Origin of the sequence: Streptomyces sp. NBC_00876 (genome assembly GCF_045207435.1) — a bacterium.
Classification (GTDB): domain Bacteria; phylum Actinomycetota; class Actinomycetes; order Streptomycetales; family Streptomycetaceae; genus Streptomyces.
Genome location: NZ_CP108800.1, coordinates 1 through 57,671, shown reverse-complemented (window position 1 = coordinate 57,671; position 57,671 = coordinate 1). Strand labels below are relative to the sequence as shown.

The 57,671-nt window shown below is 67.0% G+C and carries 39 protein-coding genes and 3 pseudogenes (1 of these 42 running past the window's edge); 20 read left to right on the top strand and 22 right to left on the bottom strand.

Going from position 1 to position 57,671, the window contains the following annotated elements:
* From OG782_RS00210 to OG782_RS00200, 3 genes are all read left to right on the top strand, one after another.
* Positions 1 to 700, top strand: partial view of a hypothetical protein gene (locus OG782_RS00210; RefSeq protein ID WP_406447132.1) — the 3' portion only. 629 nt of this gene lie to the left of the window's left edge; the window shows 700 of its 1,329 coding nt (coding positions 630-1,329); its start codon lies beyond the left edge, outside the window; the stop codon is at positions 698 to 700.
* A complete protein-coding gene (locus tag OG782_RS00205; RefSeq protein ID WP_406447131.1) occupies positions 598 to 1,038 on the top strand; it encodes a hypothetical protein in 441 nt (146 codons plus the stop codon). The genes OG782_RS00210 and OG782_RS00205 overlap by 103 nt, the downstream gene beginning before the upstream one ends.
* A gap of 93 nt (positions 1,039 to 1,131) precedes the next feature.
* Positions 1,132 to 1,671 carry an NUDIX domain-containing protein gene (locus OG782_RS00200; RefSeq protein WP_406447129.1) on the top strand — a complete coding sequence of 180 codons (540 nt, stop codon included), beginning with the start codon at positions 1,132 to 1,134 and terminating at the stop codon, positions 1,669 to 1,671.
* Here the strand turns inward: OG782_RS00200 and OG782_RS00195 are convergent.
* Positions 1,643 to 2,290, bottom strand: a complete 648-nt coding sequence (locus tag OG782_RS00195; RefSeq protein WP_406447127.1) for a hypothetical protein — start codon at positions 2,288 to 2,290, stop codon at positions 1,643 to 1,645. The two genes, OG782_RS00200 and OG782_RS00195, sit on opposite strands and share 29 nt — an antisense overlap.
* Positions 2,291 to 2,502: 212 nt before the next feature.
* On the opposite strand from OG782_RS00195, the gene OG782_RS00190 reads away from it, so the two are divergent.
* Entirely contained in the window at positions 2,503 to 2,937 is a 435-nt protein-coding gene (locus OG782_RS00190) for a hypothetical protein (protein ID WP_406447125.1), read from the top strand.
* A gap of 182 nt (positions 2,938 to 3,119) precedes the next feature.
* Here OG782_RS00190 and OG782_RS00185 read toward each other — a convergent pair whose 3' ends face one another.
* The 3 genes from OG782_RS00185 to OG782_RS00175 all read right to left on the bottom strand — a co-directional run bounded on the left by OG782_RS00185 (position 3,120) and on the right by OG782_RS00175 (position 6,875).
* Positions 3,120 to 3,884 carry a GNAT family N-acetyltransferase gene (locus tag OG782_RS00185; protein WP_406447124.1) on the bottom strand — a complete coding sequence of 255 codons (765 nt, stop codon included), beginning with the start codon at positions 3,882 to 3,884 and terminating at the stop codon, positions 3,120 to 3,122.
* Between the two features lie 827 nt (positions 3,885 to 4,711).
* A protein-coding gene (locus OG782_RS00180) for an IS5 family transposase (protein ID WP_406447122.1) occupies positions 4,712 to 5,529 on the bottom strand; the annotation gives its coding sequence in 2 pieces (ribosomal slippage) (positions 4,712 to 5,187 and positions 5,187 to 5,529; 819 coding nt in all).
* A 323-nt stretch (positions 5,530 to 5,852) separates the two neighbouring features.
* Positions 5,853 to 6,875, bottom strand: coding sequence for a hypothetical protein (locus tag OG782_RS00175; protein ID WP_406447120.1), 1,023 nt, complete (start codon positions 6,873 to 6,875; stop codon positions 5,853 to 5,855).
* Between the two features lie 196 nt (positions 6,876 to 7,071).
* Between OG782_RS00175 and OG782_RS00170 the strand changes: the two genes are divergently transcribed.
* The 5 genes from OG782_RS00170 (at position 7,072) to OG782_RS00150 (ending at position 10,924) form a co-directional block, all read left to right on the top strand.
* Positions 7,072 to 7,491: an MmcQ/YjbR family DNA-binding protein gene (locus tag OG782_RS00170; RefSeq protein WP_406447118.1), complete on the top strand. Its 420-nt coding sequence runs from the start codon at positions 7,072 to 7,074 to the stop codon at positions 7,489 to 7,491.
* 6 nt (positions 7,492 to 7,497) lie between these two features.
* Positions 7,498 to 7,806: a hypothetical protein gene (locus OG782_RS00165; protein WP_406447116.1), complete on the top strand. Its 309-nt coding sequence runs from the start codon at positions 7,498 to 7,500 to the stop codon at positions 7,804 to 7,806.
* A 292-nt stretch (positions 7,807 to 8,098) separates the two neighbouring features.
* Positions 8,099 to 8,437, top strand: a complete 339-nt coding sequence (locus OG782_RS00160; protein WP_406447114.1) for an RNA recognition motif domain-containing protein — start codon at positions 8,099 to 8,101, stop codon at positions 8,435 to 8,437.
* 847 nt (positions 8,438 to 9,284) lie between these two features.
* Positions 9,285 to 9,659 carry an EF-hand domain-containing protein gene (locus tag OG782_RS00155; RefSeq protein ID WP_406447112.1) on the top strand — a complete coding sequence of 125 codons (375 nt, stop codon included), beginning with the start codon at positions 9,285 to 9,287 and terminating at the stop codon, positions 9,657 to 9,659.
* Positions 9,660 to 10,006: 347 nt separating this feature from the next.
* Positions 10,007 to 10,924: a hypothetical protein gene (locus tag OG782_RS00150; protein ID WP_406447110.1), complete on the top strand. Its 918-nt coding sequence runs from the start codon at positions 10,007 to 10,009 to the stop codon at positions 10,922 to 10,924.
* Positions 10,925 to 11,221: 297 nt separating this feature from the next.
* Here OG782_RS00150 and OG782_RS00145 read toward each other — a convergent pair.
* Positions 11,222 to 13,890: pseudogene (locus OG782_RS00145) on the bottom strand (Helicase associated domain protein).
* Between the two features lie 821 nt (positions 13,891 to 14,711).
* On the opposite strand from OG782_RS00145, the pseudogene OG782_RS00140 reads away from it, so the two are divergent.
* The 6 genes and pseudogenes from OG782_RS00140 to OG782_RS00115 form a co-directional block, all read left to right on the top strand.
* Positions 14,712 to 15,208, top strand: a pseudogene (locus OG782_RS00140) (transposase); the annotation flags it as partial.
* Between the two features lie 52 nt (positions 15,209 to 15,260).
* Positions 15,261 to 15,755 carry a hypothetical protein gene (locus OG782_RS00135; protein WP_406447109.1) on the top strand — a complete coding sequence of 165 codons (495 nt, stop codon included), beginning with the start codon at positions 15,261 to 15,263 and terminating at the stop codon, positions 15,753 to 15,755.
* A gap of 476 nt (positions 15,756 to 16,231) precedes the next feature.
* Positions 16,232 to 16,492, top strand: coding sequence for a hypothetical protein (locus tag OG782_RS00130; protein ID WP_406447107.1), 261 nt, complete (start codon positions 16,232 to 16,234; stop codon positions 16,490 to 16,492).
* A 331-nt stretch (positions 16,493 to 16,823) separates the two neighbouring features.
* A complete protein-coding gene (locus tag OG782_RS00125; protein WP_406447105.1) occupies positions 16,824 to 20,381 on the top strand; it encodes a LamG-like jellyroll fold domain-containing protein in 3,558 nt (1,185 codons plus the stop codon).
* A gap of 197 nt (positions 20,382 to 20,578) precedes the next feature.
* The gene (locus tag OG782_RS00120) at positions 20,579 to 27,085 is read left to right on the top strand and encodes an RHS repeat-associated core domain-containing protein (protein ID WP_406458757.1); all 6,507 of its coding nucleotides are present in this window, start codon (positions 20,579 to 20,581) and stop codon (positions 27,083 to 27,085) included.
* Positions 27,085 to 27,381: a barstar family protein gene (locus OG782_RS00115; RefSeq protein ID WP_406458755.1), complete on the top strand. Its 297-nt coding sequence runs from the start codon at positions 27,085 to 27,087 to the stop codon at positions 27,379 to 27,381. Before OG782_RS00120 ends, OG782_RS00115 begins: the two co-directional genes overlap by 1 nt.
* Before the next feature lie 578 nt (positions 27,382 to 27,959).
* Here OG782_RS00115 and OG782_RS00110 read toward each other — a convergent pair.
* The 4 genes and pseudogenes from OG782_RS00110 to OG782_RS00095 all read right to left on the bottom strand — a co-directional run.
* Positions 27,960 to 29,051, bottom strand: a pseudogene (locus OG782_RS00110) (Helicase associated domain protein); the annotation flags it as partial.
* Positions 29,052 to 29,080: 29 nt separating this feature from the next.
* Positions 29,081 to 30,285 (bottom strand): IS3 family transposase gene (locus OG782_RS00105; RefSeq protein ID WP_406447103.1). Its coding sequence is split into 2 segments (ribosomal slippage): positions 29,081 to 29,994 and positions 29,994 to 30,285, totalling 1,206 coding nucleotides; the frame shifts between segments, so codons are not numbered across the junction.
* Positions 30,286 to 30,868: 583 nt separating this feature from the next.
* A protein-coding gene (locus OG782_RS00100; RefSeq protein ID WP_123471980.1) for an IS5 family transposase occupies positions 30,869 to 31,686 on the bottom strand; the annotation gives its coding sequence in 2 pieces (ribosomal slippage) (positions 30,869 to 31,338 and positions 31,338 to 31,686; 819 coding nt in all).
* A gap of 50 nt (positions 31,687 to 31,736) precedes the next feature.
* Positions 31,737 to 32,545 (bottom strand): IS5 family transposase gene (locus tag OG782_RS00095; RefSeq protein ID WP_406447101.1). Its coding sequence is split into 2 segments (ribosomal slippage): positions 31,737 to 32,197 and positions 32,197 to 32,545, totalling 810 coding nucleotides; the frame shifts between segments, so codons are not numbered across the junction.
* 195 nt (positions 32,546 to 32,740) lie between these two features.
* Between OG782_RS00095 and OG782_RS00090 the strand changes: the two genes are divergently transcribed.
* Positions 32,741 to 33,244 carry an N-acetyltransferase gene (locus tag OG782_RS00090; protein WP_406447099.1) on the top strand — a complete coding sequence of 168 codons (504 nt, stop codon included), beginning with the start codon at positions 32,741 to 32,743 and terminating at the stop codon, positions 33,242 to 33,244.
* 443 nt (positions 33,245 to 33,687) lie between these two features.
* Here the strand turns inward: OG782_RS00090 and OG782_RS00085 are convergent, their stop codons facing one another.
* Both OG782_RS00085 and OG782_RS00080 read right to left on the bottom strand, forming a co-directional pair.
* The gene (locus tag OG782_RS00085) at positions 33,688 to 35,214 is read right to left on the bottom strand and encodes a hypothetical protein (protein WP_406447097.1); all 1,527 of its coding nucleotides are present in this window, start codon (positions 35,212 to 35,214) and stop codon (positions 33,688 to 33,690) included.
* A gap of 73 nt (positions 35,215 to 35,287) precedes the next feature.
* Complete coding sequence (locus OG782_RS00080) at positions 35,288 to 36,130, bottom strand: IS5 family transposase (RefSeq protein WP_406447095.1); 843 nt, start codon at positions 36,128 to 36,130, stop codon at positions 35,288 to 35,290.
* Between the two features lie 792 nt (positions 36,131 to 36,922).
* Here OG782_RS00080 and OG782_RS00075 point away from each other — a divergent pair.
* A complete protein-coding gene (locus OG782_RS00075; protein WP_406447093.1) occupies positions 36,923 to 37,237 on the top strand; it encodes a hypothetical protein in 315 nt (104 codons plus the stop codon).
* Complete coding sequence (locus tag OG782_RS00070) at positions 37,234 to 37,665, top strand: hypothetical protein (protein ID WP_406447091.1); 432 nt, start codon at positions 37,234 to 37,236, stop codon at positions 37,663 to 37,665. The genes OG782_RS00075 and OG782_RS00070 overlap by 4 nt, the downstream gene beginning before the upstream one ends.
* A 113-nt stretch (positions 37,666 to 37,778) precedes the next feature.
* On the opposite strand, the gene OG782_RS00065 is transcribed toward OG782_RS00070, so the two are convergent.
* The 5 genes from OG782_RS00065 to OG782_RS00045 are packed head-to-tail and all read right to left on the bottom strand — an operon-like array spanning position 37,779 to position 47,491.
* A complete protein-coding gene (locus tag OG782_RS00065) occupies positions 37,779 to 38,402 on the bottom strand; it encodes an HD domain-containing protein (protein WP_362159820.1) in 624 nt (207 codons plus the stop codon).
* Positions 38,399 to 38,680, bottom strand: a complete 282-nt coding sequence (locus OG782_RS00060) for a hypothetical protein (protein WP_406447088.1) — start codon at positions 38,678 to 38,680, stop codon at positions 38,399 to 38,401. The genes OG782_RS00065 and OG782_RS00060 overlap by 4 nt, the downstream gene beginning before the upstream one ends.
* Positions 38,677 to 42,723, bottom strand: coding sequence for a hypothetical protein (locus OG782_RS00055; RefSeq protein ID WP_406447086.1), 4,047 nt, complete (start codon positions 42,721 to 42,723; stop codon positions 38,677 to 38,679). The genes OG782_RS00060 and OG782_RS00055 overlap by 4 nt, the downstream gene beginning before the upstream one ends.
* Entirely contained in the window at positions 42,720 to 45,641 is a 2,922-nt protein-coding gene (locus OG782_RS00050) for an ATP-binding protein (RefSeq protein ID WP_406447084.1), read from the bottom strand. The genes OG782_RS00055 and OG782_RS00050 overlap by 4 nt, the downstream gene beginning before the upstream one ends.
* Positions 45,638 to 47,491, bottom strand: coding sequence for a hypothetical protein (locus OG782_RS00045; RefSeq protein WP_406447083.1), 1,854 nt, complete (start codon positions 47,489 to 47,491; stop codon positions 45,638 to 45,640). The genes OG782_RS00050 and OG782_RS00045 overlap by 4 nt, the downstream gene beginning before the upstream one ends.
* 1,083 nt (positions 47,492 to 48,574) lie before the next feature.
* On the opposite strand from OG782_RS00045, the gene OG782_RS00040 reads away from it, so the two are divergent.
* A complete protein-coding gene (locus OG782_RS00040; protein WP_406447082.1) occupies positions 48,575 to 50,374 on the top strand; it encodes a hypothetical protein in 1,800 nt (599 codons plus the stop codon).
* A gap of 358 nt (positions 50,375 to 50,732) precedes the next feature.
* Here the strand turns inward: OG782_RS00040 and OG782_RS00035 are convergent, their stop codons facing one another.
* From OG782_RS00035 to OG782_RS00010, 6 genes are all read right to left on the bottom strand, one after another.
* Entirely contained in the window at positions 50,733 to 51,056 is a 324-nt protein-coding gene (locus OG782_RS00035; RefSeq protein WP_406447080.1) for a hypothetical protein, read from the bottom strand.
* 177 nt (positions 51,057 to 51,233) lie between these two features.
* Positions 51,234 to 51,989 (bottom strand): transposase, encoded by a 756-nt coding sequence (locus tag OG782_RS00030; protein ID WP_406447078.1) that lies wholly within the window; start codon positions 51,987 to 51,989, stop codon positions 51,234 to 51,236.
* The gene (locus tag OG782_RS00025) at positions 51,982 to 53,094 is read right to left on the bottom strand and encodes a hypothetical protein (protein WP_406447076.1); all 1,113 of its coding nucleotides are present in this window, start codon (positions 53,092 to 53,094) and stop codon (positions 51,982 to 51,984) included. The genes OG782_RS00030 and OG782_RS00025 overlap by 8 nt, the downstream gene beginning before the upstream one ends.
* A 383-nt stretch (positions 53,095 to 53,477) precedes the next feature.
* Positions 53,478 to 54,854: an IS1380 family transposase gene (locus OG782_RS00020; RefSeq protein WP_406447074.1), complete on the bottom strand. Its 1,377-nt coding sequence runs from the start codon at positions 54,852 to 54,854 to the stop codon at positions 53,478 to 53,480.
* Between the two features lie 109 nt (positions 54,855 to 54,963).
* The gene (locus tag OG782_RS00015; RefSeq protein WP_383724437.1) at positions 54,964 to 55,356 is read right to left on the bottom strand and encodes a hypothetical protein; all 393 of its coding nucleotides are present in this window, start codon (positions 55,354 to 55,356) and stop codon (positions 54,964 to 54,966) included.
* A gap of 148 nt (positions 55,357 to 55,504) precedes the next feature.
* The gene (locus OG782_RS00010) at positions 55,505 to 55,828 is read right to left on the bottom strand and encodes a hypothetical protein (RefSeq protein ID WP_406447071.1); all 324 of its coding nucleotides are present in this window, start codon (positions 55,826 to 55,828) and stop codon (positions 55,505 to 55,507) included.
* 89 nt (positions 55,829 to 55,917) lie between these two features.
* On the opposite strand from OG782_RS00010, the gene OG782_RS00005 reads away from it, so the two are divergent.
* Positions 55,918 to 56,694: a hypothetical protein gene (locus OG782_RS00005; RefSeq protein WP_406447069.1), complete on the top strand. Its 777-nt coding sequence runs from the start codon at positions 55,918 to 55,920 to the stop codon at positions 56,692 to 56,694.
* The last annotated feature ends 977 nt before the right edge of the window (positions 56,695 to 57,671 follow it).

Here is a 57,671-nt window from a genome sequence, read left to right as displayed (position 1 = left end):
CGACACCTACGTCGACGGCCACCACGTGCTGGCCTGCGGCCCTCACCTGCTCATCTCCCGCGCACCCGCCACGGGCGAACTGCCCGAGACGGTGATCGAGCGGCTGGATGAGCGCACCCAGCCCGTCTACTCCCTGCCCGGCACCCCGTACCTGCACATCACCTCCGACACGGCCCGGCCCACGCCGGGCACCGTGAGGGCCGCGCTCGCCAGCACGCTGACGGTCGCCCACACGGCGCGCCAGGTGCGCATGCACCGCTTCACCAACGCCGACGGCCCCTACTTCGCCGCCGACCCCGACTTCCACACCGACGGCACCTTCACCGCCCTCCACCTCTACCCGCCACCGGCATCCGGCCCGCCTCCGGGTACACCGACGCCACTCGGCACCTGCTCAACACCCTCCTCGCCCACAAGCAGGCCCGCGGCCTGGCCCGCCGCGCCGAGTTCACCACCGCGACCAGCACGGACGTCGACGCCGTCCTGGCCTCGCTCACCACCCGCGCCCAAGCCCTGGAAGGCGTCGACCAGGCGGCGGCCGCCCACCTGCGCGAGCAGGTCCATCCCCAGGTCGCCACGTACGCGGCCGCGCTGGAGATGGCCGGCTACCCGACGAGCCTGTTCTTCTCCCGCTCCTTCACCATCGACACCGGGCAGATCGTCAACCAGGGCCGCGCCGAGAAGCTTTTCCGCGGCCTGACCGCCACGAACGGCGAGCCGATGACCCCGCGCGAGGAACGCGGCTTCGGCCAGGCCAGCCTCTCCACCGTCCGCGGCCCGATCTGGCGGATCACCCCGCTGCCCCTGACTCCCACGGGCAGGCTCCCGATCGCGGTCGCGGGGAAGAAGAACCCTCCCGCGAGTACGCCGAGCCTGCTGGTGGAGGAACTCGACCCCTGCCACCTCTCACCGGTGATGCGAGCCACCGGCTGCCGGCTGCGCCGCCACGTGCTGACCCTGCAGGACGGCTGGATCGAGCACACCAGCATGAAGGAGGGGCGCAAGGCGTTCGCCCTGCCGGGCCTGCCCGCCGCCTGACCGCCCGTAAGCGGACACCGTGTCCGGTTCCGGGCGGGTGAAGGCGGGGCAAAGCCCGCCCGGCACCCGGAACACGCCGCGATACTGGCGGCCATGACGAACACCCCTGCCACACCCGCCCCGTTCTCAAAGATCAAGATCCGGACCGGGGCGCTGGTGTTCTGCGGCGACGACGTCGCCCTCATCCGCCGCGACCGCGCCGACTCCACCCACTACACCCCGCCCGGCGGCAACGTCGAACACGGAGAAGACCTCGCCCTCGCCCTCGCCCGCGAACTCGCCGAAGAACTCGGCCTGGACACGGCAGCGGCCGAGGGCGGGGACTTGATGTGGGTCGTCGACCAGCGCGTGACCCGCCCGGGCCCGACCCCGCCGCCGCGCAAGCTCCACCTGATCTACCGCTTCCACATCAGCCCCGACACCCGCGAAACCCTCGCCGAACAGGAACTGGACGAGCTCCCCGACGGCAGCCACGAGGTCGGCGTCATCGAGTGGATCGACTACCGCAAGACCGCCGGGCTGCCCATCTTTCCGCCCATCGGCCCCGCCCTCGCCGCCCTCGCCGATCCGCACGCCGCCGTCACCAACGCGGCCCTGGACGCCGTCACCGACGCGAACTACACCTGGGTGTAGCGCTCAGACGCCCCGGCCTCTGACCGGCCCGGCACGAGACTCTCCCCGCGTGACCTGGTCTCGGCGATGCGCAGGACGCCGAGACCGGCCAGGTCAGGGCCGGATACGACGCCACGGCTTGCTGTACGGGCCACCGCAGGTCAGACATGTGGCGCTGTAGAGGGCGGCGGCCGGGGCCATCTCCTCGCAGGACACGCTCTAACTGTGTGCTACCGGAGATGCTCGCCGTCAGCTGCGGTTCCGTGCACGCACAGGGGCCGACCGCGCGCCGACAGCGCGGCTCGGCAGCCTTGGAAGGGGCTTTCGCGTCGGGCGCGACCTCGGTGTACTGCATCTTCCAGCCGTCGACAGGAACCCGGCGGTAGATGTAGCTGCCGTTGCGGGTGTTGCGGTCGAACCGCTTCACGTCCTTGACCGTCGTGAACACCAGCAGCATCCCGGCCAGCAGCACGAACGCCTCATCGTTGACGAGGCCGGACTCCGGGGTGAACACCGCGTACCGGACTCCGTCCTCGTCGATCAGCGGTATGCCGCCGGCCCACCGGCGATCGGTGATGCTCATGCCCACCGTCGCGATGATCTCGTACTCACGTTCCAGGTGCTCCAGCGCCTCCGGCACGCCCCGACGCGAGAGCCGAGCCCGCCAAGCATCTCCGACGAGCCCTTCATGTAACCGGCGTACGTTCCTCTCCGCGGATGTGGCCCGTTCTACGGCGGCCTGGCGGGAGCGGGCTTGGTCGCGGCCGATGGCCCGACGCCGGTTGCCGTCCTCGTGCGGGTGATCTGCGTACTGCCCGCCGCACTACCGGCTCCGGAATCCGTTGACCGGGCATGCTGAAGATCTTTTCTCTGGCGGCCGCTGCCGTGCTGCTCCTGTCAGCCCCTGTGCCCGCGGATGCGGCGCGCGCGGAAGCCAGCGTCGTGCAAATGCACCGGTGTAATACGAGTCGGGACTACTGCATCGTCATCGAGTACACGCAGGCCTCACCCCACCGGGTGCCACTGGTCATTGCTCACAAGGTGTCAGGGAGGAAAGGCCACTCCTACTGGGCTCGGTGGATGTACCAGAAGCCCGGGAAGGACGTGAAGGTCAGCCGATGGAAGAAGTCCTCCTGGACGGGCGAGAATGGCGACGCACCCGGCGTCGCGGTGGAATCGCTGTGGGGACACACCGGCCGCGCCAGCGGGCCGAAACTGCCCGCGAAGACGTTGGTCTGTGCTCAGTTCAAGGGCTCCAAGAAGAAGGCCTGCTACCGGCTTCCCTGATCTCAAGTCAGGGTCCTCCGCGTCGACGATATTTTCACCAGCGGATCGCAGCTTCAGCACGTCGGCCACCACCTCCGGGCCTCCGGAACGTCCGACGTCCGCGGGCTCGCCCCCGCGCGATTCGCCAGTCAAGAGACCTGAAGCGGCGACACCGAACGGTGGCTCATCTCGCCAGCGAGGCGTCAGTCCTTGAGCTGGTCGGCTCCCGGTATCACCCCGAGCAGCGTGTCGAAGGTGCCGTTCACGTAGTGCAGGTTTTCGACGCGGACCTGGTCCCGCAGCGCCTTCCACGATCCGGTGTAGCCCGTGGGGTTCGGCTGCGCCACGGCCCCGACCGGAGTCCCGATCCTCAGGCCGCTGGGGTCGTGGGTGTACCCGAGCCGGACGTAGAAGTCGGTGAGTTCAGGCCGGTGCACGATGTGGACCAGGGGGTACTCGGCATCTCCCAGGAGCTGCTCGGCCGTCGTGATCAACGCCTGTGCAAGGCCCTTGCCCCGATGGGTCTCGACAACGGCCACACTGTCGATGGTCGCGATGCAGCGGGCGAACTCTACGCGCGCGTCCTCATGCTGCAGCTCGTGGTGCGTGCCAATCCAGTGCATGGGCGGCTGCGCCACCAGTGCAGCGGCCAGGGTTCCGGACTCATGCATGGCACCGAACACCAGCCTGGTGCCAGCGGCTATGCCCTGATCCGCTTGGGCGATCAACGCGCCGATCCCGGACCAGGTCCCATCGGGGTTGTCCGGGTCGGCCAGTTGCAGCACCGGCGCGAACAACTCCGCATCCGACGCCTCAGCCTCGACGAGCTCGTACCCGGCGGGAATGTACGGGTCGGGAATCTCGATGGCTTTCCCGGGGATGCGCCGGTCCTTCAACGGATCACCTGGCCGTCCGGCGCCACTGTGCCTACTGTTCTTGCCCTTCGACTTTCGCGTCCGCTTCCCCATGCGACATCCTTCTTTGTCGGACCACCCCGGAAGCCCCCATCCTGCACTGACTGTCACTCGGCTCGCGGGGTTCCCGTAGTGGGGTTATCGGTTCCCTGCAGCCGGTTCGGGCGACGTCCTTGACGCCTTCCGAATGTGGATTCCTTCCCATGTGCAGAGCGGCCGGCGAGGCCCAGATGGAGGCGGCGGCCGAGCCGTACACCGAAGAGGGGTGGGCGCCCTGGCTGGCTGCGGCAGAAGCGTTTCAGCGGGCGGTCACCGCTGAAGCCGAGGCGACCGGTGAGGGCCGGTCGAAGCTGGAGCAGGCAGCGAAGAAGGATCATTCGGGAAGGTACGCCCTCCGTATCCTGGTCAGAGGGGTGGGGTGCAGAGGGTCCAGTCGGGGTGTGGGAATGGTGCTGCCCCGCCTCCGTTGCGGGGAGCGGGGCAGGCGCTTCGGAAATTGCTTGACGGCGAGGCGGGTGGATGCGCTGCACGGGGGAATCGAACAGGCACAAATCGCGGCACAGTTACTGGGGGCAGTCGTGTCTAACTGGTGGGACAATTGGGACGCGTACCAACGAGGCGTGAGGGCAGAGCGCGCACGGAATCAATTTGAGACCGACCCCATTGAGGGTGGTGTTGGGGGTGCTGGCTGCCTTACCTGCTTCTACAGCTGCCTCTTCTTGTCCTTGCTGGTGGTCGTTCTTCTGCCCGTCATCGGGCTCATTGTCGCCTTGTACAACGGAAGTGAGGGTCGATGAGTGTCGTACTGGACGGGCTTGGACAGAGGCTGTCTGAGCCCGCCCACCCGTAGGGCCCGGTGGGGCCGGTGTTAAGACCGTGTCCTATGTGGTGAGACGGGCGAGTCGTTTGTAGCAGCAGAGTGTGGCGGCGAGTCCGAGGAAGGCCAGGTAGTTACGGGGGTGGCGTTCGTATCGGTGGTTGAGGCGGCGGTAGCCGGTCAGCCACGACATGGTGCGTTCGATGACCCAACGTCGGCGCCCTAACCGTTCGCTGGACTCGACTCCCTTGCGGGCGATGCGGACGCCGATGTGCTTGCCCCATAGCCATTTACGCAGGTGAGGGACGTCGTACGCCTTGTCCGCGTGGAGACGCTGGGGCTTGAAGTAGCGGCCTCGGTGAGGGTCGTGTCTCGTTTGGTGACCCGCGATCATGGGCTTCAGCGCGAGGCTGTCGTGAGTGTTCGCCGCGGAGACGCCGACGAGGAGGGGCAGTCCGTTCGCGTCCGACAGGACGTGCATCTTGGAGCCCGGCTTGCCCCGGTCCACGGGGCTTGGACCTGTGTGTTCGCCCCCTTTTTAGCGCGCACGTGGGCGGAGTCGAGGACAGCGCGCGACAAGTCGAGCAGGCTGGCGTCGTAGAGCCGGTGCACGATCTCCTCGTGCAGTCGGCCCCACACGCCGGCCCGCGACCAGATCACGAACCTGCGATGAGCCGTCGACTTCGATATCCCGAAGCATGGCGGCAACGCGCGCCAGGCACAGCCGCTGACCAGCACGTAGATGATGGCCGCGAACACCGTCTCATCAGGCGTGTCCTGCGTGCCGCCACCTTGCGGCCGCACCTTCGACGGCGGGATCAGCGGCTCCGCGATCTCCCACAGCCCATCCGGAACAATCCAACTCCACGTACCCCGCCGCATGAACGACCCAACGAGCCGAGCCCACATAGGACACGGTCTTAGGCCCGCTCAGGGGCCGGTGAGGATGTTGTGGGCGCCGATGCGGCGCCAGATGACGTGGGGCGTGCCGGGGCGGCGTGCGGCCCCGTACGCGAACGTTGCGCGTCCTGCGGGGCCGGCGCCCGTTGTCCCGTCCTGGCGAACTCTGCAGCAGGTCGGCGCGCTGACCTGCGGGGTGCAAAGTAGTCCGGATACCGGAAGTTGATGTTGTCCGGATCTACTTTGCATCTTCCGTGGCATGGCTTCTGGGGCTGGGTTGCGCTGCGGCGTGCTGTTCCGGCGGGTCAGACTTGGGTGGCGACCCAGAGGTTGCCGTTGGTGGTGCTGGTGTAGGCGAAGCGGATCAAGCCGTCGTGGTTGCGGTGGACGGAGAGGGGGCCGGTGACGTTTTCGCCGATGCGGACGTAGTCGTCCCAGGTGAGTGAGCCGGGGCTGGTCTGCTGGTTGATCCAGACGCTGGCGTCGTCGGCGACGACGAGGGTGGCCAGGCGTCCGTCGGGGCCGTTGAACGGGGTGGGGCCGGGCACGATGCTGCCGCCCAGGCTGGTCTCCTGGCCCCAGGTCTTCATGTCGGTGCGGGGCCGGTACCACTGGTGGGGATCGGTGCCCTTGTAGAACACCGCGACGGTGCCGACGCCGCCGTTGTTGACCGCGGCAGCCGCCGGGCCGTCCACCTGGGCGGGCAGTTGCTCGAACTCGCCCCACTGCCCGTCGGCACCCTCATCGGCGGTGTAGAGCTCGCCGTTCGGGTTGGTGGCGAAGGCCACCAACCGCTCGTTCTCCTGGCATGCCAGGTCCAGCGACACGATGCCGCCGCCGCCGGCGAAACGCTCGGGAGTCTTCCAGCGACCCACCGGGACTTCAGACCGGGCCACCCGCCAGACCGCTCCGTCATCCCCTTGGTAGATCAGATGGAACTGGTCGTCGCCATCCTTGGCGAGCGCCACGAGCGCCTGGGGCGCCGCGTTCACCGCGGCCTGCGAGTAGTGCGTGTCGTCGTAGTACTGCCCGATCTCAGCGGACCGTATCCGGCCGTCGGCCCCGGCGAACACCAGCTCCCAGCCGCTGCCGGTCTCAGCGGCGGTGATCCCCCCACGGGCGTCTTCCTCCTGCAGGAGTCTCCAGCTCTCGCAATCCTGGCCGGACCACTGGCTGTAGCTCAACAGCCCCGAATCAGCGTCGCAGGTGTACAACCGCAACTCCCCGTCGGAGTCGCGCAACCATGCCGACGGGCCGGTCACCTGCCTCCCCAGATCCTGGAACGTCCAGCCACTCGCGTCCAGCATCGGCTTCGCCGGCTTGCCCACTCGAACTCCCTGATCTCTCGCGGGCCCCGCACACACGCGGACACCCCCCGCCCGAAATGCTATGCGGCTCCGGCCTGAAATACAGGCACAGCGGCATTCGCAAACAGGGCCGGACACTGCAAGATTCGCCCGGAGGGGACTGTCCCTTCCCACTCGACGTTGCAGTGACGTCCGGCGGCTGCAGTAGTGTCGGCCCATGTCCAGTCCTGGAGACGTGCCGCCGGAGATCCTGAACCGGTCGCGGTCGATCTGCCGGCAGCTGCCCGAGTCGTACGAGGAACCAGCCTGGATCGGCGTGCGCTGGCGGATCCGTACGCGGACGTTCGTCCATGTCTACACGCCGGACGTGGATCGCCACCCGGTCTACGCCTCGTATGCGACCGCAGATCAGGAACTGGTCGTGATGACTTTTCGGGTACCCGTCGACGACCTGCTCGGCCTGACCGCCGGTGGGTTCCCGTTCCTCCGTGCCGACTGGGGCCATAACGTTGTCGCCGCCGTTCTCGGTGACCACACCGACTGGACCGAGCTTGCGGAACTGATCACCGACAGCTACCGCGAGATGGCCCCGAAGTTCCTCGCCGCGCGGGTCCCCCTCCTGCCACCGATCAGCTGACCGGCGGTGGGCCTCGTCTCCCGCCACAAGGACCGAATCCGCCAGGGGAGCGATCACGACGAATTCATCGAGTCGCTCCGCGAGGGCGAGGCGGCGTTCGCCTACTACCGTGTCCAGAGGCCGAAGGGGATGAGGTACATCCTCGTCGCGTGGGCCGGCAAGGCCGCCTCGCACATTATGCAGTCCAAGGCCGACGTCGCCAGGCCCAGCCTCAAGGGGGTCGTCAAGGACTTCACGGTCGAGATCAAAACCAGCGATCTCGCCGATCTGACCCCCGAGAAGATCCAGAACAAGGTCCTCTCCGTCAGCAACTGACCGCCCGGCAGCCGGTTCGCCGGGACGCCGCCGACAGGACCCGCACCAACGGATGCCCGGTCACGGCCCGGAGGTACCGGCGAACCTCCGGGCCCGCCGGTACCTCCGGGCCACGCGGCAACAACCACTCATCACCTCCGGGCGGTTGTTCACCCAGGAGGGCGGTTGAGCGGCAAGGTAGGCGCCGCCGCGCAACTGTGCGCGCCCGAAACGGGCATTATGGATTCTTGTAGGAAGCCCCGAGAGCGTTGGCGCAGGTTATTCAGCGGTCCGCTGCGTGAGGAGATCAGCCATGTCGGTGAAGGTGAACGTAGACAACTTGAGCTGGAATACGACTGACGATGACATCCATCTGGCGTTCTCGCATATGGGCCAGGTCCTCGACTCCATCGTCGTGCGTGACCGCGATACGGGCAGGTCCAAGGGTACGGCCGTCGTTACCTATGGCAGCCAGGAAGAAGCCGACGCGGCCGTCGCAGGACTCCACGAGGCGGAACTCAACGGACGCCAAATGAAAGTGAGCCTGGCCGATGCCAAGCCCGCAAACCACAGCCACTACGGCAGCTACGCCGGCAACGCCGGCAACAGCGGCAACAGCGGCAACAGCAGCTACGACAGCTACGGCCAGTAGCTGCGGGGGCAGCTCCAGCATTGCTGAGGGGCCCAGAGGTTCAGCTGGCGGGAGTGCGCGCACTCCCGCTCCGGCTCAGCGTAGAGACACAGTTCTCCGGAGGTGAATCCTTATCTGGGAAGCCGGAGATACTTGCCGCAGGTCCGCAGAAGTGGCTGACTGTCCGCCAGGTAGCACATTCTCGCCGACGAATTCCCGTACGCCGCCCGCGAGCGCAGTCTGGCTCAATTCACGGGTAGTGGTTCTGACTCAACTCTGTGAAAACGGAGCAGGAACGCCTCGTCCGGGAACCCGCTCCGCTGCCTGACCTGCGAGTCGCCGGGCTCGGCATCGTCCAGAGACCGGTGTGTCCGCTGATGTCACAGAACTTGAGCCAGAGCCCGACAACGGACAGCAGATGTTCACGACTTCGGGAGGCACCTGGGCTGGCGGCTGTTCGACATCCCTGCCAACAGCATCGCGACGCCTCAGCCGGGACCGCAGGCCGTTGCGGGCCGCGGCGTAGGCCCGAGGTGGCCGGCCTGGGATGGACGAGTAGCGCGCGATCTCCTCACAGTCAGCGTGCCGCTGAAAGGGACAGGTCGGACTAGCCTGGCGAAATGCGCATAGAGCAATCAGATTGCTACTCTCTGCTATCAGGTGCAGGCTGCACACTTTGCGGCATCTGAGATATGGGAGTGACGACATGGCGGCAACGCAAGCGATCCAAGACCGGGTCATGATTCGGTTCCGCCGGTGGGACCGTGACCACAGCGGTCAGCTCTGCCAGAGGGACCTCGAACGCGAAGCACGCAGGGTCCTCGATGCCTTCGGCGAGCCGCATAGGTCCCCCCGGGGACGTGCGGTGATGTCCAGGTATGAAGACATCTGGAATTACCTGACGGCGAAGGCCGGCGGAGTGCATGTGGTGACTCGCGAGCAGTTCGAGGTGATCGGCGCGGCCCATGCGAACGGGGAGGGCGCCCCGTGGTTCAGCATGCTGCGGCGCTACATGACCGCGATGGTCCAGCTCTGCGACACCGACGGCGACGGGAAGGTCCAGCCGCCGGAGTTCTCGAAGTGGGTGGAGGCAGTCAACTTCGGCTTCGGCGCCCGGATCGACACTTCGGTGGCCTTCAAGAGCGTCGACACCAACGGCGACGGAAGCGTCTCGGTTGACGAGTTGTGCGCTGCTCAGAAGGCGTACGACGAGGGCACGCTCGACGTCTCTCTTCTGGGCTGAGGCCCGTCCCTCACCCACCGTGTGTGCCCCGAGCGGTACACCGCCGCTTGGACGTCGCGCGGAAGTCCGGCGTGGGAGCGGTACGAGTTCGGCGCCCTGCCGAGGACACTGACAAACGCGCCTCGTCTCCTGGCCCCTCAGTCCGTCATGACGAGGTCCGGCCCGGAGCCACCACATGTGGTGGCTCCGGGCCGGACCTCTTTCAAATGTCTCAGCTGGCGAGCAGTTCGATTCTGCAGCTCCCCCAGGTGCCTCCCGAAGTCGTGAACATCTGCTGTCCGTTCTCGTGAACAAAGCCAGTCCGGCCTTCACCGGTTCAGACGAGGGCGATGAGGGCCTGGAACACCATGATCCTTGCCAACATGGTCCCGCTGGCGCCAGCACGACAAAAGGTCGTTCTCCAGGGTGTATTACCAGGCACACTGGTCGCCGTGACCCAACCGGACGTTCAAGGGCTGGAGCAGCTTGAAGCCGCTGTCCTGGACAATGAGACTTCGCTGGCTTCCGCGCTGCGCCGCTGTCTGATGCTTGGTGGCTACGCCCACCACAAGGAGTTGCGCACCTGGGCGCTTAAGGAACTTGAGGGGTACGCAGCCGACGATGATCTACCGGCGTACCGGAAAGTGTCAGCGGCCCTTGAGATCAATGCGAATGTTCACGGGCTCGAGGGGATCACGCAGTACAGCGGTCGTCGGATCAGCCCACACCTGCTTCCCAGTCCGGCAAAAGAGCGCGGCGTCGGAGAAGTGGTCCCTATCCTCTACGGCGTCAAGGAACTCGAAGGACTCATCGCTCGCGCGGGGAACTCCATCTTTGTCGCGCCGCCCGGCTCGGCGGAGTACGTCCTGTTGATGACTCTGCAGTACCACGAGGCCGGCAATAAAGGTACGGAGATCACTTCTCTGCACTGGGATGTTGCCGTCGCCAGCATCGAGGGCATCCTTGACCGCATCAGAACCCGTCTGACTCAGTTCGTTGCAGAAGTGAGAGCATCCATGCCCCCTGGTCAGCAGAACCCCAATCCCGCCCAGATCGGCGACGCTGCCGAGAGGACCTTCAGCATCAGTGCTGGCGATGGCGCGACCGTGAACATCAACGCGCCCAGGGCGCACGCGGAACGCGGTGCTACAGCAAGCGCAAACATCAACGAACCTGTAGCGACCCCAGAGAGACAGCCCTTCTGGCACCGCACCAGCGTCATCTGGACGGCAGTCGGAGCTGTTGCTGCGGTCGCATCGGTGATCATTGCCTGGGTCCTCAAGTAGTAGCCGAATGGGGCTGCCATCCGAATCGCCAACAGCCCGGACCCTCACGGCGATCGCTACGCCCAGCACATCCCGAGCTCTGACAGACGCTCTACTCGCTCTGGGGTCAGGGTGGCGGCCCTGCTCCGTGACCCGTCGGAAGAGACGTTGCACGCCGGCAGCAGCGCAGGGTCTTCCTGGGCGTGGTTCGTAGCTGGTTGTGGTGTCGGTACGCACGAGACCCCGGGCGGATCCGCCCGGGGTCTCTCTGCGCAGTGCTGCTGTTGTGTCTGGTTCAGGGGCTGGTTGCGGCTGGTGTCACGCCCATTCGATGCCGAGTTCGGTGAGGGCGTGGCGTTGTTCGGGGGTGAGGCGGTCGCGGCGGCTCTTGGTGTTGCTGAGAAACACCCCGAGTTTCACGACGTGCTCCTGGCCGTCGATGTCGACGGGTTCTTCGTGCTTCCTCGGGACCGGCCGGTCGCCCTCCCGCTCCACCCACTGGGCGAGCGCGGTGACTCCCCGCCGGAACGGTGCCGGCAGCCCACCCGCACCCTTTACCGCGCGCGCCTTCACCAGCACGGGTTCCGGCTCGTGGGGTGTCACACCGAGCCTGTCGAGCCGTGACTGCTGTTCACCGCTGAGCTGCGCCCAGGTCTGTGCCCGGCGTTGCTGTTCGAGCCACTTGCCCAGGTCGTCTCCGTTGAAGAGGACTCCGGGTTGGATGTCGGGGAGGGTTTTGCCGGTCTCGGTGTCGGTGAGGTCGGCGAGGATCCGGTAGTGCCGTTGCCAGTCCAGCGGCCACGCACAGTTCCAGTCCTCATCGATGGCGGCCAGCTGCTCGGCCCGATCCCCGGCGCGCTTCTGGTCTTTGCCCAGGCCGTCTGTGCGGCGCAGGTTCGCGATCAGCTGCCCGATCGCCACCAGGCCCTCGGCTGCGCTCTCACCCCACACCGCGTCCTGGCGGGGCGCCAGATGCCCATGGGCCCTGTGGAAGGAGCGCAGCGCGGCGAGCTTCGTCTCCCACGCCTCGTTTCCCGGCTCCCACACCATCCCCTCCCGGTCGAGGAGGGTTTTGCGATGGGCGTCGAGCTCACCGGTCCGCTGGGCCCTCCGTTGCTGGTGGATCCAGCGGCCGAGGGGAAACCGCACTACGCCGAGTTCGGTTTCGGTGTCGTAGGGCACCGCGAACAGCCCCGTGATGCCGTGGTGCTCGCGCCAGCGTCGTAGTGCTTGGTAGCCGTCGAGCCAGACCAGGGATTCGGGCCGGTAGACCCGGGTCCGCAGGAACGCCGCGATGGTCGCGGGATCCCGCGGGGTCGAGAAGTGCAGCAACGCCGACTCCACCACCGCCTGCGTACCGCCCTCCTCGACCTCGCCCTCACCGCCTTCGCCGTCGGTGCCGGCGTGGATGATCCGTCCGTCCGCGTCCCGTTGAACGTGCACTGGCCGCTCTCTGCTGCTCTGTGTCAGGGCGCGGGAGGCGAGTTGCTCGACCAGGCGCTCATCATGGGACCGAAGTCCTTGGAGGAGGGCGACCAGGGGTGCGTACGAGGCGGAGGCGATCATGTCCTCGGGGTCCTCACCGGACTCGAGGAACACCGGCACGATGATCCGGGCGACCTTCGTGGCCCCGTCGGGGTTGGGGCGCAGCGCACGGCCGATGTTCTGGACGATCTCGACCTGCGATCCCCGGGTGTCGGCGAAGCAGACGGCTTCGACACCGCGCTCGCCGACGATGTCGACGCCTTCGCCGAGGATGCGTACGGAGGCGAGGAACGCCCGGTGCACCCGCCGGTCCTCCGCGTTGATGCCGTTGGCGAACTGGCGCAGAACCTCACGCCGCTCGGACACGAGGTGGTCGCCGCACAACCACTGCGCCCAGACCCGGTCGGGTGGGACATGCCGGTAGGGCTCGAGGACGTAGAGCTCCGCCTCGATCGAGGACGCCGGCAGTGCGGCCGCGGCCTTCAGGAACCGGTCGGAGGCTTCGGTGGCGTAGAGCTCGGCGGCGGTCTCGGGGAGCTTCTCCGCGAACGCACGGGCCTCCTCGACACGCTGGTGGAAGGTCAGGACGGTCCGCAGGTTGTGCGCAGCCGCGTGCTCCAGGAGCGCCGTCTGCAGCAGGGCCAGGCGCCGGCCGCGCAACGCTTCCTCGGACATGCCCAGGCCCGGCTCGGGGTCACGGATCTCGATGACGTCGATCTCGAACCCGGCAAGGATCCCGCGCTCGATGCTCTCGGAAAGCCCGAGCTCATGAACCCACTCGCCGTACGTACCGGCAGGGTCGGACACCATGGAGGCGATGTCCAGCTCCGCCCCGTCCTTGCCCTTCTGCGGCCGCGGCGAGGCCAAGATCCGCGGCGTCGCCGTGAGATACAGCCGGAACGCCGCAGGATCCGCTGGTTGTCGTGGATCGCCGCCCACGGCCGGCCGAGATCCCCGGCCGTCCCATGCGCCTCATCCACGACCGCAAGGTCAAACCCATCCATGGTCTGCCCGTACAGACGCTCACCACCCGCCAGAGCAGCCTCCAGAGGCCCCCGCACCCTCTGCTCACCCACAGGCGCACCCACGTCCTCCCGGTCCACGAGAGAGGCATACGTCGCGAACACCACCACCGGCCCACGACCCGCCCACAGAGCCAACTGGATCGGGTTGGTAGTCGTGTTCACCCCGAGCTGCTCCAGGACGTCGTCCTTCTCGAGGGAGCACACCGCGACCATGGGCGCGCTGTGGCCGACCCTGCGCCAGACGAGGGCGGTCTGCACGAGGAGGTCCAGGGTGGGGACCATCACGAGGATCCGACCGTCCCGGAAGTTGTCCAGGGCGGCCCAGGCAGCGGTGATCGTCTTGCCGGACCCGGTCGCCGACACGACAGTGGCACGCGCACCACCCTCCGGCACGGGCATCCGTGCAGGGAATCCCACCCAATTCCGGATACGCACATTCGCATCCACCTGGTGTTCCCGAAGCTGAATCAAAGGCATTCCCTGAACATCCTCTCTAGGACTGGTGCGGTGTGAAAGAGGGAACGGAGAGGGTGCCGTCCGGGCCGAGCACGACATGGTGTGCGAGCTGGGCGAGGACCCGCTCCGGGGTGAGTCCTCGGCCACCGCACGAAGCCGGCGCCCAGCACCGGCGTTCAGCCACAGTTCCGTGCGGAGTTCGTCCCCCGCATCGCGCCGCCGGGCCAACTCGGCCGCCTGGCCGGCGAGAGCGGCGGCCCGCCGCTCCTCACGCTCACGGGCCCAAGCACTCCCGACACCATCCTGCTCAGGATCATACGAAGCCGCTCCAGCAGCGGCGATCCAGTCCCGGACCCGCCGCCACTCCACATGCCGCGCCCTGCACACCTCGGCCACGTGCTGCGGATCCTCACGCACCAGCACCCCGGACGACTGCACACCCCAGCCCGTCAACGCCCCGGCGGTCTCACGCTCCCGCGCTGCGGCCTCGGTCGCCTTCCCCAACACCTCAGCCGCACCCAGACCCGCTCCCTGACGGCGTGTGAATGGGCGCGTCGGTGGCATCAGGTGGGCGCCAGCAATGATGGCCACGGCTGTCCCTGCTCACGCAGCCCAGCCGTCGTGATCATGGCTGTCACAAGGTGACCAAGCTGCTGCCGTTGGTGCCAGTCCCGAAGACGGCGGGCTGGCATGGAGGCGCCCGTTCACAGCCCACTGTCTGGGCAAGCCCGCCGCCGACCCTAGTCCAGGAGGTGTATGGCGGGCTGCGGAGTTGCTTCCACGGTTGCTTGAACCCTTGGCTCCATGGAGGCCCGCGGTTGTACCGGGGGTGTGACCGGAAGGCGCTGCTGGTTCAGCTGAACGCGGTTTGCCAGGCCGTGGACGGGCTCGCGAAGGCGGTCGAGCGGACCTTCCGGAGCCACCCCGGCGCACCGGTGATGCTCAGTTTCCCCGGCATCGGTCCCGGAGTCGGCGCACGCCTCCTGGCCGAGATCGGCGACGACCGCAAACGCTTCGCTACCGCCGGTGGACTCAAGGCATACGCGGGAGCGGCGCCGATCACCCGAGCCTCCGGCAAGCGCAAATACGTCGGACGGCGCTTCGTGAAGAACAACGGGCTCAACCACGCCGGCTACCTGTGGGCCTTCGCCACCCTCACCCACTCCAAGGGCGCCAACGCCCACGACGCGAGACAGGGGACTGGCACGCCCAGGCCCTGCGGCACCTGTTCAACCGGATGCTCGGCCAGCTCCACCGCTGCCTCCTGGCACGCGTCCCATTCGATGAAGCAATCGCCTTCCCCTCAGAGCCCCGGGCAGCAGCGACAGCTACTGCGTGAATAGGACGGTCCTGTCTCTCCGCTCCCGCCCGACGGGCGGCAGGATGTGCGGATGGCGAGGAGCGAGATAGTACTGCTGGCCCTGCTGCGCGAGCTTGATGACCCGGAGCGGCTGGAACGGCCGCTGCACTACGACCGCCCGGCGGTCGGCCTCAAGTTCGACAGGCTGGTGCGTCGGCTCGAAGCAGACTTTGGTGCCTCGTGCGAGTCCGAGCGGGACACCCAGGACTCCAGCGAGTACGGGCGCGTCCACGTGCCTGCGGACGCGACGATCTACGGTATGCGGATCGTGGTCTGCGTGAGCAAGTTCGGCTCCCTCGCCGAAGTCTGCGCCGACAATCCGGGAGCCTTCCTCGGCACGGACGAGGCCCACGAGGAGGGGGCATTGGACCTCGGCGACCTCGCCACCGTGGAGCGGGCGCTGGCCGACCTCGGCTACGTGAGTGTCCCCGAGGAACTGTTGGAGAGCGACTATGAGGGCCCCAGCGGGCTGGAGCACTTTGTGGCACGGCCCACCTGGTGGACACGGTTCTTCGGCCTCTGGTGACCCACCCGCCTGGTCTCCCCCTCAGCCAGCCTCTGCGCGCCGGCTGAGGCCCGAGGACGGACCCTCGGCAAGATCAGAATGGGACGGCCTAACAACCCACGGCTTGACGGCTTACTGCATGAGGTGTCTTCCCCGAAGGGGAAGAGTCCTCCTTCTCCTTACCCTCTCCTCGGGCGGCGGCCGGTCCCTGGTGGGGCTGGCTATCTGCCTTGCCGACTCGGTCTACGCGGGCTGGGGCGGCTGGCTCGGCCCGCTCACTCCGCGGACTCTATGTGCTCGGTCGTTCCTGGCTTTCTGCTCCTGTCGCTGAAGCAGACGGTGTTACAGGTAGGCCGGTCGGGGGGTGAGGTCGGGGAGGGGGCGGGTGTGGTGGAGGGAGACGAATGCGGCCACTGCTTGGGGGTCGAATTCGCTGGAGCGTCCGCGCTTGGCGATGGGGGCAGGCCGTGCGGGGGTTCTCGGCGACGGAGCGGGGGATGAGCCGGGAGCGGGCGGCGATCTCGGGGTTAGACGACGCCGGTCCGGCCAGGGGCGGCGTGTATGGCGGCAAGAGCCTTGTCGAGCGTGGCCGCGAGGTTCTCGTGGCCGGTGAACCAGCCATCTGGATTTCCCCGGATCTACTGCATGCCCGGATGGTCCAGTCGGGTTCACCGCAAGGAAGTTTCGTGCCGTTGCGGTCCTGGACGTTTGCGCAACCACGTGAATTGCGGCAGACCCGGCAAATGATCACGCTATGAGTGGCGAAGTCCCTGCTGACCTGCAACGAAAGGGCCAGCGTGACGCGCGACACTCTTGACCGGCGCACGCAATCAACACATGATCCTCACAGCTTCTTGTAATGAGCACCTAAAATGGGGTGAGTAGGGCATGTTTACACAAAGGCGCCAGTACGGCTGGCGTCAGGCGGTGCGGGGCTGGGCAGTAGCCGCCATGTTGGTTGGCGGGGCTGTTCCGGTCGTGGGCGTCGGGGCGACCCCGGCACTCGCCGATGATGGGACGCCCTCGGTCGCGGCTGGTAGGACTCCGGAGTCGAAGGCGAGCGCACTTGCGGCGGAGACCGGTGAGCGTGTGGCCGTGGATGCCGCGAACACTGATTCGTCCCAGGTTTTCGCGAACCCGGACGGTACGTTCACGCAGGAGATGAACGCGGCTCCGGTCCGTGCTCGCGAGGACGACGGCACGTGGGCCCCCATCGACACCACCCTCGTGCGTGAGGCCGACGGCTCAGTGCAGGCAAGGAACGTAACGGCCCCTCTCACCTTCTCGGGAGGCGGCAGCGGAGACGGTCTGGTCAGGCTGGAGGACAGGGGGCACGAACTGGCGCTCGGCTGGCCCACTGCACTTCCCGAGCCGCAGCTCGACGGTGACACCGCTACCTACGCTGGAGTGCTTCCAGACGTCGACCTGCAACTGACCTCACTGAGCTCCGGCTATACCTCAGTCCTTGTGGTCAAGACAGCGGAGGCTGCCAAGAACCCCGCGCTCGCGACCATCCGGATGACTGTCTCCGGAGACGGTCTGGACATCGTCCCGACAGCTGACGGCGGCTTCGTGGCTCGCGATGCAGATGGCTCACCTGTCTTCGAGAGTCCGGCGGGACGGATGTGGGACTCGGCTGGTGACACCGCCGCCGCAGCAGCAGGCACATCCACCTCGCAGCTCGACCGCACCACCTATACGGCAGATGCGCAGGCCGACAGTGTGCCGGAGGAGGCGGGATCGGAACCGCTGCTCGACGCGGGGGGTGAGCCGGCCCCTGCCGAAGGCCCCAGCAGTGGTGACGCGGTGGCCGCGCTCCCGCTCAAACTCACTGGGACCACTCTGGAGATCACGCCCGATCCGGCGCTTCTCCACGGCGAGGACACGGTCTTTCCGCTCTTTATCGACCCGCCGATCAAGCCGGTGACGTTGGGCGACTGGACTGCGCTTTCCTCGGACGGTGACAAGTTCTGGGAGTTCGAAGGAGACAAGGGAGTTGGACGCTGCTCCAACTACGGTGGCTACCTCTGCTCCAGCAGCCCTTACACCCAGCGCATGTACTTCGAGTACCCGCTGTCGTCGATCCACGGGAAGAAGATCCTGGACGCCACGATGGAGGTGTATCAGGCGTGGACGTTCACCTGCGATCCGCACTGGTACGACCTGAACCGTGTGGACAAGGGCATCTCCTCCAGTACCACCTGGTCGTCCCGCCCCACCGCGGTGGACCTGATGGGCGACCGCATTGTGGCCTACGGGCGAGGATCCCTGTGCAGCCCGTCGCAGCCGGCGGACTGGGTGCGCTTCAGCGACAACGTGGGCGACGAGACGAACGAGAACCTGACGACTACTCTCGCCTCCTACGCCGCGAACAAGACTTCGCAGATCACCTTCTCGCTGACAGCCCACGATGAGTCCGATGCCGGCGCCTGGGCGCGATTCCGCAACAACGCAAAATTGTCCGTCACCTACGTTTCCTACCCGGACAAGCCGACCTCCTACGGAATTCAGCAAGGCACCACCGGGCGGGCGTGCAACGCCTCCACATCGCCCTTCGCCACGAGCGACACCACGCCGAAGATGCTGGCCACGGTCCAGTCGGCAGACGGGGCCAACGCGCAGCTGCGCGCCTCGTTCGAGGTGTGGAAGGCTGACGGATCCAGCCGTGCCTGGTACGCGGCCTCGCCGAGTAGTGACTGGGTTGCCGACAACGCTCCCCGTGACGCGACCTCCAGCACGCTGCCAGCGCAGACGGACTACCGAATGCGGGTCAAGACACAGGCGTACTACAAGACGGACCGCGGAGCCACGGGTGTTCTGGATTCCGCATGGTCGTCCTGGTGCTACTTCCGGGCCGATACCGATTCTCCTCCACCCCCTGTGGTAACCAGCGCAGACGGCGTGTACAAGTCGGCCGAGACCGATCCAGCCGCAGGCGGGGTGGGCACACCGGGCAAGTTCACCTTCACCCCCGCGGACACCAACTCCACCACGGCCGGCATCCAGTCGGATGTCGTCAGCTACAAGTGGAAACTGAACAGCGGCGCGCTCTCTGCCCCAATCAACGTCCCCAAGGGAACAGCGACCACTCAGACGATTGCACCGAACCAGGCCGGCGAGAACACGATTCAGGTCTGGGGCTACGACGCAGCCGCACACAGCTCGCTCACCGGCTACTACAGCTTCCTCGTGAAGGGTGCCGAGAGACCCTCAGGGATCTGGCACCTGGACAACGCCCTCACCGACACCACCACCGCCACCCAGCACCCGCTGACCTCCTCCGCAGCCACCTGGGACAATCGGGCGCGCAGCGGCGTTGGCGCGGCGAAGCTCAATGGCACGAGCGCTTTCCTCTCCACCTCCGGCGCAGTGCTGGACACCACCAAGTCCTTCACCGTTTCGGCTTGGGCACGTCTGGACAAAAAGGACGTCAACTACACGGTCCTGTCCCAAGCCGGCACGAACGCCTCCGGACTCCAGCTGTACTACTCCAGCACGTACAACACCTGGATCTTCAACCGCCATCAGACGGACGTGGCCGATCCCGCTATCACTCGCTCGCTCGGCGTCCAGCCAGCGGTACTGAACGTCTGGACCCATCTGACAGGCGTGTACGACGCCGCAGCGCAGACCATCCAGCTCTATGTCAACGGCAAGCCGCAGGGCAACCCGGTGTCGTTCACCGCGCCCTGGAAGGCAGCAGGCGGCCTACAGGTTGGTCGGCGATGGTCCACCTCGTACGGTGCGATTGCCGGTAAGGAGAACTTCGCCGGAACCATCGACGAGGTGAAGGTCTGGTCCCGCGCACTGGCGGACACCGAGGTCACTCACGATGCCTGGCTGGAAGACGAAGACCTCAGCGACGGCACTGCGGGCGACCCAATCCCGGCCCTTGTCGCCAAGTGGGACGCCGCGGACATGACCAACGCGACCGGCACCACGGTGAAGGACACCAGCGGCTTCGCCCGGAACCTGACACTCAACGGGGCAGCCCTGACTCAGGTCACCACCGGCGACCCGGATATCGGCGAAGAGGTCACCACGACGCAGACCATGACCCTGAACGGAACCAGCGCATACGCCACCGCCACCGGCCCGGTCGTCGATGACTCCGGTTCGTTCACCGCGACCGCCTGGGTGACGCTGGACCCGGCCAAGCTCGCCGACACCACCAAGTCGTACGCGGTGCAGGTGTTCGGTCAGTCGGGAACGAGCCAGTCCTCCTGGGGAGTCTGGTACGAACAACCGGCCGGCAGCACCCAGGGACGGTGGACTTTCGGCCGTCCCGACAAGGACGGCACCGGGGCGGTATGGACCAAGAGTGAGTCCACCGCGCTCACCACCACCACGCTGGGTGTTCCGGTCATGCTGAGCGTCGTCTATGACGCGCAGGCTGCCGCCGACCCCGACGACACCTCCAAGCTCGGCGGGCTCAAGCTCTACGTCGACAGCGCCCTGATGGGCGACGAGGATGGCGTGCCGTACTCGGCACCCTGGCAGGGCAGCGGAGCATTTGAGATCGGCCGGGCGAAGACCAACGGCGCTGCCGCGCGCTACTTCCCCGGAACGATTGACAGCGTCCGTGTCTGGGCCGGAGCCACTTCCACCGACACCATCGCCAACCGGCGCAACACCGAACAGCAGTAATTGCGGGCGGGACAGGACGGGCCTTCTTGCCCGCCCTGTCCCGTTCTCCCCGAAACGCACTGCGCGTTCCACCCGGACGCGCCGTCGAGATCCGGTGCTCTGGCGTAGACGCTGCCCGAGCACCTCCTGCCCATTTCCGAGAACCGGGAAATCACGTGTCTTCATCGCCCTCCCGCACACGCTTGCCAGGGACGGTCATACGCCGCTGGCTCGCCCGTGGTGCGCTCGCCCTTTCCCTGTCGCTCCTGCCACAAGTCGTGGTTCCCTCCGGCTACGACTTCGCCGCCCAGGCCGAATCTTCGCCAGCTCATAAGCGCCTGGAGGACCGACCCAATGCCAAGATCGACAAGGTGGGCGTGCTCAAGGCCGGCACGTCCAAGGCCCCCAAGGACAAGGCCGCTGCCGCCTCCCGAGAGACCCCTGATCGGCTGAAGAAGGCCGTCTGGCCGAAGGCTGGGAAGGTCACCGCTGAGGTCGGTGCTGCCAGTGGGTCTGCTGTCACCGTCGGCGGACTCGCCGTAAAGCTGGCGCAGGAACCGGCCGCCCCCGCATCCGAACAGGCGAAGAGTAGAACTCAGACCAAGGCCACCGGCCCGGCCGAAGAAGTGGCGCTAAGTGTCCTTCCTCAGACGGAGGCAAAGAAGGCAGGCGTCAACGGTGTGCTGCTCACCGTCGACCCGGCTGGCGCAGCGTCCAAGGACTCGGCCGGTGACAGCGACAAGCTCCGGGTCTCCCTGGACTACTCCTCGTTCAACGACGTCTACGGCGGCAACTTCGGCCCCCGCCTGCGCCTGGTGGCACTCCCTGCATGTGCGCTGACCACCCCGGAGAAGGCGTCCTGCCGGACCCAGACCCCGGTGACAGGCTCAGACAACAACACCAAGTCCCAGACCCTGACGGGCACGGTCTCCGCTCGCGCACTCGCTGATGGTGCCCCGATGTTGCTCGCCGCAGCCGCCGACAGCTCCGGCGGCGGTGGCGACTACGCCTCCACCCCGTTGTCCCCGACCGCGACCTGGGAGGCCGGCGGCAGCACAGGCGATTTCACCTGGAACTACCCGCTGCGAGTTCCCCCGGCCACAGCAGGCCCGTCCCCGAACCTGTCCATCTCCTACAACTCCGCATCCGTGGACGGCCGCACAGCCGGGGAGAACAACCAGACCTCAGTGATCGGCGAAGGCTTCTCGATCACCGAGTCCTACATCGAGCGCAAGTACGCGTCCTGCAAGGACGACGGCCAGGCCGGCAAGGGTGACCTGTGCTGGAAGTACGCAAACGCGACACTGGTCCTCAACGGCAAGGCCGTCGAACTGGTCAACCCCTGCGCCGACAAGGCGGCCTGCGACACCGCGGCCCTGTCGCAGGCATCCGGCGGCTCGTGGAAGGTAAAGAACGAGGACGGCTCCCGAATCGAGCACCTGACCGGCGCCACCGGCAACGGTGACGACAACACCGAGTACTGGAAGGTCACAGACGCATCCGGCATCCAGTACTTCTTCGGCAAGCACCAGATGCCCGGCTGGAGCAACAAGGGCACCACCGACACCACCGACGACGACCCCGTCACCAACTCCGTATGGACCGTGCCGGTCTTCGGTGACGACTCCGGAGAGCCCTGCTACAAGTCCACAGGCTTCGCTGACTCCTCCTGCTCACAGGCGTGGCGCTGGAACCTGGACTACGTCGTGGACACCCACGACAACGCCTCCACCTACTGGTACACCAAGGAAGCGAACTACTACTCCAAGAACGCCGACACCACCGTCAACGGCACCGCCTACACCCGTGGCGGCCACCTCGACCGCATCGACTACGGCCAGCGCAGCGACCTCATCTACACCAAGCCCGCTTCCCAGCAGGTCCGCTTCACCTACGCCGAGCGCTGCGTCACCACGGACGGCTGCACCAGCCTCACCACGGACACCAAGGCCAACTGGCCCGACGTGCCCTTCGACATGATCTGTGCGGCCAGCACCAAGTGCAGCACCCAGATCGGCCCGTCCTTCTTCACCCGCAAGCGGCTCACCGACATCACCACCTCGGTGTGGACCGGCACCGGCACCACCCGCCGCGACGTAGACACCTGGCACCTCGACCAGAACTTCCCTGACACCGGCGACGCCTCCTCAGCGAGCCTGTGGCTGAAGTCCATCAAGAACACCGGCAAGGCCAATACCACGGCGGCTGACATGCCACCGGTCGTGTTCGGCGGCATGCAACTGTCCAACCATGTCGAGGGCAGCGGCCCGGACACCCTGCGCTACATCAAGTGGCGCGTACGCACCATCAGGTCGGAGACCGGCTCCACAATCACCGTCAACTACACCGACCCCGACTGCATCTGGGGCACCAGCATGCCCACGGCGGTCGACAAGAACACCCGCCGCTGCTTCCCGGTCAAGTGGTCCCAGTCCGGCGCGACCCCGGTCACCGACTGGTTCCACAAGTACGTGGTTTCCTCCGTCTTCCAGGACGACCCCTACGGCCACGGCGACACTGTCGAGAAGTACTACGACTACCAGGGCGGCGCAGGCTGGGCCTACTCAGACGACGAGGGCCTGACCAAGACCTCCAACCGCACCTGGTCGCAGTGGCGCGGCTACGGCAAGGTCCTGGAGACCTCCGGCGACACCGACGAGGGCCCGCGCAGCAAGAAACTGACGCTCTACATGCGCGGTCTGAACGGCGAGAAGGAACTCGACGGCACCGCCCGGGTAGAGAAGGTCACCGACTCCACCAGCACGGCGATCGACGACGCCCGCCAGTACGCCGGCTTCGTCCGCGAAACCATCGCCTACAACGGCACCGAAGAAATCAGCGGCACGATCAACAACCCCTGGTCCCACAAGACCGGCAGTCACACCTATAGCTGGGGCACCACCACGTCCTGGATCGTCCAGGCAGACGAGGCCGTCACCCGCTCCAAGACCTCTACCGGCACCCGCACGGTCAAGCAGAAGACCACGTACGACACCACGTACGGCATGCCCATCACCGTGGAGGACACAGGCGACATCGCCACCACGGGCGACGAATCCTGCGTGCGGACCACCTACGCCCGCAACACCTCCGCCTGGTTGGTGAACAAGGTCTCGCGCACCGAGACCTACTCAGTTGGCTGCACGCTCACCCCGGTCATTCCCACCGACGCCGTTTCCGACATCACTATGGCCTACGACGGCCAGGCGGTCGGGGCAGCACCTACCAAGGGCGACATCACTGCCTCCTACCGAATTGCGAGCTACGGCGAACTCGACAAGAAGCCCGTCTACCAGCAGGTCTCGAGTTCCACGTACGACAAGCTGGGCCGACCGTCCACCGCAACAAACGCCCTCAACCGCACGGTCGCAACCACCTACGTCCCCGACGACACCGGCTACGGCCCGCTGACGTCGAAGACCACCACCGACCCCAAGCTGTTCACCTCCACCACCATGGTGGATCCCGCCTGGGGAACGGCAACCAAGACCACTGACGCCAACGGCAACATCACCGAGTGGTCCTTCGACGCGCTCGGCCGCCTCCTGTCCGTCTGGAAGCCTGACCGCTCCCACACGCTCGGAGACGCCGCCAGCATCGTCTACGCCTACAGCGTCAACAACAATAAAGAGACCTGGGTCCGCACGGACGCCCTCAAGGCCGACGGAAAGACCTACAACAGCGCCTACGAGATCCTCGACAGCCTGCTGCGCTCCCGACAGAAACAGGTCCCCGCCCCGAACGGCGGCCGGGTGATCTCCGAAACCCTCTACGACGATCGCGGCCTGCCCTACATCTCCAACAGCCAGATCCACGACAACAACGCCCCCTCGGGCACCCTGGCCAACACCTTCCCCGGCTCCACCCCCGCCTCCACCGAGACGGTCTTCGACTCCGCAGGACGCGCCACCGAATCAATCTTCCGGGTCTACGACCAGGAGAAGTGGCGCACCAAGACCGACCAGCAGAGCGACCGCACCACCACCACAGCCGCCGCAGGCGGCACCGGCACCCTGAGCATCACCGACGCCCGAGGCCGCCTCACCGAACGCCGCGAATACGGCGGCCCTGTCCCGACCGGCAACGACTACACCCGGACTCTGTACGAGTACACACCCGGCGGCCAGCTCAAGAAGATGACCGGACCGGACGGCGCGGTCTGGACGAACGGATACGACCTGCGCGGTCGCAAGATCACGTCCACCGACCCCGACCAAGGCACCGTCACCACCACGTACAACGACGGCGACCAGCCGCTGACGGTCACCACCACCCGCAACGGTGTCTCCCGCACCCTGATCACCGACTACGACGAACTCGCCCGCAAGACCGGCACCTGGGATGGGGTGAAGGACAACGCCCACCAGCTGACCAAGTTCACCTACGACTCCCTGGCCAAGGGACAACCGACCGCCGCAATCCGCTACGTCGGCGGCACCACCGGCAAGATCTACTCCCAGGTCGCCACTGGCTACGACGCCCTCGGCCGCCCCAAGGGCACCAAGACCGTCATCGCCGCCAGCGACTCCATGGTCGTCGGCGGCGCGCAGACGTTCATCAGTTCCGTCGTCTACAACATCGACGGCACCGTCCAGTCGACCTCACTGCCCGCGATAGCCGACCTCCCCGCCGAGACCGTGGTCAACAGCTACAACACCCTCGGCATGCTCACCGGCACCGACGGCATGAACGACTACGTCCAGAACATCGGCTACTCGCCGTACGGCGAGATCGAGGAGACCCGTCTGGGAACCTCCACCGGCGCCAAGCAGCTCCAGATCCTCAACCGCTACGAGGACGGCACCCGTCGCCTGGCAAACACCCACACTGTCGACCAGACCAACACCGGCTACACGAGCGACGCCGACTACGTCTACGACGCCTCTGGCAACGTCAAGTCAATCGCCGACAACGCCAACGGCAAAGACACCCAGTGCTTCGCCTACGACGGCTACCGCCGTCTGGCAGAAGCCTGGACCCCGTCCTCCAATGACTGCGTCACTACCCGTTCGGCAACTGGTCTCGGCGGGCCGGCCCCGTACTGGACCAGCTGGAGCTACAAGCCCGGCGGCCTGCGTGACACCCAGACTGAGCACAAGACCACCGGCGACACCAAGACCGGCTACGGCTACCCCGCCGTCAATGCCTCCGGCACCGGGCAGCCCCACACCCTGACCTCCGTCACCGTCAACAGCGGCCCCGCCAAACCGCTCACTTACGACGAACAAGGCAGCACCACTAAGCGCTACAGCCCCACCGGCATCGCCCAGAACCTCAGTTGGGACATCGAGGGAGAACTTGCCCAACTCACCGAAGGCGCCAAGACCACCGACTACCTCTACGACGCCAACGGCGAACTCCTGATCCGTCGCGGAACCGCCAAGACCGTCCTCTACCTGGGCGGCCAGGAACTCCACTACGACACGGCCGCAAAGAAGTTCACCGCCCAGCGCTACTACCCGGCAGGTGACACCACCGCCGTACGCACCGAGACCGGCCTGTCCTGGATGGTCGACGACCACCACGGCACCGCCTCAATGACGGTGGACGCCACCACCCAGGCCATCACCCGCCGTTACACCAAACCCTTCGGCGAGAGCCGCGGAACGGCACCGTCGACCTGGCCCGACGACAAGGGATTCCTTGGCAATCCCGCCGACGCCGACACCGGACTCACCCACATCGGCGCCCGCGAATACGACCCGGCCAGCGGACGCTTCCTCTCCGTCGACCCCGTCCTCGCCCCCAGCGACCACGAGTCCCTCAACGGCTACGCATACGCCAACAACACCCCCGTCACCATGTCCGACCCCACCGGGCTCCGCCCCGACGGGGCGTGCGGAGGCGCATCGAGTTCCTGCAACGGCGGCACCGAGACCTGGACCAAGACCAAGGACGGTTGGGACTGGTCGTATACGAAGACCTATACCAAAACCTTCCAGTACAGGAAAGAAGACGGCACCGCCGGCAGCGGCACCATGAGCCAGACGGTTCACCAGACCGCTGGTAGGACCACTACGAAGATCGTGTTCAAGAAGGGACCTGACCCTAAGCCGAAGAAGGATGACGGCTATTGCAATGCCTGCTGGGCCATGGGAACTAATCCCCACTACGACCCAACCGCCAACGACCTACCAGACGTTGGCAAACTGGCCACCTGGCAAAAGGTCGTGCTCGGTGCCATCACGGTCGTGGCCACAGCTGTGGTGCTAGCTCCGGTGGCCGTCGCTGTGGGGGAAGGATGCCTCATTGCTGCCCCGGTGTGCGCCGCGGAGATCACTGAGGCGTTGACTGGTGGCGCATCTGGCGGAAGCGCGATCGTCGGCGGCGGAGCCTTGTCAGCCGCAGGGGCTGCTGCCCTCAAGACGGATTTGGCTACAGCTGAGCTTGCCAACGGCGCGGTCACTAGCCTCAGAACTACTGGAAAACTCCCTGACTACTATGTAACAAAGAGTGAGGCGATGGCGCAGGGTTGGAAAAGAGGAAAAGCTCTGGGGAATAGAATCCCTGGCGCTCAGCTTGGGGGAGACGTGTTCGAAAACACGGGCGAGGTTAAACTTCCGTCTGCGAGTGGACGGACGTGGTATGAAGCTGATATTGGAATTGATTCCAGCATGACGCGACCCAAGCAACCCGGCACTCGTCTCCTCTATTCGAATGACGGGCTTGCCTACGTCTCAAGCGATCACTATGATTCCTTCTATCAAATACCGAATTGGAAGTGATGGTAATGGTTATTGAGATCGACGGAATGAAGATCAAAACAATGGGGGATTTTCATGCCGCAATGGCCGGCGTGCTTGACCTAGGACCCTACTATCGCCCGAATATGGCTGCCCTTTGGGATATCCTGTCGACTGACATTGAGAGGCCAGTTCGATTCATCTGGCGTAACTCGAATCAAAGTCGAGCCGCTATGGGAAAGGAAGTCTTCGACCAAGTCCGTGATCTATTGATTCGGGTTCAGGAGCAGGATGAAGAGTTTGGAGAGGAGGAAGGATTTACCGTCCGCTTCGAATAGATGGCCGACTCCGGATGGCCTGAAGCTTGAAATTTGCGGACTCCCTCGTGATTGATGTGCCGCCCTCTGGAAACCCTGAGGGCGGCATCCGCCCTGACTGGGGCTACGGCCGGGTCGAACCCGTCTCGAGGCAGCTGCTCCCGGCAGGGTCCGGGGTAGCCGGTCTCGACTTCCAGGACATGCCGCTCCGAGGCCAGGGCCTTGTCCCGGACCGCGGTGTCGCCCCCGTCCAATGGACCGCGGACCGGCACTCTCCGCTGTCCGGGCAGTGAGTGGTCCAGGACTGTGAAGTCCTGCGCGGCGAGCACGTGAGTGAGCAGGAATACCTGCACGCCCGTGCCTTCCTCGGCGACCAGCCGGCAGCGGGGCCCGTCCAGACGGGCCAGGACGTGGATCTGGCCGTCGAACCGGATTCGGTCCCCGACTTCGACGACGCCCCACGGCCTCTTCACCGCCTCGCCCCTTCGCTGCGACGCCCCGCAGGCACGGCGACCTCGGGGGTCTCCTCGCTCAGGGGGCTGTCCCAGGCCATGCTGAGCAGGCCGTGCCATAGCCCGTGGTAGACGGCTGGCAGCGTCGCGATCGGATCCCCGAGCCGCAGTGCGCCCTCGACCAGCGAGGCCGTCTGTGCGGCGCAGGTTGGCCGAGAGCTGCCCGATCGCGACCAGGTCGTCGTCCGTCTCGCCCCATACGGCGTCCTGGCGGGGTGCCAGATGCCCATGGGCCCTGTGGAAGGAGCGCAGCGCGGCGAGCTTGGTCTCCCATGCCTCGTCTCCCGGTTCCCACACCATCCCCTCCCGGTCGAGGAGTTCCTTGCGGTGGGCGTCGAGTTCACCGGTCCGCTGGGCTCGCCGTTGTTGGTGGATCCACCGGCCGAGGGGGAACCGGGTGATCCCGACGTCGGTTTCGGTGTCGTACGGCACCGCGAACAGCCCCGTGTCCTCGTTCTCCTCGCGCCACCGTCGTAGTGCTTGGTAGCCGTCGAGCCAGACCAGGGATTCGGGCCGGTAGACCCGGGTCCGCAGGAACGCCGCGATGGTCGCGGGATCGCGTGGGGTGGAGAAGTGCAGCAGCGCCGACTCCACCACGGCCTCCGTACCGCCCTCCTCCTCACCCTCACCCCCGCCCTCGACCTCGCCCTCACCGGCGGTACCGGCATGGATGATCCGTCCGTCCGCGTCCCGCTGAACGTGCACCGCCCGCTCCCTGCTGCTCCGTGTCAGTGCGCGGGAGGCGAGTTGCTCGACCAGGCGCTCATCATGGGACCGGAGGCCCTGGAGGAGGGCGACCAGGGGTGCGTACGAGGCTGAGGCGATCATGTCCTCGGGGTCTTCGCCGGGCTCGAGGAACACCGGCACGATGATCCGGGCGACCTTCGTCCTCCCGTCGGGGTTGGGGCGCAGCGCACGGCCGATGTTCTGGACGATCTCGACCTGCGACCCACGCGTGTCCGCGAAGCACACGGCCTCGACACCTCGCTCGCCGACGATGTCCACGCCCTCACCGAGGATGCGGACGGACGCGAGGAACGCCCGGTGCACCCGCCGGTCCGCGCCGTTGATGCCGTTGGCGAACTGGCGCAGAACCTCACGCCGTTCGGACACGAGGTGGTCGCCGCACAGCCACTGTGCCCAGACCCGGTCGGGTGGGACGTGGCGGTAGGGCTCGAGGGGCCTTGACCCCGGATCCTGGACACGGGTTATGCGGCTTGTGCCAGCGTAGTTGGTGAGCGGTGGAGGGCGTTCTCGAAGGCGATCGGTGATCGTTGTCCGAGGCGGGAGTGTCGCCGTCGGGTGTTGTAGCGGTGGAGCCATCGGAAGGCGTCGAGTCGGGCCTCGCGCTCGGTCGGCCAGGTCTTTCGTCCTTGCAGGGTCTCGCGTTTGAAGGTTGCGTTGAAGGACTCGGCGAGTGCGTTGTCCGCGCTGGACCCGACCGCGCTCATGCTTCGCCGGACCCCTGCTGACCTGCAGGCTTCGGCGAAGGCCCTGCTCGTGTACTGGGCTCCGTGGTCGGTGTGCATGATCGATCCGGCGAGGCTGCCGCGGGTGCGGATCGCCGCGGCCAGGGCGTCGGTGACGAGGTCCGCGCGCATGTGGTCGGCGATCGCCCAGCCGGCCAGACGTCGCGAGGCGAGGTCGATGACGGTCGCCAGGTAGCAGAACTTCCCGCCATCGATGGGCAGGTAGGTGATGTCGCCGACGTACTTCGTGTTCGGCTTGTCCGCGGTGAAGTCGCGGCCGATCAGGTCCGGGGCCTTGGCCGCAGCCGGATTGGGGACGGTGGTGCGGTGCCGGCGGCGCAACCGGACCCCTTCGATCCCGGACGCCCGCATGATCCTGGCGACGCGTTTGTGGTTGACCGCCTCACCGCTCATCTCGCGGAGCTCGGCGGTGATCCTTGGGGCTCCGTAGGTGCCGTCCGATTCCTGGTGCACCGCCCGTATCTGGACGGCCAGCTGTGCGTCGGCCGTCTGCCGGGCGGCCCTGTCAGCGGCTGTCCGGCGCCAGTAGTAGAAGCTCGAGCGGCTCACGCCGAGGATGCTGCACAGCCGCTTCACGCCGTGACGGCGCTGGAGGTCGGCGACACACTGGAAGCGGTTCACCAGCGCGTCTCCCCGGCGAAATACTTCGCCGCCTTGCGCAGGATCTCGCGTTCCTCCTCCAGTTCGCTGACCTTCTTCCGCAAGGCGGCGTTCTCCGCCTCCAGCGGCGTGGGCTGCTGAGAGGGTTCCTGCGTCCGCCGTCCCCGGGGACGGCTCACCCCGGCTGCCCGAACCCAGTTCCGCAGCGTCTCCGGGTTGATCCCCAGATCGGCTGCGACCGACCTGATCGTCGCTTCGGGCCGCGACTCGTACAGCGCGACCGCGTCCGTCTTGAACTGCGGCGGGTAGTTCTTCATGACCACGAGATGTCCGTTCTCAGATCCGCAGGATCCAGTGTCTCGTGTGTTCAACATCAGGGGTCAAGGCCCACCGGGGCTGCGGAAGAGTTGGCCGACGTTCGGCTGCTAACTGTTCATGTGGCGGGCCGGCCGCTCCGCTGCCCGCCGGCCGAGCGGTACGTGGACGGCCTGGGGTGGCTGGAGAAGCCGGACGGTTCAGGCCGGCTCACCTGCCCAGCCGTGCTCGGTGCCGCGCTCGGACCGGGCGGGCGGCTGCCAGCTGAGGCGTTCTGTTGAGCATGCCCCTGTCGGAACCGCTACCGCCCGTCGAGTCCCTGTCCGCTCAGCAGCGCCGTGGTACTGCCTGCGTGTGGTGCACTGCGGAGTTGACGGCCACGACTGCCGTCGACCTCGGGTGCCGCCCGGAGCGTGAAAACATGTCCGTCTTCATCTTCCCCCGACGCTGTCGTCAGTGCCCGAAGAAGGCCCTGTGCCCAACACCCTCAGCAAGATGACGTTCCCCCTCCCACAGGCGAGGGGGCCTACAGAGCATGGGTGGGTTCAACGGCCGGACACCGCGCGGAGCGCAGGAACCTAAGACCGTGTCCTATGTGGTGAGACGGGCGAGTCGTTTGTAGCAGCAGAGTGTGGCGGCGAGTCCGAGGAAGGCCAGGTAGTTACGGGGGTGGCGTTCGTATCGGTGGTTGAGGCGGCGGTAGCCGGTCAGCCACGACATGGTGCGTTCGATGACCCAACGTCGGCGCCCTAACCGTTCGCTGGACTCGACTCCCTTGCGGGCGATGCGGACGCCGATGTGCTTGCCCCATAGCCATTTACGCAGGTGAGGGACGTCGTACGCCTTGTCCGCGTGGAGACGCTGGGGCTTGAAGTAGCGGCCTCGGTGAGGGTCGTGTCTCGTTTGGTGACCCGCGATCATGGGCTTCAGCGCGAGGCTGTCGTGAGTGTTCGCCGCGGAGACGCCGACGAGGAGGGGCAGTCCGTTCGCGTCCGACAGGACGTGCATCTTGGAACCCGGCTTGCCCCGGTCCACGGGGCTCGGACCTGTGAGTTCGCCCCTTTTTTAGCCCTCACGTGCGCGGAGTCGAGCACTGCCCGGGACAGGTCGAGCAGCCCGGCGTCGTCCAGGCGGTGCAGGATCTCCTCGTGCAGCCGGCCCCAGACACCGGCTCTCGACCAGATCAGGAACCTGCGGTGGGCCGTCGACTTCGATATCCCAAAGCAGGGCGGCAAGGCCCGCCAGGCACAGCCGCTGACCAGGACATAGATGATCGCGGCGAACAGCGTCTCATCAGGCGTGTCCTGGGTCCCGCCGCCCTGCGGTCGCACCTTCGACGGCGGGATCAGCGGCTCCGCGATCTCCCACAGCCCATCCGGAACAATCCAACTCCACGTACCCCGCCCCATGAACGACCCAACGAGCCGAGCCCACATAGGACACGGTCTAAGAAGTCATCTCATTTGGTGAGTCTGCGGTAGCAGATGAGGGTGCAGGCGATGCTCGTGAAGGCGAGGAAGTGCTCGGCTTTGCGCTCGTAGCGTCGATGGAGTCGGCGGCAGCCGGCGAGCCAGGACATGGTGCGTTCAACGGTCCACCGGTGGCGGCCCAGTCGCTGAGAAGACTCGATCCCCTTGCGGGCGATGCGCTGCTGGATGCCGCGCTGACGTAACCACCGTCGCAGGTGAGCGTAGTCGTAGCCTTTGTCGGCGTGGAGCTTTTCGGGTTTGCGGCGCCGCGGTCCGCGGCGGGAGCGGATCGGAGGTATCCCTTGCACGAGCGGGATCAGAGCCTGGCTGTCGTGCAGGTTCGCCCCTGAGATTCCGACGGAGAGGGGCAGACCGGTTCGCTCGGTTATCAAATGGATCTTCGACCCGAACTTGCCCCGGTCGACAGGATTCGGACCCGTCAGATCCCCCTTTTCAGGGCCCGCATGTTCACCGAGTCGATCGCGCAGCGGGACCAGTCCAACTCGCCGCGGGAACCGAGCTCGTCGAGCACCACTCGGTGGAGCTTGGCCCAGACCCTGGCTTTCGACCACTCGGAGAAACGGCGATGGGCCGTTGCCCCCGACGGCCCGAACGAAGCAGTGGGCAACTGCTGCCACGTACAGCCTGACGTGACCACGAACACGATCGCGGCCAGCACCTCACGATCACCGTGCCGACGCCGACCGCCACCCTGAGGCCGCGAGGGCGCCTCTGGCACCACCCGCTGGAACAGCTCCCACAACTCATCCGGCACCAGCCGCTCAACAATCCCCACCATGAACGACAGCCTACCGACCCCTCCAAATGAGATGACTTCTAAGAAGCCGTTGCCATACCGATCATGGAGTCTGTCGATCGAACGGGAGTCTCGATCGGGTGATCGCGGGCACTGCCCGGCATGAGAGCAGGGCCTGGCGGTATACGGGGAAAATCCAGGGGAGCGGACGGCCGCGCGCTGCTACGGTCGGGCGCTATGAGCTGGCTCCCCGATGACTTCGTCCATCCCGTCCTGGTACCGCTGCCGGGCAGTGGTCATCACCTGCGGCCGATCCGGGAGGCGGACACCCCGCTCGACTATCCGGCTGTGATGGGTTCGCGCGAGCGGCTGTGGACCATCTTCGGCCCAGCCTGGGGCTGGCCCGCGGCCACCATGACCTACGAGGCCGACCAGGCCGACCTGTTGCGGCATGAGAAGGAGATCGCCGCACACCAGTCTTTCAACTACGCGCTGTTCGACGCGGCGGAGACAGCTCTGCTCGGCTGCGTCTACATCGACCCACCGGAGAGGGCCGGCGCGGACGGCGAGATCTCCTGGTGGGTGGTGGACGAGCTGGTGGGCAGCAAGGTCGAGCAGGCCCTCGACGAGGTGGTGCCGCAGTGGATCGCCGCCGACTGGCCGTTCGAGCAGCCGCGCTTCCTCGGCCGCGAGATCTCCTGGTCGGACTGGCTCGCCCTGCCGGAGCACCCCGACGCGTAAGAGGCCGCGCGGATAGGGATGCGGTCATGGTCGGTGGTGCCTGCCGGATCAGACTACGCACGGTGATGGTTATGTCGGCGAGGTCGGAGAATGCCTCGATGACGGTGGTGTGCCGCTCGTAGCGGCGGGCGAGGAGACTGCTTCGGCAGCCTGGACGACGAGGTGTGCTCGTAATTCTGGAGGAGAGAATCCTCGATGGACGATTTTTGCGGCTGATCCGGCAGATGCTCAAGGCCGGGTATTTGGAGGACTGGCTGGCGGTGGAACGCCACGCTCCGCGGTGCACCACTTGGTGGCGTGGCCTCCCCGATCCTGTCCAACCTCTACCTGGATCGGCTCGATCACTTTGTTGAACAGCACCTGCTGCCCGGACAGGCCGACTACCTGGCGCGCCACGCCCACTGCTTCCTGGCGGACCGCCCGCCCGCCCGCCGTGCCCGTTCTCAGTTGACCTCCCGCACTCTCGCAGCGGTCCGCTCGGCGAGCTCGCGGATGCCGTTCGCGGCGTTCTCCGAGAGCTCGCCGAGTATGGCGTCGGCGGCCGTGAGGAGGGCACGGGCCTCCTCGGGGCGGCCCGCGTCAGCCAGGGCGAGGGTGAGCCGGTAGTGCTCCTCGGCGATGAAGCGGCCGAGGTTGACCTGCTGCCAGTAGCGCAGTGAGTCGTCGCCCGGGGTGACCAGGGCGACGCGCACGGCGGCCAGGCTGTCCGCCGCCTGCGGCAGCCGGCCCGCCTCCCGCTCCAGGCGGGCCAGGGTACGCCGGGCCGAGGCCCGGTCCCATGCTGTCTCCTGAAGGGCGGCGTACATGTGCTGGGCGCGCAGCGCCTGGGGAAGGTCGCCGAGTTCCTCGAAGTCCCGGGCGAGCCCGCTCAGCGGAGCCGTGGCCAGGGTGCGGGGCGTCTCGGGGCGGCGGAGTCTGCTCTGGTCCATGAAGATGTTGTCGAGTTCGCGGATCAGCGTCACCCGCGCGAGGTCCGTCATCCCCTGGTCCCGCGCCAGGTCGGTCCATGTGGAGACCGGCTCGTCCGACGGGTCCGTCCCGAACATCGACTCGTCGAGCGCCCGCGCCCACTGTTGCAACTCGTCCGCGCTTGCACCCGGTTCCGGCATACCGCCCAGGCCGCACGCCGTGTCGAAGTCCGTCTCCCGGACCTCAAGCAGCAGGGGCAGATCTCCGGTGTCCCCGCGCAGCCCCACCAGCACGGCCGCGAGCCGCAGTTCGTCCGTCATCGATGACCGTGTCTCGTGCCGCAGCAGATGCCGCAGCAACTCCAGATCGCCCTCGGCGCGGTCGAACTGCGCGGCCCGCAGGGTGATCCGGCGCCGCACCGGGTCCTCGGCGACTTCACGCCATGCCGTGCGGTCGCCCTCCCGCAGCCGGGCGAGATCGGCGCGGCCCGCCGCGAGCACTGGCTCCCACAGCGGGGGACCGGCCGGGCCTATCCGGTCGTACGCGCACCCCTCATCCGCGTTGAGCAGTACGAAGTTCGGCTCGGTGCGCAGCAGCGCGGCACGTAGCCTGCCGACCAGCTCGACCGGGGAGCGTTTCGGGAAGCCCAGCGCCGCACGGAGCTCGGCCCGCTCCTCATCGATTCCGTAGTATTCACGGATCTCGTCCTCAGTCTCCGCGACGCACGCCAGGATCTTCTCCTCGCCGTCGTCTGGCGACAGACGTGTGTAGCCGCGCCAGCCGGGCAGGCCGATCACAAGCTCCAGAGTCTCGTCGACGCTGGAGCCGATGATCCCCGCGGCGCCCTCCGAGTCGGCGTAGAGCACTGAGCCGTCCGCGCACACGAAGTACGTACCGCCGGTATCGTCCCCGGCCACCGTCTCCAGCGGCCCGCCCGAGGCGAGGCGGACCTCCTCGACATGGCCGTGGGCGGCGCGGTCCAGGTCGAAGTCGAAGGGGAAGGCGGCCAGTTCGGCCAGGCGGCGGTCCTGCCGCAGCAGCCATAGCGCGTGATCGGTCATGTCACAGAAAGTAACACCATCCAATGACAATGGACTCGCGGCCTCTGTAGGAGGCCGTGCGGATAAGGCACGCCTATGGTCGGCGGTTCGTGCGTTCGCCCCAGCGGTAGGTCGTCCATGCCTGCCGGATCAGACTACGCACGGTGATGATCGTGTCGGCGAGGTCGAAGAATGCGTTGATGACGGTGGTGCGCCGCTCGTAGCAGCGGGCAAGGCGGTAGAAGGCGTTCTGCCAGGCGTGGGTGCGTTCGACATGCCAACGCCTACTGGCCTGGATGGGTGCTTTCTCACCTTTGTGTGCGATGCGTCCGTGCAGGCCGCGTTCGCTGAGTAGCGTGCGGGTCTTGTCCGAGTCGTAGCCGGCGTCCAGGTGCACGGTGATGTCGTCGGGTAACGGCCCCAGGTCGTCCAGGCGGTCCAGGGTCGGGGCGAGCAACGGGGAGTCGTGGAGGTTGGCACCGGCCAGGACACGACCCAGTGGAATGCCGTATCCGTCGGTCATGCCCGAGCGTTTCAGGCCCTGTTTGCCGCGGTCGACCGGTGAGCGACCGGCCACTTCGCCGCCTCCGGGAGCCTTGGTGATGGAGCCATCCACGGCGATCTGGCCGAGGACGAGGCCGACGATCCGGTCGTAGGAGTCCAGCGCGATCTGCTTGAGCTGGGCGAAGACGCCGAGTCGTATCCACTCGTCGCGACGGCTGCGAATCGTGGTGGCCGAGCAGGTCGTGTCGGCTATCGCCTCGTAAGAACAGCCGAAGCGCAGCAGTTGAAGCAGCTTGTCGAAGATGATCCGGTCGCTGATGCGTCGGCGGTGGCAGCCGAGTGGATGGTCCGGGTGGAACTCGGGACGCTCCGAAAGCAGTGCCACGAATTGGTCCCAGAGCGGTTCGGTGAGCCATGATGGCAGCGCGGGCACAGGTCTCCCTCGTGATCACAGAGCGTCGCAACTCAATGATCACCGGGACCTGTGCCTGTTCTGTTGCCGGGCCCCCAACCACGCCTATCCGCGCGACCTCTTAGTTGGAGCGAATCCCGACTCGAGCCGCGACATCATGAATACCCTGCGGGCCGGGCAAAGCCCGGCCCGCAGGGTTCTCTGACGAGGGCTCACAGGCTAGTCAACGGTCAGTTGCAAACCACGTCCACAACCTCGCGTACCAACTGCTCTGGCTCAAGAACGCCCGCGCCGCGGTCGACATCCTCGAACATGCCATCCCCCGCACCCAGCACCCCGCCGCGCGGTCCCTCCTCCACCTGCGCCAGGCCCGCGCCCTCGCCGCCCTCGACGAGGGCGGCCTGTGCCGCCGGGCCCTCACCGCCGCGGAGAAGGCCCTGGACACCCCGTCGTACGATCCGGCCCCCGCCTGGTGCTCGTGGATGTCAAAGGCGGTTATGCAACCTGTCAAGTTGTTCCACGCGGCAATGTCTCAGGAAGGTGGCGGCCGAACAGGCGGAGCCAGTCTCAAGCATCCGGCCGGGAGATCGAACTGGATCACGGAACTGGGCGAGGTCGACGATGCCTACCGGCGCCCTTGCAGGAGCAGTTGCCGAAGTTGCAGCGCACCCAGACCCGAGCCCGTGCCACCTCAAGCGGAATGCCTGGCGGCTATCGCCTTGAGCGACCTTCCTCGGCCGCGCCGTACGCGCGCAGGCCAGCGTCAAGCGACTCCTTGAACAAAGCGACACCGACATCTACCACGGCGAAGCCATGACCTGCGTCCATCGTGCCGAAACCGCCGCGTGCGGCAAGGAGAAGCTGCTGCTGGGCCTGCCCGCCGACGATGGGCCCGACGAAGAATCGCTGTGCCACAGCACCTGCGCCAACCTCGCCTACACCGACCGGGACATCGCCGAACACCGCAGGCGACTGCCCATCCTGGAAACCGAGGCCCGTGACCCGATGACTCCACGTCCGCGCCGGGACCGAGCTGCCGCACAAGCGGCGCAGATCTGCGCGGTGATCGAGCAGCACGAGGCGTCACGTCCGGAAGTCACACACATGGAAGGCGGTCGAGTCGCATGACGCGCAAGAACCGAGACCGTGAAGCCGAACGTCAGAAAATACGCGCCGCCGCAGAACGCCTTCTGGCCGGGATGCCCCTGCGCTCGCCCGCCGGAAAACTCACGGGGACCGAGCTGATCGCCGAGTGCGGACTACGGCGCGACGTCGTCTACGGCGATCACAAGGAGCTCGTGGATGAGTTCCGTGCGCGGGCCAAGGCACAGAAGCAGGTCGTCCAGAGCATGGCCGACGAGAACATCGTGCTGCGCGAAGCCCTGACGAAGATCAAGGCGGAACTTGCATCGGTGCGAGAACGGGTTCACGCCCTGGTACGCGCCGCCACCGAGCTGTCGCTGGAGTTGGAGCAGACCCGCGAAGAACTCGCAGCGGCTGAGCAAGTCACCTGGCTTCCGGAGCCGCGAGGAACAGGATACGTGCCCGGCTGCTGAAAATGGGCATCGATGGCGTCCCACGTGATGGTGTAGGCGAGGGCGCGGTCCAGGCGGACAGCGCCCGGCGACGCGGCGGCCCCGCGCCCGGACATCCCCGCAGACGGTGGGCGTCAGTCCGACGCCGCGGACACCCCGTCCTCCAGGTGGCGGTAGAACTCCCGCCACTCCTCGAAGGCCGCCTCGAACCACGGGACTCCCGCGGCGAGGGGTACCAAGTGGCGGCACGTCTCGCGGTAGTAGGAACGCCGCTTCTCGGGCCGCGGGTGCGTGTCGAGCCGTTGCACGTTGCTGAACCGATCCGCCAGCTTGAGCAGCAGGACCTCCGGCGGGGCGGAACGCAGGCTCAGAAGGTAGCGGTCACGCACCTCCGCAGGATCCTCGTGGGCCTCGGGGTTCGGCTTCGTCACCCAGCCCACCCACTCCTCGACCCGAGGGCCGAACCGCTCACCGACCTCCCCGGCCGTGCGGTCGGTGTCCTCCACGACGTCGTGTAGGACGGCCGAGACCAGCAGGTCCTCGTCGCGAATACCGGCGCCTGAGACGAGGATCTCCACCACCTCCAGGAGGTGCTCCACGTACGGCTCACCGGCAGGCCTCTTCTGATCCCCATGGGCCTCTTCGGCGAAAGCGACGGCCTCCCCGAGGCGCTGCGCCGAAACCTCCGGAGCGAGTACCGCCAACTGTCGGCGGGCGGTATCCCAGTCGTGCCACGCACCGAACACCCGATGGGTCAAGACAACTCCTTGTCCGCAGCTTCCAGCTGCCTCTTGTATTCCGCCCACCGAGGCAGGGTCGACGGCAGCTCGCCGGCCTTCGCCCTGCGGGTCTCGAACTCTCCGACGATGCGTCGATGCTGGATCTCGGTGAGGGCTTCGTTCATGATCGACTTCATTTCCGCAGCGGATTCGCACTCCCTCTCGTCGATGACGAAAGCCGCGAGCATGAATCCGTCCGCAGTCCTTCTACGGAACGTCGAGATCATGACGAACTTCGGCCCTGTCTCATCCGTCACGGGTACCTCCTGCGAGTCTCTTCCTGATCCAACGCCGCCGCTTCTGCCTGCATCCTACGCATCACATCGCGTTCCTCCGGAGTCGTTTCGATATGCGACTTGTACACGGTGTTGTGCTCAAGGTCGGCTGCCACGGAAGCCCGCTCTGTCGTGAGCTGGAGTTCGTACGTGTACGGTTTTCCGTCGACCTCGATGGCTACGACCATGGGAATGACGCGGTAGCTCGGATTCCCGCTCTTGGGCTCAGCGTACATGTTCTCGACCTCCAGCAGGCGCCCGCCCTCGCCGGTGCCGAAGTGCCCCTTGGACTTTTCAAGAACGGCTTCGAGCTGGGCGGTGTCTTCGACGGTAATTCTTGCCCCCACGGCATCTATGACATCCCCGATCTCGTAATCCGGGCGGGCTTTTCGGCCCTCGCTCCCCTCTGTCATTCGATTCACTTTGTCGACCAGGCCGTCTGCGGATTTCGTGCGGATGCTCAATTCGGCATCGTCGGCCTTCCCAAGGAGACTCGTCACGTCTTCGTAGACGGCTGGCTTCACCTCGTTCTGCAGCCTCATTCCGTAGTCGTTCAGGGCGTCGCGGTCGCCGTCCTCGATGGAGGCTCCGAGGGCTCGCACCGGCTCGTCCAACTTGGTCTGCTCGACGTACGCGTTCTTGCGGGACGTCCCGTCGGGCTCGTAGTTCACCTCATGTTCCACTGGCTCGAACAGGGGACCGCGCCCGGGGTTCTCGGACCTGTACTCCTCCAAGGAGCGTCCCCCCAGGGTCTCTCCCTCGGCGAGCTCCTGAATGATCGCCAAGGTCCGTTCGCCCCCACCCTCAGGGGCCTTCAGGTTCTCGATCACGTTCAGCCTGTTCGCATCGTCCGCACCGAGCTTCGTGATCACCGAAGCCACCTCGGGATGTCGCTCGCCGAGGGCCTCCGCAAGGTCGGCCAATGAGTTCTCCGACTGATCCCCCGTCTCCGGAGTGCCAGCCTCGCCATCCTTATCGTCCTCCTCCGACGGCGCGTCAAGCTCGTTCACATCCTCCGGCTCGCCGGGGTCCGGCGCCTCGTCCGGATCCGCGGGCTCGTCGTGATCCGACGCCTCCTCAGAGGCATTTTCTACTTCTGCTGTGGAGCCACTGGTTGCATCCACGTCAACCTGAGAATTCCCAGCGTCGTTGACTTGGTCGGGGTCAGGTTTCGCAGGCTTATCGACAGGACCGGGAAGGTTCGAGGCTTCACGATCCGGATGGCCAGCTCCGGCAGATGACAGAGCCACCTCCTCTGTGGAAGAACTGACTCCCTCGAGGTTTGTGGCTTCTGGTTCACTGGCCACTCCGGTTGCGGGGTGGTTCTCCGGCTTGCGACTTGCGAATTCCGGCTCCGGCAAGTCGGGTGCGCCGGTGGTCTTTGCCGGTTCAGTGGGGGACGTGGCCGTCCCTTTCTCGACTACCGGTGCCGAAATGTCCCCATTCTCGCTTGCCTCCATTGTGCCGGCGGGTTCGATGCGGTGTTCCGGTACGAGCTCTTTCTGAAAAGATTTTTCCTTAGTCGGCTTACCATCTTCGTCGACGCCCTCATCGGTCGCGGTCTCCTGGGGTAAAGGGGGATTCTCATCCTCATTCAGTGATCCATTATGAGGTGATGATGCTTCATTAATTTCGCGTGTTTGTGTGCCGGGAATGGCTTTGTCGGCTGCCGGTTTCGCTTCCTCGGTATGGGCGGCTTCGCCGCTGTCCTCCTCGCCATCCCCTTTCAGGGACGGCTCCGGCGGTTCGTTTTCGCCTGCCTCGCTCGCCCCGTCGGTTTGGATCCTGTCGGAAGCTTGATCTTCCTGATCAGTGGAGTTGTCGTTGCCCGGGCTCGTATGGAGGCCGTCCAGCGGGGCGAAATGGGTGTCGCTTTGCTCGTCTGCATCACCGTCTGCTTCGAGAGGTGGAGCTGTCCCTCTGGCTGGGGTGGCGCCGTCAGATTCGAGGTCATCCTGGTTCGGCGTGTCGTCAGATGATTCTTCTGTCTCCTGGGCAGCGGCATTGGCTGCGTCCAAGCCAGCTTGTGCCTTCTGTACGTCGTTTACTTGGGTGGGGTCAGATTGTGCAGGCCCATCGACAGGATCAGGGAGGTCTGGGGCTTCCCGGTCCTGTCGGCCGGCCCCGGCAGCTGACGTAGCCGCCTGGTCGGTGGAGGGGTGAACTCCCTCGAGGTCTGTGACTTCTGGTTCAGTGGCCACTTTTGCAACGGGGTGGCTCTCGGGTTCGTCTCCCGTAACCGGTTCCTCTTCTGCCGGTGACTCCTCCGCGACCGGTTCCTCGCGGGGTGACTTCTGAGATTCCGTTTCCGGTTCGGAGGGAGTGTCCGTGGCCGGTTCCCCGCTGTCCGCCACCTCGTCGGGTGTATCCCGCAGGGGAGACCCATGCTCGGGCTCTTCGGCCGGCGCCGACTGCTCCCCGTCTGGGTTCGTTGCAGCTGCCGCCTCGTCCACGTCCTCTGGCTGGTCCTCCCCGGCAGCGGCGTCTGCCGGGGTAGCGGCCTGCGGGAGATCGTCGGCGGGCTTCCCGGCACCGTCCGTCGCAATGGCAGGTGCATCGTCCTTGCTTTCGTCAGGCGCATCGAACCGTGCGTCTTCAGCCGAAGGCGCAGCTTCGGATTCGGAATCATCGGGCTTCGGAGACTGCTCTCCAGTGTCGGCATCATTGCCCGGCGTGTCCTCGCCTGGATTCCCTCCTTCGTCACGTACCGCGTCGTTGTCGCTGCTGGCGACTCTGCCGTCTGGCTTGATGTCTGCATGGGCTTCGGAAGCGGCTGCTCCGATTTCCATGGCAAGGCTGGCCGCCGCCTTTCCGACCACGCCGGCCGCCTCGACCGTTGCCACCGCCATCTTGCCGAGGCCTTCCACGCCGGCGTCGAATTCCGTATCGGCGGCGTCCCTGGCCGTGTCTGCTGCGGGTTCGGCGAGCTGGTCGGTGGTCCCACCGGGAACCGGGCCTACGAGGTCGCCGGGTTCGCGTTGCGGCTGCTGGGAATCGTCGGGCCGGCTCTCGGCGCTGTGTTCCGGATGGGCCGGTGTTTCCGGCTGGTCGGGCACCGGGGACTCCGGCAGCGGCTCAGCACTGTGGTCCGGACCCGCGTCACCGGCTCCGTGGGACGGCTGCGGTACATCCCGGGCGTGGGGCGTTTCTTGCTTGGTGCCTGTTGTCGCCGGATCCTCAACTGCCGCGTTGGTCTCGACAGGGTCCGGCTCGGGGTTCTGCGGTACCTGGTTGGCGTCCTTGGCAGTCTCTGTTGAGTGCGAGCCTTCCCCGCCCGCTTCCGCGGTCTCCTCCACGGAAGCCGTCGCAGTGTCCGGTTCCTGACGGGTGCTCTGATCCGGGTCCTGGCGCTGTGCCGGGATACGGTCCGGGGCCTCCGAAGGACGGGACTCATCCGTATCCCCCGGTGGGGTGGAGGTATCACCCTGCTGGGTGTCGGCCGGGGTGTCTGGCTTCTTCTCGGTCGCGCCCTGGGCGTCGTCCTTTGTCGACGACGGCTCATCCGGTTCCGCGGGCGGATGGGAGGGCTGGTCGTCGTCGGCCGAAGACGGCTCGTCCTCCGCCGGTGGATCGGTCGCTGATGGGTCGGTTTCGGTGTCTTCGTTCTGGGGCTCGGTGGCGTCGGGGGCAGGTGCGGCCGCCTCGTCGTTGTCCTTCGCCCCGTCGTTGTCCTCGGCCCCGTCCACCGGTGCCTCGGAGGTCTCCTGGGCCGGTGATTGGTGGGGGTCGTCGTATGGATCGTCCGCACCGTCTTTCAACCCGCTCTGGTCCTGCGCGTCCTCATCGCCCGGTGGCAGTGACTTCGGTGCATCGGGGGCCAGCGTCTCGTTCTCGTCCCCGGCGGCGTCCTCGGAGCGCTTCGCGGACTCGTCTTCCTCCCGAGCCGTTTCCTGGCCTGGTGACCCGCCGGCGTCCTCGTACGAATCGTCCGCCCCGTCCTTCGCCCCGCCCGCGCCCTGGTCCTTGGGCGGAGGCGGTGGCGGCGGTGGTGGCGGGGCGTCGGAGCCGAAACCGTGGTCACTCATCGGCACTCTTTCTCAATGCACTTGACCAGCCGGGGCAGCGCGGGGGTGAGCGCGTCGCCGGTGCAGGCGAGGTGGAAGGCGCGGCCTATCTGGGATTCGGTGAGGCCGCCGGTGAGAGCGAGGACGGCTGCGCGCAGACCACTGGCTCGGACGTCGCCGACCCGACCGTGGAGGCGGTCGTCGGCGTACTGGGGGAACTCCTGGATCTCGGTGATCCGGTCGGCTGGCGTGGTGGTGGTGAAGTGGACGCCGCGTGCCTCCCAGTCCGCGGTCTTCTCGGGGTCGCAGAGGAACCCGTCGCCTTTTCTGCGGGCGGCGTGGAGATTCACGATGATGTCGCGCCAGCGGTAGTTGGCGTAAGTGAAGCGTCGGGGGTCTCCGGTCGGCGGGGGGCCCAGGCCCAGGCCGTGGTTGAGCTGGGTGAGCAGGCGGGCGGCGAAGTCGCCGGGGTCCACTTCGGCGCGCAGGAGGGGTTCGCGGGCGGTGGTGGCGCGTTCGGCGGCGTAGCTGAGGGTGCACTGCCGTTCGCGTGGGGGCAAGGCGGTGAGGCTGTCGCGCAGCAGGGGTGCGGGGTCGGGGGCGGCGGTGCCCATGGCCTGAGTGGCTGCGACGGCCTCGGTCCAGACCACCACGAGCGGGTCGTCGCTGTGGTGGGCGGCGTCGTTCATGGTGCGCAGGGTGCACGGGGCCGCGTTGCAGGAGACGGGGCACAGCGGGCTGCGGCTGCCCAGCAGGGGCGGGGCCGTTCTGACGGCGTCGGAGCTTTCCCGGTGTTCGTCGTGGGGGACGTTGAGGAGGACGGGCCGGTCCATGCCGTCCGCGGTGACGGCCGCCTGTCCGGGCGGGAGGGCGACGACGTACTCGCTCTGGTCGGGCTGGAGGTTCATGGTCGCGCCGACGGCTTGGCGGTCGTCGGCTGCGGGCAGCCGGTGCATGACCTTGAGGGCGCTGTTCTTGATCACGTCCGGCAGGATCTTGCTGGGGATCTGCTCGACGATGACGACGCCTTCCCCGTAGGCGCGGATCTCGGCGAGGAGCGAGGCGAAGAGTTCGACGGCCGCCGCGGCCGGCCCGTCCTCGACGTTCTTGAGCAGCCGGTGGGCCTCCTCGATGACCATGACGTGGCGCAGCGGGGCGCCGCCGTCGCCGTGGTGGACCCGCAGGTGCTCGACGAGGCGGATGAGGGCGGTGCCGATGAGGAAGGCCTTGTCCTGGTCGTTGGTGATCGATTCCAGTTCGAGTACGACGTTGCCTGCGAGGAGGCCGGCGATGTCGAGCGGGTGGCCGCCTTCGAAGAACCGTCCGGGTGTGCCCTCGCGCAGGCTGCCGATGCGGACGTCGACGAAGCCCCTTACGTCCGCGGTGATCTCCTTGCCGTAGCCGATCGTCTCCACGACCCGTTGGGCGGCCAGTTGGAGGTTGCCGAGGGTGGGGTAGCGGGCGGTGCGTGGCTCGTCGGGGTCGGTGCGGCGGAATTTCGGCTTGAGGGCGGGGCGCGGGTCGCCGGTGACGAGGTCCCAGCCGGCGGCGGTGTAGCACTGGGTCAGTGCGCGGGACAGGACCTGCGGGAACGGCTCGTGGCCTTCGAACGCGGCGAGGAAGAGGGCTCGGACGAGGTCGATGTGACTCTGGAGGGGGAAACCCGGCTCCGGTTCCAGGGGGTTGAGAGAGGCGGGCGCGACGTCGACGGCGCCCGGGCGGATGACGGTGACGGTGCCGTGGGCGCCGAGCCGGCCGGCCATGCGCGCGTACTCGGCCTTGGCCGGTTCGACGGCGAGCCAGGGGACGGGGTCGGTATGGGTGGCCAGCGCGGTGAGCAGGCTGCGTACGGTCTGGGACTTGCCCGAGCCGGTCGCGCCGCAGACGAAGGCGTGGCGGTTGAGTGTGGACCGTGTGATCCGCAGTTCGGCCGAGGGGTGCAGGGACTCGTCGAGGATGCGGCCGAGCGCGAATCCGTCCTCGGCGCCGTCGGTGTCATCGGCGGTGACGTCGAAGGTGTTGGGCGCGATGGTACGGATCCCGGGGAGTTCCCTGGCCGGTGGTCCGGCGAGGGCCGCCACCAGATCGGCGGGTGCCTGGAACGGGGAGCTGCCCGGCACCTCCGTCGAGAGCGTGGTCCGCGCCAGCGCCTGCCGCAGCGGCGCGGGGTCCCGGGCCGGCGCGAGGAGGTAGGGGAGGTCGTCGAGTTCGCCCGCGCCGCACAGGAGAGCGGCGGCGGCGTGCGCGGAGTCCGTGTCCCGGCCGCCCACGAGGACGTGCACGTTCCACAGCCCGGTGCCGAGTGCGAGGGTCAGTTCGCGGTGGCGTGCCTCCGCCCTTTCGAGGGCGAGCCGGTCCACGGCGGAGTTCTCGCGTTGCCGGAGCCGGGGGATCTGCAGCCCGAGGGCCATGCGCTCCTGTTCGAGCCGCTCAGCGGTGAGGGGTTCGGCGATGACCAGCCAGGCGAAGGCGTCCGGAAGGTGGGCGACGGCGTCGTCGAACGATCCACGGCGCCCGGCAGGCAGCACCCGGTCGTCGCCGCCCAGGCGCAGGGCGTCGGGGAACCCGGTGCAGCGCAGCCAGTACGGGAAGCCGTCGAGGAGCTCGGCCGCCTCGCCCGAAGCCACCGGGTCGGCCGTGGCGCCCGGCGGATACAGCACGGATCCGCCGACGGCGGTGGCGGGCGGGAAGAAGGGCCGCCCGCCGACGAGGAAGTGCAGCGGTCTGCCGGCCTGCGGCCGTACCCAGGCGGTGGCCATGGCCGCGGAGGGCCCCCGCAGCGCGAGCACGGCGTGGGCGGCGGTGACGGCCGCGGTGAGCTGCGCGGGCGTACGGTCCTCCTCGCCGGGTCCGTCGCGGCGCCGCGGCAGCGTCCTGATTCGATGGAAGCGGTACCCGTCGAAGAGGCCCGCCTCCGTCCCCGCGGGTACTCCGGTCATGTCAGCGCCGGCCGGGGCACGGTGGAGAGCCGGGGCAGCCCCGTGATGCCGGGATTACAGTCGGCGAACACCACACGCCGACCGCTCGGACCGGCCTCGACCACCACCATCCCGGTCGCTGGCAGCGCTTGGAGCTGGGTCGGCTCGACGGTGAACTCGTAAACCCGGGAAAGATTCTCCCCCTGTGTGGTGGACTTGGCCGTCGAAGTGTTGACGGTTTCCTGCCAACTGCGCGAGAGCGAGGTGGTGAACGTCTTCGACGTACCCCAGCTACGCCCCGACGTGGAGTTGAGGAAGCCGCTGCGGGACAGGGACCCGCCCTTGTTGGAGCCGTGGGACGTCGATTCGCCGTCCTGCTCGCCGTAACTGCTGCCGCGGCCCTCGGTGAGGGTCTCACCCACCTGCTTGGTGAGCTGGTTGATGAGGAACTTGTACCCCTGACCGACGAACTGCGCCGCGTCGCGGGCCTCGTTGCCGTTGCCGATCCGCATCAGGACGGTGGCGCTGTCCGACCCGCCGACGATCTTCACGGTGTCTTCCCGCAGGTGCTCGAAGAGCAGCGTCAGCCGGATGCCCGCGCCCCGCGCCTGCCGCGCCATCGACTCCAGGGCGTTGCGGCCGAGCCGGTCCGCCCCGGCTATCACCAGCATCCCCGCACCAGCGGTGAAGCGACGCTGCCGTAACTGATGCAGGAGCTGGAAGAAGGCGATGCGGTCAGTGAGGTCCTTGCGCCGCTCGACGAGGTCGTCCGTGGCGAGGACGGCGAGTCGGCCCGGTTGCCACAGGGCGGCCGGGTCGGCCAGGACTCCGGCCTGCGCGGGCGCCTTGGCCATCGACTCCATCAGGCCGCGGACGTACCGCAGTTCGTTCTGGACACGCTCGCCCTGGCCCACCAGGTCTATGGCGCGCGTAAGCGCGGTGACCTCCTGCACGCTGAGCGGGCCCCCGTCCTCGCCGGGCTCGTAGATGCGCAGCAGGACCCGCAGTCCGGCGGCCAGCCGCGCATAGGTCACGGGGGCGGCAAGAGCCCGGGCGGTCGTCTCGATCAGATCGGCGTCGATGGTATGGAGGTCGACCTCGGCGCCGTCGGGGCGCATCGACTGCAGGACCTCCGCGAAACATTCGGCCAGTTCCTCCGGAGTGGATCCGGCGAGCAGGTCGGCGGTCACGGTGGCCGCAGGGAGGGACGCATGCGTCACCGGCACGTCACGGTGGGCGGCCAGGACCGCGAGTTCCAGGGCGACCGACTGCTGGCTGAAGTCCAGGACCAGCACCGCCTGCCCGGCGCCCAGGAGCGGACCACAGACAGTGGCCAGCAGACTCGCCCAGCCGTTGCCCGTCCCGCCGAACACGTCGATGCGGCTCGGCCGCGACTCCAGCCGCAGCGGATACCAGATGTCGACGCCCGCGGCCAACAGCCGCTGCTGCGCGTCGTGTTCCGCGATCACGCGCTGCCAGGCAGCCACCCGGCCCTGATACTCCTTCACCAGCCGCTCGCGCCGGCGCCGGGCAGCGCTCCGGGCGGCGGCACGGCTCAACGGGCCCAGGGTAAAGACCAGCGTCAGGCCGATCAGCAGGACGAGCCCGTACACCGCTCCGCCGTACACCCCGATTCCGATTACGAGCAGGATCGCGCAGCCGACACCCTTGGTGGATCCCCCGTCGCTCTGACCGGACCTGCCGCCGGCCTGGGGGTTCGACGGTTCCGTCCACACCGGGGGGCTGGACGCCGAATGGTGGGGGACCAGCGCCGAGGGCTCGACGTACTCCCACCCCCACCGCTCCTCCCCAGTGAAGACCCGCCCTGCCAGCTGCGCACCGACCTCGTTCGTGCCGTGCTCGTCACCCACCAGCCAGTCCCCCCTTGGATCGCTTCCCGCAGGTATGCCATGGATGGCACTCGTGGACATCAACTTGGCTTGAACAAGGCTGAATTGCGACGCAATCAAGATGTTCTGACGGCAGGGGCCTCGGGAGACTGGGCCCATGCTGTGCCGGCCGGCGCCGCAGTGCGAGTGGAACGCGCCCCTGGTTGCCACGCCGCAGTCGTTCCAGATGGTATTGAGCGGTGCGTCGACCGAGCAGGGCCTGCGCAAAGTGATCTTGTGTCCGGGTTCGTCAGGTCAGCCGGAGGGTGGTGAGGGGCCGCAGATGGCTGCGGGCGGTGCGACGGAGGGCGGCGGCGATGTTGGTGTGGCCATCTTGGCGGTGGTCGCCGACGGCCGAGGTTGCCTAGGCCGGCCATCACGTGAGGTAGGCGCCAGGTGCGGACCATGGAGGCGTCCTCGCGGAAGGTGCGGTCCCGGACGTGGTGGAGCTGGTTTTCGATGAGCCGGTGTCCGCGGATCCACGCGGCGGGTTCGCTGCCGGTAGCTGCACCGGGCGGCGGACTCGTGACCAGGTAGATCCGCTCGATCGTCAGCTTGTCCAGCTCGCCGATCGCCGTGACAGAGCCGCACCGGTCGTAACGGCGGCAGCCGCGGCGGTGAGCAGGACGGTCCACGCGTAGCGGACGCCGCGACGGGCCTGCGGCTTCGGCACGTCGACCAGATATCTCCGCAGGTCGGTGACCTTTTCGGACCGGACCGGTCCGAACGGGAAGGATCCCCCAGCTCTCGCAGGTATGACGGCATACGGAAAGATGGGCGCTCGGGCATGAACTCGCTCGGTGCTCAAACGGACTCGACACCCACATGATCACCAGCGGCCATGCCTGCTCTGCGTCCGGGGACCTGCTGACAGGTAGCGATAAGCCGTCACCTACCGGGCTCAACAGGCGAACCCCCCACTCGGCAACCGTTCAAAAACCCTCAGCCGCTACGGGACAACACACAGCCAAGCCTTGTGGCAGGGGAATCGCCGTGATGAGGTCCATGTCCGGGGTGACCGGGACATGCCCGTGGCCGCGTATTCACACGCCGAGAGGAAGATAAATGGACAACGAGGAAGCGCTGGCCGTACAGAGCCTCGCGGCCCGGGTGTTCGGCGGTCAGGAACGCTGGGGTTGGGAGTACGCGGAGCCAGCAGCACCCCGGCCGCACCCCCGCGTCGGCATCGCGCCACCATGGCTGGAACCGGACTGGACCCCACTGGCCCGCCGGGCGGCAAGCCGGTCCGATGTGGCAAAACCCATCAAGTGGCTCCTGCTGTGCTCGCCGCTGCCCTTTCTCTGCGTACCCTACGGAATCGTTGTATCGGGCCTCATGTGGGTGGTCGCCCTGTGCCTGGCTGCCGCGTATCTCATACAGACTCACCTGCTGTCCCGTGTACGCCGCAGCCTGGAGAGCGCACACCAGCAGTCCGTCGAACAGCACCGAAACGCGTTCGCCCGCTGGCAGTTGGACATCGCAATGCATGACATGGCGGAGCGTCGGCGGGTGGAAATGGCCCCCCGGTGGTTTCCGGTACGCCTGACGTCCGCGCCGGGCCGCGTGGACGTGATCGGCGGAACGGGCAACGGATGGGCCAGCCTGCTGACCACCGTGGCGGGCCCACTGCTCACGAACGGACAAGCCATTGTGGTGGCCGACTTCAGCCAGCAGGCGGTCGGCCGTGAGCTCGCCTGGCTGACCGCTTTCCGCGGCATTGCCGTCAATCGCAGCGACCTCCCCGGCCAACTGGCCGATGCCGACCTCGGCCAGGGCTTCTCGCCGACTGAACTCGCCGAATCTCTGGCGGCGGCCATCTCCACGATGAGGCCCTCTGATGTGGACATCTCGCTGCGGCACACCGACGTGGAATTGCTGCGCACGGTACTCGACTGCTTGGAGGGATCCTTCACCCCCGCCCGCCTGGCAGCCGGACTGACCGTGCTGCTACGTGGTGCCGAGGACCCCACGCGATCCCTGTCCGTGCAGGAGACCGCTGCCCTCTCGGCCGCCATCGACGATGTCGGAAGGAGCGAACGGGTGCAGGAGGAGCTGCGTTTCCTCCGCGGAACGCTCGATCTGCTGAGCCAGGCGGCGGCTGACCGAGCACCCGTGTCCGACCCCACGAACTGGTGGAGGGCGGGCCAGCTCACTCTCCTGGTCTGCGACGACTTCGTGGAACGCAGGAAGGACCTGACCGACCGCATCGTGTTCCACCGTCTCCTGCATCACCTCCGCAAGGGCAGGTTCGCGGCGGGGTCCGGACTCCTCGTGGTCGTCGGAGCCGATCACCTCGGCAGGGACGCCCTGGAGTCGATGTCCCGGCATGCCCGGACCGCAGGCGTGCGACTGGTCGTCTTCATGGAGCACCTGCGTGAGGACATCCAGGACACCGTCGGAGGATCCGACAGCGCCACCGTACTGATGCGCCTCGGCAACAGCCGGGAAGCCGAAGCGGCGGCTGCCTACATCGGCCGGGGGTACAAGTTCCTCGTCAATCAGGTGACACAGCAGTCAGGTAGCACTGTCACCGACGGACGGAGCAGTAGCTACGGTGAACAGACGGGACGGACACACACCAGCGGAACGGGGCCGAACTCCAGCTCGTCGACCTCGCTGTCGCAGAGCTGGCAGGACTCGACGAACACGTCGCTCGGGCTGTCCACGACAGCGGGCACCACCACCTCGCGTCTGTACGAGTTCACAGTCGAGCCGACACAGTTGCAGGCTATGCCTGCAACTTCCTTCCTGCTGGTCGAAGGCATGCCGCACGGCCGTCGCGTAGTCCACGGTGACTGCGCTCCCATCGCCCCCGACTGGGATCAGGTGTCGAACGAACCGCTCATGGCCGATGGGCATGGGTGAGTCACGAGTCACGGCTTACCGCTGTGCACATCGCGAACAGCTGGGGGATCCTACCTGTGCGGTGAGTCGTCGAGTCCCTCTCTGCCAGTCTTGGGTGAGACATCCCGCTTCGTCGGGTTAGCCTGAGAGGGCATCACAGGAGAACCACCCTTCGTGATCACCAGTCCCACCGGATCCGATCCGGCTCCCCGGTCGAAGCACCACACCTTCAGTCCCGAGTGCAAGCTGCGGATCGTGGCCGAGTACGATGCCTCGCCCAAGAACGAGAAGGGCGCGGGCCGGGCTTCCGGTGCCGATTGGTGGCGGATCGCGCCAGGAAGGCGTGGTGTCGCCGGTGCCCGGCGGGTCATGACGTCGGTCATCGACCAGCGGATCCATAATGCAGAGCCGGCGGGCAGGGTCTCGTAGTCGCGGGCCGGGCGGCGGTGCAGCACCGCTTGGGCGCCGGCGTGAACCCGCTCGCGCCGGGATCGCGCTGGACGACCTCGATGTCGATGCCCAGAGCGGTGCCGTGGCCGACGACCGCGTCCTTGAACCCGGCGTCTACCCAGCCCTTGGTCACCGACGGGTTGTCCGCGGCGACCCGGTCCAGCAGTGCGATGCCGATGGCGTTGTCGTGTACGCTCGCGGCCACCGCGATCAGCAGGCCCAGGACGTCGGTGGCAATACCCCGCGGCTCCACTTGCCCGGATCCAGCCCGGTCGTCTCCCTCGGCGCATTGACTGAGACGTGCACGGTCTGGGTGCCCCGTCACGATCGCCGACGGGTCCTCGCTCCGCCCCCGGCCCTCGCGGACCTGCCAGCACAGCAGGTCATGAATCACCTGGTCGGTGCCGTCGTCACGCCACTTGCCGAAGTATTAGTACACCGCCGTGTACGGCGGGACGCCGTGCGGCAGGTAGCGCCACTGGCAGCCCACCCGGGCCTGGTACAGGATCGAGTTGACGGTCTCCCGCATCTCATACCGGCCCTCATGCCCGCTGACCGAGCGGTACTGCCCTTTCCAGGACGTGATGACCGGCCGGATCAGCTCCCACGCCTCATCCGACAGATCACTCGGGTACGGCTGCCGCTCGACCACGACGACTCGCAGAACACCCACATAGGATCGGTACATCAAGAAGGTGGCGGCAGAGCCACAACCCGACCAGCGCCTGTCTCCAGCGCCTGTCTCCAGCTCCTGCCGAAGTCGGCGGTTATCCTCCTCCAGCTCAGCTTTCGCCAATGCCAGGACCTGAATCTGGTTCGCGTAGATCGTCACCGCGTCCCGTAGTTCTCGCAGTTCACCCGCGTGCTGACTGCGAAGCGCCCGCTCCAGCTTGCGCAGCCGCGCGACCTCGGCTCGCAGTTCGTCCGGTTCCGGGCGGCGGATCTCCGGTGCTTCCAGAATCTCCTTCACTGCGGCGGCCACCGGTGAGCGGTAGTAGGACGCGCGCGAGACGCCCGCCTCAGTGCAGATGTTGACGATCGTTACCGTTCCATCGGTGATCTCTGGCACCCCGTGCATGAGTCTCTCGAATGCCTCCATCAAGGAACGGTCGAGATCGGTCAGCGCACCGTCTTGGGCCAGTCGGTCGAAGGCGTGCCGGATCCGGAGCTTGGTCTGGTCATCCATGCCGGCTTCCGCTCTCTTCGTCGCTGGTGGTGGTCCGGATGCCCTCGATGAGTTCGTCGAGCTCGGCCACGAAGTCGGTCAGGGCGGTCAGCTGCAGTCGGGGCAATGCCTCGCGGTCCCTCTTCGGCAGCTCCAGCTCGGTCAGCGCCTGGTTCCGGGCCGTTGTCAGCCGTGGCAGGTGCACGGCTGACCTGCGCGCGTTGGGGCAGCTCAGGCACATGTTGAGCAAGGGGAGCGGGCGACCGAGTACTTTGGCGCGCTTGCGGCAGACGGCCGTCGCGGCTTGGTAGAAGCAGTCGTTGAGCACGCCTGGATGGAGTGTCTTGGCCAGGTGCGTGAGCATGGTTCGTAGTCTGGACTGTGAAGCGACGACTCCGGGGAGGTCGCCGAGTTCCCGCCGGATGCGCTCGAACTCGGCGGAGATCCGGGCGGCGGCTCCGCCGGCAGAGGCGCCGCCGTCGCTCCAGTCCCGGTAGAGGTCCTCCAGGTAGTCCAGCCGGGCTACGGCGTCGTTGGTTGCGACTTCGGCGGCGAAGCCGGACTCCGATGTGCCCGCGTAGCCTTCGAACATGGCTGTTCGGGCGTGTTGGTACTGCCGGGTGCCGGCGACCACTCCGAAGGGTTGGTTGGCGATGTGCCAGGCTACGGTGCGTCGAAATTGGCGGGTTTCGAAGGCCCAGGGGATGCCTTCACTTTCCCTTTCCTCTTCGTCGGCCGCGTCCGGCGCGGTTGCCGTTTCACCCGGCTCGGGGTCGAGTTCTTCTGTCTCGTCGATGAGTGCGACCGCGCTGGTGTCATTAGGGATGAAGAGGCTGTTTTCGGAGCTGAAGAGCTCGTTGAGGTGGTCCCGGAATCGGCGCAGGCGCTCGGGGACCTGCATCGTTAGCTGATATCCGGTGTTCTCGGTGCCCCAGTAGCCGAACAGGTAGTCGGGGTCGTCGTGCAGTTCGAGAAGGACGGTGACGGCCTGGTGGACGATGTCGAGTACCACCCACTCGGCCTCGTCGCCGCTCAGACCGCGGTGTTTGTAGACCCGGCCCCGGATCTTGTGCCGGATCCGGCCGTCGTCACCTGGCTCGGTGAACGCGCAGTCGCGACCCAGCATGCGAACTACTGGTGGGAGGGGGTTATTCCGACCGTGCACTATTCCCTCGCCACGCGACGATGCGAGGTGCGAGCAAGGTGACCCGTGTGCCTCATCTGCCGCCAACATGGTGGCCAGCCTGCGGATCGGTCCCAGTTCCGCCCGGTCCGGACGGAACTGGGACCGGTGATCGCAGTACCGCTCGCGTCCCGGAATCAGCGCAAGGGCCCCTCGGGAGTTAGCCTCGATCTTTCATGACGCCCCGTCGGAGTATCCGGCGGGGCGTTTCGCTGTCGTGACTGGTTGCGGGTGCGGTGAGGGCCCGGCTGTCGCGTCGGGTGGGCGCCGGGTTCCACGATTTCCGGCGGGGTGATCAGGCTTGTTCGGGCGGGTGGTGCTGCTGGTCAGCCGGGGTTCGGGAGAGCCGTGAGTTGCTGGACAGCATGGGTGATCACATCGGTCCAGGGCCAGTGACGGCCGAACCGGAGGTGCCGACGGCGGGCGGTGGTGACAATCTGGGCGGCGGCGGAGAACAGTCGCAGCCGCAAGCGGCGGGGCTCCCAGAGGCGGGGTTTACCGGTCAGGGCGAGCATCGGAAGCCAGGCCAGCAGGTCGAGGGCGAGCTGGACGATCTCCAGCCAGATCTGGTTCTGCGCGGTGTCGTGCAGGGGCAGGTTCCGCAGGCCGGTGGCCCGTGCGGCCCGGATGCGGTCTTCGGCCCTCGCGCGCTGACGGTGCCGCAGCTCGAGGGCGGTGATCTTCCCGTCTGCCGTGTTGGTGGCGAAGGCGGTGAGCCGCAGCCCGTCTGCGTCGATGAAGCGCAACTGGGCGCCGGGGTGGGGTCGTTCCTTGCGGACGATCAGCCGCATCCCCTTCGGCCAGCCCTTGAGGACGTCGCCGTCGAGCTCGGCGGTCCAGGCGCCGGCGCGGATCTCGCCGCCCGGTTCGACGGCGGGCGTCCAGGCGGAGGCGGGGACCTTCAGGACAGCCTGGTGAATCTGCTCGGTGATGGTCATCCCGACCGAGTACGACAACCACCTGCCGCGCTGGGCGAGCCAGGCCACGAACTCGTGGGTGCCACCTGCGGAGTCGGTGCGGATCAGTGTGGACCGGCCGCGCCGATGCCGCTTGGGAAGTTGGGCCAGGGCGAGCCGGGTGGCGGTGATGTGGTCGGCGGCGGTGTTGGAGCCCGCGTTCCCCGGTCGCAGCAGGGCGGCCACCGGCTCCCCGGTGCCGCCGCTTCCGTGATCGACGAAGCCCATCAGCGGATGGTGCCCGTATGTCTTCTTCCAGGTGGCCGCGGCGTCCTGCTTTTCGGAGTGCGCCAGTACCAGCACTCCGTCCAGGTCCACGATCACTTGGCGGTCCTTGTCCGGCGCCTGGTTCCGGGCCAGCTTCCATACGTACTCGCGGGCATCGGCCCGGGCGGTGCGGATCGCGTCCAGGGCCTTCGGCCCGGCTGCGGCGAGGGTGTCGACCAGACGAGAGACGGTCGGGTCGGAGGCCACCGGCCCGAACACGGCAGGCTCGGCCCGCAGCATGCCGACATCGGACAGACAGTCTCCGCCCAGCGCGACTGCGAGCGCCATATCCAGCAGGATCTTGCCCGGATCGTGCACCGCCCGAGGGCGTCGCCAGGGCGCGAGCGCCGCCGATATCGCAGTATCGAGTCCACTCTTGCGGGCGGTCTCGATCAACAGCACAGCACCGGCCTGGGAGACCACCCCGTGACCGCCGCTCTCGATACGGACACGCGGGTATGTCCCGCTACGCTTCCTCACCTGGAGAGCGCCTCTCTTTGGGGGCAGGACCCTAGACATGCCCTATTTTCCCAGTTCAGAGGCGTTCTCCGGTAGGTCTGACCTGCGGCTGAACATCAGCTCAGACGTGTCACGGCACCCAGGATCCAGGCAGGTCCGGCAAAGGTTCGCCTTCGATCAGCCGCGGTCGCCGGGAGTGCCATCGCGCATCGTCTGCCTGGCCGTTCAGAGGAACGGTAGCCAGTTGGAAGCGGGCATCCAGGGCGTCGAGCTCCGCTTGCCGCGCGGCCCGAATCCTGTCGGTGAACACAGGCCATGCCTCTGCGATCCAGCGACGGCAGCGAAGCCTGTCCGCGTACTCCCAGATGAGTTCGGCGTCGAACCCCTCTTCGGTATCCTCGACCAACGCCTCCCACGCATCCATCATGGCGTTGAGCGTCACCATCCCGTACCGCGCCGCCAAACCTCGGCTTGCCCGGTGCACCGACTCGTAGTCATCTGCGCTGAGCGCCTTCATGTCCATGAACACAGCCTGCCAGCTGTGACACGCCGGATGGATGCGTCACTCGACAGGTGAAAGCACCGTGGCAAAGATGACGACCGGGCCGAGTTGCAACAGCCCAGATCACAGGCAGTGGAAGCAATCGGCCAAGAGGCTGATCGAACAACCGTCATGAAAGCCCGAGGTTAAGCCTGTTTCTGTTGCGGCTTTGTCCGGGTTGGGTGAGGAAGCCTTGGCGGGTGAGGCGTCCGAGGCGGCTGCGGGTGATGTTGACGGATGCCTCGTCGGTAGGCATGCCGAGAAGTTCGTGCAGCTCACGGGCTCGGAACTCTTGATCGGGATGCTGGCTGAAGGTGTTCACGATGGCCTGGTAGGAGGTGTTCGTCTCGGGTGGTGCGAGCTGGCCTCGAGCCGGTGCGAGTTCGGTGATGACCGTCCTGGTGGTGGCCAGGTCCGCGAGTCGCGCTTCGGTCTCAGCCAGGGCGGCGGTCAAGTGCTGGATCTGCTCGCGCAGTTCGTCGGCCCGGGCTGCGGTCTCGTCGTGCTGGGCCTGAAGTGTTGGACTGCTCGAATCCGCCGCCGGTGACGGTGGTCCTGGACCCGTACGACGACGTGGTCCACACCCGGGCTGCCCTGGCCTCCCACGCTCCTCAGCACGGGCGTCTCACCATCCATCCGACTCCGGGCACCGACGCCGCGATCGCGCTCGCTTACGACATCCTTGCCGCCCTGGGCACGCCCGTCCCCCTGGCCGGCTACCGCCACCTCGACCCGGCTCCGGCCTGGTCGATCGCCGCGGCCTGGATTCTGGCCACCCCGATCACCCACCTGACCTTGCTGCGCGCCCACCTGCTCACCCCACACCGCTTCAAGAGCCTTCTCGCTCTGCGCCGGCGTACTGGGGTTCGTCTGGTTCTGGTCTGCCATCACCGGGTCATGCGGGCGTTCCTGGAACGCGAGCTGCGGCAGGTCGATCACCGCGTTGCCGAGGCCGCGGCCCTGCTGCCCGAGGCCGAGCCGACCACTCAACGCCAGGCATCCCAAGTGGCGCGGCCGTTGGCGAACCGCTGGGTCAGCCTGCCCGCCCTGACCACTCTCAAGGCGTTCGACGACACGACGGCCCCATGCCTCTGCGCCGCTCGAATGGCAGCGGACCGGGACTTCTTCCCGCCGGTGATGCCGCCAGTCACCGAGGCGGAAGTGGCGTGGCGGCGCACCCGTTCCTGGTGGCTCAGCTCGCCACGGCCGCGTTCACCGCGGCTTCCACCACCCAGCTCGCCACCGCACACGTCCGAGATCTGGCCCCGGACGGTACGACGATCACGTTGCACGATCACGGGTTGCGCCAGGGTTGTATGACTCACGTTGTTCCTGCCTGGGCCCGGCCCTTGCTGAGGGCGGCCGCTCTCCTCTGGCGGATCGGGTCCGACACCAGCGGACCGCTGTTCAGCGACCCGCTGGGAAGCGAGGGGCTGCCGTCTCTGACGGCCTTCGCTGAGGAGTGCAAGCTTCGTCCGCCCCAGCCGCCGCGTCCCAAGCTGCGCCGGAGCCGGCGGGGGATGGTGATGGGCGCGAGGGAGCCGGTGGGGACTGTCTGGCCTGTGTGTACGGCCCACTTTGGGCTTTCGTGGGCGGTGAAGGAACCTGATTTGATGCGGGGCTGTCCGTACCCGCCTCCGCATACTCGGAAGACCATTGAGAGGCGGAAGAGGGGATGGCTGCCACCGGATTACGGCCTGCGCGGGCTAAGACCGCTGCGTTGAGCCGGCAAGGCCGCGTGACTTCCCCGGTTGACTCGGCGGACAGGTCAGTGCGACGCGGTGTGTGGTTGCCCGTCAGGCTTTGACCTGTCTGATTGCTTGACCTGCGTTGGCTCATGGCGATGTAGGACAGGTTGGTGCGGTGAAGTCGGTGTCGTCGAGATGAGCTGGATCGGACAACAAGATGCGGTGCAGCGATGTGGGCCATCCCGGGCACGCCCCACATCTACCATCGCTACATGCTGCATCAAAATGATGCAGCAGCCGAACCAACCACCCTCACCCTCACCCTCCCCGTAGCCAGCCAACCCGCGAAGCGGGTTTTTGGTCCCTGCAGGCGAAGCCGGAAGGGACCCTGGGGATGGAGCGAAGCGGAATCCCCTTTTGGTGCCCCGCCAAAGCGGGGCACCAACTGACACAACAACACTAAGGTCACCGCGGAGCGGGGACCCGTCCACCGGTGCCTGAAGCGAAGCGGAAGGCGCCAGCCCGTGCGAAGCACGGGCACGGAGAGCGAAGCGAACCGCACCAGCCCCCGCGAAGCGGGGGCCTTCGCTTACCCATCGCGCAGCGATA

Excerpts from the sequence above, each read along its gene's own strand:
- OG782_RS00205 (WP_406447131.1), top strand. The coding sequence starts at position 598 with ATGGCCGGCTACCCGACGAGCCTGTTCTTCTCCCGCTCCTTCACCATC.
- OG782_RS00200 (WP_406447129.1), top strand. The coding sequence starts at position 1,132 with ATGACGAACACCCCTGCCACACCCGCCCCGTTCTCAAAGATCAAGATC.
- OG782_RS00190 (WP_406447125.1), top strand. The coding sequence starts at position 2,503 with ATGCTGAAGATCTTTTCTCTGGCGGCCGCTGCCGTGCTGCTCCTGTCA.
- OG782_RS00185 (WP_406447124.1), bottom strand. The coding sequence starts at position 3,884 with ATGGGGAAGCGGACGCGAAAGTCGAAGGGCAAGAACAGTAGGCACAGT.
- OG782_RS00170 (WP_406447118.1), top strand. The coding sequence starts at position 7,072 with ATGTCCAGTCCTGGAGACGTGCCGCCGGAGATCCTGAACCGGTCGCGG.
- OG782_RS00160 (WP_406447114.1), top strand. The coding sequence starts at position 8,099 with ATGTCGGTGAAGGTGAACGTAGACAACTTGAGCTGGAATACGACTGAC.
- OG782_RS00155 (WP_406447112.1), top strand. The coding sequence starts at position 9,285 with ATGTCCAGGTATGAAGACATCTGGAATTACCTGACGGCGAAGGCCGGC.
- OG782_RS00150 (WP_406447110.1), top strand. The coding sequence starts at position 10,007 with ATGATCCTTGCCAACATGGTCCCGCTGGCGCCAGCACGACAAAAGGTC.
- OG782_RS00135 (WP_406447109.1), top strand. The coding sequence starts at position 15,261 with ATGGCGAGGAGCGAGATAGTACTGCTGGCCCTGCTGCGCGAGCTTGAT.
- OG782_RS00130 (WP_406447107.1), top strand. The coding sequence starts at position 16,232 with ATGAGCCGGGAGCGGGCGGCGATCTCGGGGTTAGACGACGCCGGTCCG.
- OG782_RS00115 (WP_406458755.1), top strand. The coding sequence starts at position 27,085 with ATGGTAATGGTTATTGAGATCGACGGAATGAAGATCAAAACAATGGGG.
- OG782_RS00090 (WP_406447099.1), top strand. The coding sequence starts at position 32,741 with ATGAGCTGGCTCCCCGATGACTTCGTCCATCCCGTCCTGGTACCGCTG.
- OG782_RS00085 (WP_406447097.1), bottom strand. The coding sequence starts at position 35,214 with ATGACCGATCACGCGCTATGGCTGCTGCGGCAGGACCGCCGCCTGGCC.
- OG782_RS00075 (WP_406447093.1), top strand. The coding sequence starts at position 36,923 with ATGACCTGCGTCCATCGTGCCGAAACCGCCGCGTGCGGCAAGGAGAAG.
- OG782_RS00070 (WP_406447091.1), top strand. The coding sequence starts at position 37,234 with ATGACGCGCAAGAACCGAGACCGTGAAGCCGAACGTCAGAAAATACGC.
- OG782_RS00055 (WP_406447086.1), bottom strand. The coding sequence starts at position 42,723 with ATGAGTGACCACGGTTTCGGCTCCGACGCCCCGCCACCACCGCCGCCA.
- OG782_RS00050 (WP_406447084.1), bottom strand. The coding sequence starts at position 45,641 with ATGACCGGAGTACCCGCGGGGACGGAGGCGGGCCTCTTCGACGGGTAC.
- OG782_RS00040 (WP_406447082.1), top strand. The coding sequence starts at position 48,575 with ATGGACAACGAGGAAGCGCTGGCCGTACAGAGCCTCGCGGCCCGGGTG.
- OG782_RS00030 (WP_406447078.1), bottom strand. The coding sequence starts at position 51,989 with ATGGATGACCAGACCAAGCTCCGGATCCGGCACGCCTTCGACCGACTG.
- OG782_RS00025 (WP_406447076.1), bottom strand. The coding sequence starts at position 53,094 with ATGCTGGGTCGCGACTGCGCGTTCACCGAGCCAGGTGACGACGGCCGG.
- OG782_RS00015 (WP_383724437.1), bottom strand. The coding sequence starts at position 55,356 with ATGGACATGAAGGCGCTCAGCGCAGATGACTACGAGTCGGTGCACCGG.